This is a genomic window from Mesorhizobium sp. CAU 1741 (assembly GCF_039839275.1).
Classification (GTDB): domain Bacteria; phylum Pseudomonadota; class Alphaproteobacteria; order Rhizobiales; family Rhizobiaceae; genus Aerobium.
The window spans coordinates 222763-276865 of the sequence record NZ_JBDOQP010000007.1; the positions used below are offsets into that span (position 1 = coordinate 222763).

At 63.3% G+C, this 54103-nt stretch carries 57 protein-coding genes, 1 tRNA gene and 1 riboswitch (2 of these 59 running past the window's edge); of the genes, 26 read left to right on the plus strand and 32 right to left on the minus strand.

The features are described 5' to 3' along the window. On the plus strand, window positions 1-304 hold the 3' end of the coding sequence (locus AAFN84_RS23575; RefSeq protein WP_347517161.1) for a 1-acyl-sn-glycerol-3-phosphate acyltransferase. It extends 497 nt beyond the left edge of the window; 304 of the gene's 801 nt are visible here — the last part of the coding sequence; the start codon falls outside the window, past its left edge; it ends in the stop codon at window positions 302-304. Here AAFN84_RS23575 and AAFN84_RS23580 read toward each other — a convergent pair. Beyond that, the gene (locus AAFN84_RS23580) at window positions 288-812 is read right to left on the minus strand and encodes a gamma-glutamylcyclotransferase (RefSeq protein ID WP_347517162.1); all 525 of its coding nucleotides are present in this window, start codon (window positions 810-812) and stop codon (window positions 288-290) included. The genes AAFN84_RS23575 and AAFN84_RS23580 overlap by 17 nt on opposite strands. A gap of 101 nt (window positions 813-913) precedes the next feature. Here AAFN84_RS23580 and AAFN84_RS23585 point away from each other — a divergent pair, with 101 nt between their 5' ends. Next, window positions 914-1912 (plus strand): DUF2125 domain-containing protein, encoded by a 999-nt coding sequence (locus AAFN84_RS23585; protein WP_347517163.1) that lies wholly within the window; start codon window positions 914-916, stop codon window positions 1910-1912. Window position 1913: 1 nt separating this feature from the next. On the opposite strand, the gene AAFN84_RS23590 is transcribed toward AAFN84_RS23585, so the two are convergent. Together AAFN84_RS23590 and hisC are read right to left on the minus strand one after the other, a co-directional pair. After that, window positions 1914-2849: a prephenate/arogenate dehydrogenase family protein gene (locus tag AAFN84_RS23590; protein ID WP_347517164.1), complete on the minus strand. Its 936-nt coding sequence runs from the start codon at window positions 2847-2849 to the stop codon at window positions 1914-1916. Window positions 2850-2853: 4 nt separating this feature from the next. Next, window positions 2854-3957 carry a histidinol-phosphate transaminase gene (gene hisC, locus AAFN84_RS23595; protein WP_347517165.1) on the minus strand — a complete coding sequence of 368 codons (1104 nt, stop codon included), beginning with the start codon at window positions 3955-3957 and terminating at the stop codon, window positions 2854-2856. A gap of 80 nt (window positions 3958-4037) precedes the next feature. Further along, window positions 4038-4114, plus strand: a riboswitch (SAM riboswitch). Window positions 4115-4167: 53 nt separating this feature from the next. On the opposite strand from hisC, the gene metA reads away from it, so the two are divergent. Beyond that, a complete protein-coding gene (metA, locus tag AAFN84_RS23600) occupies window positions 4168-5097 on the plus strand; it encodes a homoserine O-succinyltransferase (RefSeq protein WP_347517166.1) in 930 nt (309 codons plus the stop codon). On the opposite strand, the gene AAFN84_RS23605 is transcribed toward metA, so the two are convergent. Further along, on the minus strand, window positions 5094-5591 hold the full coding sequence (locus tag AAFN84_RS23605; RefSeq protein ID WP_347517168.1) for a peptide deformylase: 498 nt from the start codon (window positions 5589-5591) through the stop codon (window positions 5094-5096). The genes metA and AAFN84_RS23605 overlap by 4 nt on opposite strands. Window positions 5592-5595: 4 nt before the next feature. Beyond that, a complete protein-coding gene (locus tag AAFN84_RS23610; RefSeq protein ID WP_347517243.1) occupies window positions 5596-6351 on the minus strand; it encodes a methyltransferase domain-containing protein in 756 nt (251 codons plus the stop codon). A 106-nt stretch (window positions 6352-6457) separates the two neighbouring features. Here AAFN84_RS23610 and gloB point away from each other — a divergent pair, with 106 nt between their 5' ends. Beyond that, complete coding sequence (gene gloB, locus AAFN84_RS23615) at window positions 6458-7225, plus strand: hydroxyacylglutathione hydrolase (protein ID WP_347517169.1); 768 nt, start codon at window positions 6458-6460, stop codon at window positions 7223-7225. A gap of 15 nt (window positions 7226-7240) precedes the next feature. Here the strand turns inward: gloB and AAFN84_RS23620 are convergent, their stop codons facing one another. Continuing rightward, window positions 7241-7906 carry a lysoplasmalogenase gene (locus tag AAFN84_RS23620; protein ID WP_347517170.1) on the minus strand — a complete coding sequence of 222 codons (666 nt, stop codon included), beginning with the start codon at window positions 7904-7906 and terminating at the stop codon, window positions 7241-7243. Between the two features lie 44 nt (window positions 7907-7950). Further along, window positions 7951-8721, minus strand: coding sequence for a DUF3108 domain-containing protein (locus AAFN84_RS23625; RefSeq protein ID WP_347517171.1), 771 nt, complete (start codon window positions 8719-8721; stop codon window positions 7951-7953). A gap of 250 nt (window positions 8722-8971) precedes the next feature. On the opposite strand from AAFN84_RS23625, the gene rpmB reads away from it, so the two are divergent. Both rpmB and AAFN84_RS23635 read left to right on the plus strand, forming a co-directional pair. Beyond that, window positions 8972-9268: a 50S ribosomal protein L28 gene (gene rpmB, locus AAFN84_RS23630; protein WP_347517172.1), complete on the plus strand. Its 297-nt coding sequence runs from the start codon at window positions 8972-8974 to the stop codon at window positions 9266-9268. A gap of 73 nt (window positions 9269-9341) precedes the next feature. Next, the gene (locus tag AAFN84_RS23635; RefSeq protein ID WP_347517173.1) at window positions 9342-9962 is read left to right on the plus strand and encodes a VUT family protein; all 621 of its coding nucleotides are present in this window, start codon (window positions 9342-9344) and stop codon (window positions 9960-9962) included. Window positions 9963-9973: 11 nt separating this feature from the next. Here AAFN84_RS23635 and AAFN84_RS23640 read toward each other — a convergent pair whose 3' ends face one another. The 4 genes from AAFN84_RS23640 to argH all read right to left on the minus strand — a co-directional run bounded on the left by AAFN84_RS23640 (window position 9974) and on the right by argH (window position 15580). Beyond that, the gene (locus AAFN84_RS23640; protein ID WP_347517174.1) at window positions 9974-12532 is read right to left on the minus strand and encodes a TIGR02302 family protein; all 2559 of its coding nucleotides are present in this window, start codon (window positions 12530-12532) and stop codon (window positions 9974-9976) included. 103 nt (window positions 12533-12635) lie between these two features. Then, a complete protein-coding gene (gene lysA / locus AAFN84_RS23645) occupies window positions 12636-13901 on the minus strand; it encodes a diaminopimelate decarboxylase (RefSeq protein ID WP_347517175.1) in 1266 nt (421 codons plus the stop codon). Between the two features lie 11 nt (window positions 13902-13912). Continuing rightward, the gene (locus tag AAFN84_RS23650) at window positions 13913-14125 is read right to left on the minus strand and encodes a hypothetical protein (protein WP_347517176.1); all 213 of its coding nucleotides are present in this window, start codon (window positions 14123-14125) and stop codon (window positions 13913-13915) included. 51 nt (window positions 14126-14176) lie between these two features. Beyond that, window positions 14177-15580 carry an argininosuccinate lyase gene (gene argH, locus AAFN84_RS23655; protein ID WP_347517177.1) on the minus strand — a complete coding sequence of 468 codons (1404 nt, stop codon included), beginning with the start codon at window positions 15578-15580 and terminating at the stop codon, window positions 14177-14179. A 38-nt stretch (window positions 15581-15618) separates the two neighbouring features. Here argH and AAFN84_RS23660 point away from each other — a divergent pair, with 38 nt between their 5' ends. Continuing rightward, window positions 15619-16287 (plus strand): TlpA disulfide reductase family protein, encoded by a 669-nt coding sequence (locus AAFN84_RS23660; RefSeq protein WP_347517178.1) that lies wholly within the window; start codon window positions 15619-15621, stop codon window positions 16285-16287. A 5-nt stretch (window positions 16288-16292) separates the two neighbouring features. Here AAFN84_RS23660 and AAFN84_RS23665 read toward each other — a convergent pair whose 3' ends face one another. The 5 genes from AAFN84_RS23665 to AAFN84_RS23685 all read right to left on the minus strand — a co-directional run bounded on the left by AAFN84_RS23665 (window position 16293) and on the right by AAFN84_RS23685 (window position 21637). Continuing rightward, on the minus strand, window positions 16293-17618 hold the full coding sequence (locus AAFN84_RS23665; RefSeq protein ID WP_347517179.1) for a branched-chain amino acid ABC transporter permease: 1326 nt from the start codon (window positions 17616-17618) through the stop codon (window positions 16293-16295). After that, window positions 17615-18619: a branched-chain amino acid ABC transporter permease gene (locus AAFN84_RS23670; RefSeq protein ID WP_347517181.1), complete on the minus strand. Its 1005-nt coding sequence runs from the start codon at window positions 18617-18619 to the stop codon at window positions 17615-17617. The genes AAFN84_RS23665 and AAFN84_RS23670 overlap by 4 nt, the downstream gene beginning before the upstream one ends. A 4-nt stretch (window positions 18620-18623) precedes the next feature. Beyond that, complete coding sequence (locus AAFN84_RS23675; RefSeq protein WP_347517182.1) at window positions 18624-19328, minus strand: ABC transporter ATP-binding protein; 705 nt, start codon at window positions 19326-19328, stop codon at window positions 18624-18626. Then, a complete protein-coding gene (locus AAFN84_RS23680) occupies window positions 19325-20122 on the minus strand; it encodes an ABC transporter ATP-binding protein (RefSeq protein ID WP_347517183.1) in 798 nt (265 codons plus the stop codon). Before AAFN84_RS23680 ends, AAFN84_RS23675 begins: the two co-directional genes overlap by 4 nt. Before the next feature lie 312 nt (window positions 20123-20434). Further along, window positions 20435-21637 carry an ABC transporter substrate-binding protein gene (locus tag AAFN84_RS23685; RefSeq protein WP_347517184.1) on the minus strand — a complete coding sequence of 401 codons (1203 nt, stop codon included), beginning with the start codon at window positions 21635-21637 and terminating at the stop codon, window positions 20435-20437. 289 nt (window positions 21638-21926) lie between these two features. Here AAFN84_RS23685 and AAFN84_RS23690 point away from each other — a divergent pair, with 289 nt between their 5' ends. Continuing rightward, a complete protein-coding gene (locus AAFN84_RS23690; protein ID WP_347517185.1) occupies window positions 21927-22703 on the plus strand; it encodes a GGDEF domain-containing protein in 777 nt (258 codons plus the stop codon). Between the two features lie 79 nt (window positions 22704-22782). Here the strand turns inward: AAFN84_RS23690 and AAFN84_RS23695 are convergent, their stop codons facing one another. From AAFN84_RS23695 to AAFN84_RS23725, 7 genes are all read right to left on the minus strand, one after another. Then, window positions 22783-23610 carry an outer membrane beta-barrel protein gene (locus AAFN84_RS23695; protein ID WP_347517186.1) on the minus strand — a complete coding sequence of 276 codons (828 nt, stop codon included), beginning with the start codon at window positions 23608-23610 and terminating at the stop codon, window positions 22783-22785. A gap of 144 nt (window positions 23611-23754) precedes the next feature. After that, window positions 23755-24636, minus strand: a complete 882-nt coding sequence (locus AAFN84_RS23700; protein WP_347517187.1) for a 3-hydroxybutyryl-CoA dehydrogenase — start codon at window positions 24634-24636, stop codon at window positions 23755-23757. A 132-nt stretch (window positions 24637-24768) separates the two neighbouring features. After that, window positions 24769-25698, minus strand: a complete 930-nt coding sequence (locus AAFN84_RS23705; protein WP_347517188.1) for an electron transfer flavoprotein subunit alpha/FixB family protein — start codon at window positions 25696-25698, stop codon at window positions 24769-24771. A 24-nt stretch (window positions 25699-25722) separates the two neighbouring features. After that, window positions 25723-26469 (minus strand): electron transfer flavoprotein subunit beta/FixA family protein, encoded by a 747-nt coding sequence (locus AAFN84_RS23710; RefSeq protein WP_347517189.1) that lies wholly within the window; start codon window positions 26467-26469, stop codon window positions 25723-25725. A 206-nt stretch (window positions 26470-26675) separates the two neighbouring features. Further along, window positions 26676-27443, minus strand: a complete 768-nt coding sequence (locus AAFN84_RS23715) for a rhomboid family intramembrane serine protease (protein ID WP_347517190.1) — start codon at window positions 27441-27443, stop codon at window positions 26676-26678. Between the two features lie 33 nt (window positions 27444-27476). Beyond that, on the minus strand, window positions 27477-28058 hold the full coding sequence (locus tag AAFN84_RS23720) for a cob(I)yrinic acid a,c-diamide adenosyltransferase (RefSeq protein WP_347517191.1): 582 nt from the start codon (window positions 28056-28058) through the stop codon (window positions 27477-27479). A gap of 18 nt (window positions 28059-28076) precedes the next feature. Beyond that, window positions 28077-28268 carry a twin transmembrane helix small protein gene (locus AAFN84_RS23725; protein ID WP_347517192.1) on the minus strand — a complete coding sequence of 64 codons (192 nt, stop codon included), beginning with the start codon at window positions 28266-28268 and terminating at the stop codon, window positions 28077-28079. 131 nt (window positions 28269-28399) lie between these two features. On the opposite strand from AAFN84_RS23725, the gene AAFN84_RS23730 reads away from it, so the two are divergent. Both AAFN84_RS23730 and AAFN84_RS23735 read left to right on the plus strand, forming a co-directional pair. Beyond that, the gene (locus tag AAFN84_RS23730) at window positions 28400-29254 is read left to right on the plus strand and encodes a YihY/virulence factor BrkB family protein (RefSeq protein WP_347517193.1); all 855 of its coding nucleotides are present in this window, start codon (window positions 28400-28402) and stop codon (window positions 29252-29254) included. A 195-nt stretch (window positions 29255-29449) separates the two neighbouring features. Further along, complete coding sequence (locus AAFN84_RS23735; RefSeq protein ID WP_347517194.1) at window positions 29450-31237, plus strand: PAS domain-containing methyl-accepting chemotaxis protein; 1788 nt, start codon at window positions 29450-29452, stop codon at window positions 31235-31237. A 12-nt stretch (window positions 31238-31249) separates the two neighbouring features. On the opposite strand, the gene AAFN84_RS23740 is transcribed toward AAFN84_RS23735, so the two are convergent. After that, a complete protein-coding gene (locus AAFN84_RS23740) occupies window positions 31250-32116 on the minus strand; it encodes a DMT family transporter (RefSeq protein ID WP_347517244.1) in 867 nt (288 codons plus the stop codon). A gap of 139 nt (window positions 32117-32255) precedes the next feature. Between AAFN84_RS23740 and AAFN84_RS23745 the strand changes: the two genes are divergently transcribed. Continuing rightward, on the plus strand, window positions 32256-32543 hold the full coding sequence (locus tag AAFN84_RS23745) for a hypothetical protein (protein ID WP_347517196.1): 288 nt from the start codon (window positions 32256-32258) through the stop codon (window positions 32541-32543). Here AAFN84_RS23745 and gluQRS read toward each other — a convergent pair. Continuing rightward, window positions 32538-33413 carry a tRNA glutamyl-Q(34) synthetase GluQRS gene (gene gluQRS, locus AAFN84_RS23750; protein WP_347517197.1) on the minus strand — a complete coding sequence of 292 codons (876 nt, stop codon included), beginning with the start codon at window positions 33411-33413 and terminating at the stop codon, window positions 32538-32540. The genes AAFN84_RS23745 and gluQRS overlap by 6 nt on opposite strands. A gap of 73 nt (window positions 33414-33486) precedes the next feature. On the opposite strand from gluQRS, the gene AAFN84_RS23755 reads away from it, so the two are divergent. Together AAFN84_RS23755 and AAFN84_RS23760 are read left to right on the plus strand one after the other, a co-directional pair. Next, entirely contained in the window at window positions 33487-34161 is a 675-nt protein-coding gene (locus AAFN84_RS23755) for a DNA-3-methyladenine glycosylase (protein ID WP_347517199.1), read from the plus strand. 99 nt (window positions 34162-34260) lie between these two features. Continuing rightward, window positions 34261-34818: an HNH endonuclease gene (locus AAFN84_RS23760; RefSeq protein ID WP_347517200.1), complete on the plus strand. Its 558-nt coding sequence runs from the start codon at window positions 34261-34263 to the stop codon at window positions 34816-34818. 9 nt (window positions 34819-34827) lie between these two features. Here the strand turns inward: AAFN84_RS23760 and AAFN84_RS23765 are convergent, their stop codons facing one another. Next, complete coding sequence (locus AAFN84_RS23765; protein WP_347517201.1) at window positions 34828-35334, minus strand: disulfide bond formation protein B; 507 nt, start codon at window positions 35332-35334, stop codon at window positions 34828-34830. A 7-nt stretch (window positions 35335-35341) separates the two neighbouring features. Further along, complete coding sequence (locus AAFN84_RS23770) at window positions 35342-35923, minus strand: YqaA family protein (RefSeq protein WP_347517202.1); 582 nt, start codon at window positions 35921-35923, stop codon at window positions 35342-35344. A 138-nt stretch (window positions 35924-36061) separates the two neighbouring features. Here AAFN84_RS23770 and AAFN84_RS23775 point away from each other — a divergent pair. Then, window positions 36062-36146, plus strand: a tRNA-Leu gene (locus AAFN84_RS23775). A gap of 146 nt (window positions 36147-36292) precedes the next feature. After that, window positions 36293-38194 carry an FG-GAP-like repeat-containing protein gene (locus AAFN84_RS23780; protein ID WP_347517203.1) on the plus strand — a complete coding sequence of 634 codons (1902 nt, stop codon included), beginning with the start codon at window positions 36293-36295 and terminating at the stop codon, window positions 38192-38194. A gap of 11 nt (window positions 38195-38205) precedes the next feature. On the opposite strand, the gene AAFN84_RS23785 is transcribed toward AAFN84_RS23780, so the two are convergent. Next, entirely contained in the window at window positions 38206-39084 is an 879-nt protein-coding gene (locus AAFN84_RS23785; protein WP_347517204.1) for a CPBP family intramembrane glutamic endopeptidase, read from the minus strand. Between the two features lie 191 nt (window positions 39085-39275). Between AAFN84_RS23785 and AAFN84_RS23790 the strand changes: the two genes are divergently transcribed. Continuing rightward, complete coding sequence (locus AAFN84_RS23790; RefSeq protein ID WP_347517206.1) at window positions 39276-40907, plus strand: AMP-binding protein; 1632 nt, start codon at window positions 39276-39278, stop codon at window positions 40905-40907. A gap of 3 nt (window positions 40908-40910) precedes the next feature. Here the strand turns inward: AAFN84_RS23790 and AAFN84_RS23795 are convergent, their stop codons facing one another. The 3 genes from AAFN84_RS23795 to secA all read right to left on the minus strand — a co-directional run bounded on the left by AAFN84_RS23795 (window position 40911) and on the right by secA (window position 46426). Further along, window positions 40911-42191: a GNAT family N-acetyltransferase gene (locus tag AAFN84_RS23795; RefSeq protein WP_347517208.1), complete on the minus strand. Its 1281-nt coding sequence runs from the start codon at window positions 42189-42191 to the stop codon at window positions 40911-40913. Next, on the minus strand, window positions 42191-43603 hold the full coding sequence (locus AAFN84_RS23800) for a lipopolysaccharide biosynthesis protein (protein WP_347517209.1): 1413 nt from the start codon (window positions 43601-43603) through the stop codon (window positions 42191-42193). The genes AAFN84_RS23795 and AAFN84_RS23800 overlap by 1 nt, the downstream gene beginning before the upstream one ends. 93 nt (window positions 43604-43696) lie before the next feature. Beyond that, entirely contained in the window at window positions 43697-46426 is a 2730-nt protein-coding gene (secA, locus tag AAFN84_RS23805) for a preprotein translocase subunit SecA (RefSeq protein WP_347517210.1), read from the minus strand. 255 nt (window positions 46427-46681) lie between these two features. Here secA and AAFN84_RS23810 point away from each other — a divergent pair, with 255 nt between their 5' ends. From AAFN84_RS23810 to AAFN84_RS23835, 6 genes are all read left to right on the plus strand, one after another. Further along, window positions 46682-47599 carry a peptidylprolyl isomerase gene (locus tag AAFN84_RS23810; protein ID WP_347517211.1) on the plus strand — a complete coding sequence of 306 codons (918 nt, stop codon included), beginning with the start codon at window positions 46682-46684 and terminating at the stop codon, window positions 47597-47599. 23 nt (window positions 47600-47622) lie between these two features. Continuing rightward, window positions 47623-48864: a bifunctional glutamate N-acetyltransferase/amino-acid acetyltransferase ArgJ gene (gene argJ / locus AAFN84_RS23815; RefSeq protein WP_347517212.1), complete on the plus strand. Its 1242-nt coding sequence runs from the start codon at window positions 47623-47625 to the stop codon at window positions 48862-48864. A gap of 16 nt (window positions 48865-48880) precedes the next feature. Beyond that, a complete protein-coding gene (locus AAFN84_RS23820; protein ID WP_347517213.1) occupies window positions 48881-49678 on the plus strand; it encodes a GNAT family N-acetyltransferase in 798 nt (265 codons plus the stop codon). Then, window positions 49675-50091 (plus strand): 8-oxo-dGTP diphosphatase MutT, encoded by a 417-nt coding sequence (gene mutT, locus AAFN84_RS23825; RefSeq protein ID WP_347517214.1) that lies wholly within the window; start codon window positions 49675-49677, stop codon window positions 50089-50091. The genes AAFN84_RS23820 and mutT overlap by 4 nt, the downstream gene beginning before the upstream one ends. Window positions 50092-50179: 88 nt before the next feature. Next, a complete protein-coding gene (locus tag AAFN84_RS23830; RefSeq protein ID WP_347517215.1) occupies window positions 50180-50515 on the plus strand; it encodes a hypothetical protein in 336 nt (111 codons plus the stop codon). A 95-nt stretch (window positions 50516-50610) separates the two neighbouring features. After that, window positions 50611-50778 (plus strand): Flp family type IVb pilin, encoded by a 168-nt coding sequence (locus tag AAFN84_RS23835; protein ID WP_347517216.1) that lies wholly within the window; start codon window positions 50611-50613, stop codon window positions 50776-50778. Window positions 50779-50789: 11 nt separating this feature from the next. Here AAFN84_RS23835 and AAFN84_RS23840 read toward each other — a convergent pair whose 3' ends face one another. Beyond that, complete coding sequence (locus AAFN84_RS23840) at window positions 50790-51662, minus strand: methyltransferase domain-containing protein (RefSeq protein ID WP_347517217.1); 873 nt, start codon at window positions 51660-51662, stop codon at window positions 50790-50792. Between the two features lie 108 nt (window positions 51663-51770). Between AAFN84_RS23840 and AAFN84_RS23845 the strand changes: the two genes are divergently transcribed. The 4 genes in view from AAFN84_RS23845 to AAFN84_RS23860 are tightly spaced (at most 25 nt apart) and all read left to right on the plus strand, a layout consistent with a single transcriptional unit that may run on beyond the window. Then, window positions 51771-52523, plus strand: coding sequence for a ComF family protein (locus AAFN84_RS23845; protein WP_347517245.1), 753 nt, complete (start codon window positions 51771-51773; stop codon window positions 52521-52523). A 25-nt stretch (window positions 52524-52548) separates the two neighbouring features. Next, window positions 52549-52818: a glutaredoxin 3 gene (gene grxC / locus AAFN84_RS23850; protein ID WP_347517218.1), complete on the plus strand. Its 270-nt coding sequence runs from the start codon at window positions 52549-52551 to the stop codon at window positions 52816-52818. A 16-nt stretch (window positions 52819-52834) separates the two neighbouring features. Continuing rightward, entirely contained in the window at window positions 52835-53692 is an 858-nt protein-coding gene (locus tag AAFN84_RS23855) for a carbon-nitrogen hydrolase family protein (RefSeq protein ID WP_347517219.1), read from the plus strand. Next, window positions 53689-54103 carry the 5' portion of a DUF1178 family protein gene (locus tag AAFN84_RS23860; protein ID WP_347517220.1) on the plus strand. Its footprint extends 11 nt past the window's final position, so 415 of the gene's 426 nt are visible here — the first part of the coding sequence; the start codon lies at window positions 53689-53691; its stop codon lies off the right edge, out of view. The genes AAFN84_RS23855 and AAFN84_RS23860 overlap by 4 nt, the downstream gene beginning before the upstream one ends.

Here is a 54103-nt window from a genome sequence, read left to right on the forward strand (position 1 = left end):
CATCGTCGAGATATACGCATCGCTGGGCGTGCCGGTGGTGCCTGTTGCCCACGTCGCCGGGCTCTATTGGCCGCGTCGCAAGTTTCTGCGTCATCCCGGCGTGATCCACGCCCGTTTCCTGCCGCCGATCGAGCCGGGTCTGGGCAAGGAGGAATTCATGGAGCGGCTGATTTCGGAAACCGAGGCGGCCACCGACGCGCTGCTGATCGAGGCCGCGCGTTCCGACAATTCACCGCCAATGCCGCCGACGGCCGCTACGAGACTCAGGGCGCTCGGCGTGGAGCCGACTAAACTGGAGGTGTAATCCTTGCGGCGACGCCTTCGAGCCAGTGGTCGCGGATGCCGAGCGCGTGCAGATGGTCGATCGTGTTGAGGACGTATTCCTCGTTCGGCCCCGACTGGCCGACCGCACCTGACACCGCCCGTGCCGCGTCGTCCACCTGGAGGCTTCCCGCATACTGGGCATGGCGTCTGTCGACCACGTAACTAACGGCCTCCACCACCGCGCCGGAATCCAGCCGCACAGGCAACCGCTTCTCGAGATAGACGTTGGTGACAAGTTCGCGCTCACGCAGATAGGCAAGCACTTCCCCGGAAAGATCGCCTGGAACGCGGAATGCCATGCCAAGGCACGAGCCTCCGCGGTCGAGCCCTAAAACGAGCCCCGGCCGGTCTGGCGTGCCTCGGTGCACGTGCGAACGAACACACAGCGCGCGACGGTATCCCATCAGTCGCGCGCGATGAGTCTCGGTATGGGCAAATCCCGGACGCCACATCAGCGAGCCGTAGCCAAACACCCAAAAATCGCCCATATCGGCTAACCAGATTTCACACGGCCGGACACGCCGGCAAGGCCCCAAGGAACACGGACCGGAACGAGCCGGCAGGCGAGAGGGGTAACGAAAGCAAGGGCATGACGTCAAGCCAACCGACCCGGACGAACTACAGCAGGCGCTTCTTCTGGTTCGCGGTTGCGATCGTGCTTGCAATCGGCGCCTACACTGCAGGCTGGTACTATGCCGCGGGGGAACTCACGCAACGGGTGAACGCCGGCGTCGCTGCGCTCAATGGCGATGGTCGGCGCGCAAGCTGCGAGAATGCGGAGGCGCGTGGCTATCCGTTCCGGATTGGCGTCTTCTGTCGATCGGTGATGTTTGAGGAATCGGGCCGGGGCATCGGTTTTCGTGCGCGTGAGTTTCGCTCTGCAGCACAGGTCTATGCGCCGCGCCACGCGCTCGCGGAACTGGAAGGGCCGGCGACGCTGCAGTTTCCGGGCCTGATGGCGATGGACCTCGAATGGTCGAGCCTGCGCGCCAGCTCGCGTCTCGCATCACCGGTGCCGGACCTGATCTCGCTTGAGGCACGTGATCTCGCGGTTGGGCCCGACGAGCCCGGTGCGTTGAGAACCGTGTTGTGGCGGGCCGACCAGATGGAAGTTCATATGCGGCCGGCGGGCGAAGACCTCGACCTTGCGATCCGGTTTTCCGGCCTGAGCCTCGACGGAGCAATTGCCGATGCCGTCACGCTGCCGGCTTTCGAGGGGTTGGTCGATCTCCAGCTCGCGCGCGCCGTGACTATCATCGATCCGCTAGCTGCAAGCCTGCGTGGCCGCTCAGGCATCCTGCGTGACGCCACGATAACCGTTGCCGGGAGCGAGGCTGGTGTAACCATTCGCGGTCCGGTTTCGGTTGACGATCAGGGGCTCGTCGATGCCGAACTCGACGTGACCCTTCGCGAAGCGCGCGCCATCGCCGAGATTCTGGTCTCGCTGCTGCCGGACGCGCGACAGGAGATCGAGCTGAGCCTGTCGGCGATCGAGGCGATGGGCGAAACACCGACCCTGCCGCTGCGCATCGTCAATGGCGACGTGAGCGTCGGCTTTATTTCACTCGGTGCCATCCCGCCTTTGTAAGCTAGCGCCTGTCTGCGGGTTTGGCGGCAGAGCGCCCGAAATCCGGCGTATCGATTTCCTGGCCGGCCTCGATGATCGAGCGGCGGACGTCTCGCGTGCGGGTAAACAGGTCGAACAGCTTGTCGCCGTCGCCCCAGCGGATTGCGCGTTGAAGCGATGCCAGGTCTTCCGAGAAGCGCGAGAGCATTTCCAGTATCGCGTCCTTGTTGTGCAGGCACACGTCGCGCCACATCGTCGGATCGGACGCGGCAAGACGGGTGAAGTCGCGGAAGCCCGACGCCGAATATTTGATGACTTCCGACTTGGTCACCGTCTGCAGGTCGTCCGCCGTGCCGACGATGTTGTAGGCGATGATGTGCGGAAGATGCGAGACCATGGCGAGCACCATGTCATGGTGCAGCGGATCCATGGTGTCGATGTTGGAGCCACATGCGCGCCAGAACGCGCCGAGACGCTCGATCGCCTGCGCGTCCGTGCCCTCAGGGGGCGTGAGGATGCACCAGCGGTTCTGGAACAGGTCGGCAAAGCCGGCATCCGGGCCGGACTTTTCGGTGCCGGCGAGCGGGTGGCCCGGGATGAAGTGGACCGTTGCGGGCATGTGCGGCTGCATCTGGGCCAGGACGGACGCCTTGGTTGAGCCGACATCGGTGACGATCGCGCCCGGCTTGAGTGTTCCGGCAATGCGCTCGGCGACGGACCCCGAGGAGCCCACGGGCACCGAGATGATGACGAGGTCGGCATCCTTGACGGCTTCCGCCGCGTCGGCCACGTAGCGGTCGCCCAGATCGAGTTCTTCCGCGCGCGTCAACGTCTCCTGCCTGCGCGTCGAGATCACCAGTTCTCCCGCCAGGCTTTCCCGGCGGATAATGCGGGCGAGCGACGAGCCGATCAGGCCGATGCCTATGAGGGTAATCCTGTCGAACATCATTTCGGACATTGGGTCAGGCTTTCAAAAATTCGGAGAGGGCGGCCACCACACCGCGATTGGCGTCTTCGGTGCCGATCGTCATGCGCAGGGCATTGGGGAAGCCATAGGCAGCGACGCGGCGCAGCAGATAGCCGCGCGCGGAAAGATATTCGTCCGCCGCCACGGCCGAGTGCCGGGCCTCGCCCGGGAAATGCACAAGGATGAAATTGCCGACGCTCGGCGTGACGCGAAGCCCCAGCTTCTCAAGTTCCTCGGTGGTCCAGCGGAGCCATTTCTCGTTATGGCTGACCGAGCGCTCCACATGGTCGCGATCGAGCATCGCGGCAATGCCGGCCTCGATGGCGACGGCATTGACGTTGAACGGGTCACGCACGCGTTCCAGCGCATCGACGATATGCGATGGGGCATAGATCCAGCCGATCCGCGCGCCACCAAGGCCGTGCACCTTGGAAAAGGTTCGCGTCATCACGACGTTGTGGCTCGCCGCGACGAGTTCGACGCCGGCCTCGTAATCGTTGCGGCGAACGAACTCCGCATAGGCTGCGTCGAGAATCAGCAGCACATTTCCGGGGAGGCCGCGATGCAGCCGACGGACTTCCTCAAACGGCAGGTAGGTGCCGGTCGGATTGTTGGGGTTGGCCAGGAAGACGATGCGGGTCTTCGGCGTGACCGCGGCGAGGATTGCGTCGACGTCGGTACGCTCGCCGGTTTCGCTCGCCACCACCGGCGTGGCGCCTGCGGCGCGCAGGTAGATCGGATAGGCGAGAAAACCGTACTCGCTGTAGATGCCCTCGTCGCCGCGTCCGACATAGGTGCGGGTAAGCAGCGCGATGGCTTCGTCCGACCCGTTGAAGACCATGATGTTGGAGTGGTTGAGGCCGTGCGTTGCGCCGATCGTTTCGCGCAGGCGGGTTGCCGCACCATCGGGATAGAGCGCCAGCTTCGCCGCCACCGCCTGCGCAGCCTCGATGGCGCGTGGCGAGGGGCCGAGCGGGTTCTCGTTGGCTGACAGCTTGTAGACCTTCTCGACGCCTGCCGGTGCATGGCCCTTGCCAGGCACGTAGGCATCGATGTTCATCACGCCGGGAAGAGGCTGCGGGCGAAGCTCGGTGGTCATGGGCTGCGTTCCTGCTTGAGAGGCCGCCTGCCTCTAGCAAGCTTTGCCGTTGACGCAAAGACCGCCGCGGCCTAAAAGCTGCCAATACTCGTGGTGATTTGCCGGTCGGCTTGCAGCCACGTTAAACAACTTGCTAAAGGGCCGTTTGCAACAAGTCCGTTGGGACCGGCCGCGATTTCGCCGCCGGTTTTTTGTTTTGGAGGGTTTGCAATGCCGATCAAGATTCCCGACCAGCTTCCCGCGCGTGACGTTCTCGTGCGCGAGGGCGTGCCCGTGATGGACGAGCAGACGGCGCTGCGGCAGGACATCCGGCCGTTGCAGATCGGGCTCCTGAACCTGATGCCCAACAAGATCCGTACCGAGGCCCAGATCGCCCGCCTGATCGGGTCCTCGCCGCTGCAGGTGGAACTGACACTGGTGCGCATCGGCAACCACAAGGCCAAGAACACGCCCGAGGAGCATCTGATAACCTTCTACCAGACGTGGGAGGAAGTCCGGTCGCGCAAGTTCGACGGCTTCATCATCACCGGCGCGCCGATCGAGCTGCTGCCGTTCGAGACGGTCGGCTATTGGGACGAGCTGACGCAGATTCTCGACTGGACCAGAACCAACGTGCACTCGTCCTTCTTCATCTGCTGGGGTGCAATGGCTGCCGCCTGGCACTTCCACCAGATCCCGAAATATACGCTGGAGAAGAAGGCCTTCGGTGTCTACCGGCATCGCAACAATGCACCGACCTCCCCCTTCCTGACCGGCTTCTCGGACGATTTCGCCATTCCGGTATCGCGCTGGACCGAGGTTCGGGCGGCCGACATTTCGGCCGACAGCGGGCTCGAATTGCTGATGGATTCGAGCGTCACCGGACCGTGCATGATGTCGGAGAAGACCGGCAACCGGCTCTACATGTTCAACCACATCGAATATGATTCTACCTCGCTGAAGGAAGAATACGATCGCGACGTGGCCGCCGGTACGCCGATCGAGATCCCGCACGAGTATTACCCGAATGACGATCCAAGTCGTCCGCCGCTCAATCGCTGGCGCTCGCATGCACATCTGTTGTTCGGCAACTGGCTGAACCAAGTCTACCAGACGACCGTCTATGACCTCGACCAGATCGGCGGGACCAACGCCGACTAGGCGCGCTGCATCTTCTCCCAGCGCCTGATCGCGCGCTCGCGTTTGAGCCGCGACAGGCGCTGGAGCCAGAAGATGCCATCGAGCTGGTCGACCTCGTGCTGGATGCATGTTGCGAGAAAGCCGGTGGCGTCGTCCTCCCGCATTTCGCCTTCCAGCGTCTGGTACCGAAACCGGATCCGGGCAGGGCGTTCTATGTCCTCGGTCACTCCTGGCATCGATACGCTGCCTTCGGTGTATCGATGCATGTCGGCGGAAGCGCTCAGAATGACGGGGTTGACGTAGATCCTTGCGCCATCATCGCGCGAAAGTTCGATGACGGTGACGCGCTGCAGGATGCCGATATGGGGTCCGGTGATGCCGACGCCGGGTGCGGCACGCATCGTGTCGAGCAAGTCGTCGGCAAGGCTGCGGAGTGACGCGTCAAACGCCGCTACCGGTTCGCATGGCGTGCGTAGCGCGGGATCGGGAAAGCGAACGATCGCGCGGACTGTCATGCCGTCAGGCATCTTTCGCTGGGCGGCGCATCGCGCGGGTTGCACCCTGCGGCGCGAGCACCGGCACGAAGACGCGTCGCGATGAACGCGCGGCAACGGGCAGGCCCTGGTAGACGCGCTTTTGCGCCTCGACGATGATCACGCCCGCAAAGATCGGCCACAGCCGTCTGCCGGCGCGCTCCAGAAGCGTGTGGAGCCGCATCATCCATCGCCGTTTCGATGGCGGGAAATGCAGGGCGTCCGACCATGCGCCGGGCGTGAAATTGGTATCGCGAAGCAGGTTGTTGAGCTGCGTGCGCGAGAATGGTCGCCCGGTACCGAAGGGCGTGTGTTCAAAGCGGGCCCAGACACCCCTGCGGTTCGGCACGACGATGACGAGACGTCCCCCCGGCGCCAGCACGCGCCAGATTTCCATCAGCGTCTCGCGCGGGTTCTCGGCATGCTCGAGCGCGTGGACGAGCAGCATGCGGTCTATCGCCGAATCGAAGAGCGGCAATTCCTCCTCGAACACGAGCGCGGTTGTTGAGGGCCTGCCGGCGGGCCAACTCACCGCGCCCTGCGTCGCGGGCATGAAGGCGAAGACACGATCTGCATCGATGCCGAATCGCTCGAGCCAGGGTAGCGTATAACCCAGCCCGACCAGCCGCTCGTTGGGCAATTTTGCCCAGATCGACGAGATCGCCATCGTGATCGAGCGCTCGGCCAATCGGCCAAGCGTCGAGGAATAGAATGCGCGAAGGTCGACGATGTCCGAAAGCATGGTCACACCGTAGCGATCCATCCCTGCCACATCAAGAAAGTGTCCTGGATGGTTTCCTCCGGTGACAGGCATGCACTATCCTGTGCAGCAACCAAGGAGGTACGTCATGGCGGTCGAGATCGAGCAATTCATGTGCCGGAGCGACAATTTCGGGATTCTGATGCGCGATTCGCAGAGCGGTGAAACGGCGCTGATCGATGCGCCGGAGGAGCGAGCCATTCTCGACGCCGTGGAACGCACCGGTTGGACACCGACCGTGCTCTATGTCACGCATCATCATCCGGATCATGTCGAGGCAAACCTAGCCCTGAAGCAGCGTTTCGGGCTGAAGATCGTCGGACCCAAGGCGGAGGCCGCCAAGATTCCTGGCATAGACGAGACGGTGGCTGGAGGCGACGTCTTGCGTTTCGGTGGCGAGGAGATCGGGGTGATCGAAACGCCGGGGCATACTGCGGGCCATGTCTCCTACTACATGCCGAAGTCGGGCGTGGCCTTCACTGCCGATACCCTGTTTGCGCTCGGATGCGGCCGGCTCTTCGAAGGCACGCCCGCCACGATGTTCGCTTCGCTGAAGAAACTCGCGGCGCTGCCGGCCGAGACGATCGTCTATTGCGGACACGAATATACGCTGACCAATGCGCGGTTCGCGCTGACGGTCGACCCGACCAACTCGGCCCTCAAGTCGCGTGTCCGCGAGATCGAGGCTTTGCGCGCAGACGACAAGCCGACATTGCCGACCACGATCGCGCAGGAACTGGCGACGAACCCGTTCATGCGCGCACACGACCCGGCGATCCGCAGGAACCTCGGCATGGAAACAGCCTCTGACGAGGCGGTATTCGCCGAAATCCGCAAGCGCAAGGATGTCGCCTGAGCCAGTCGCTGCTGGTCACAGAATGAAGCCGAGCGCGATCGATAGCTGAGCCAGATAATAGATCACCCATACCGCCGGTCCCGTCCAGGCGCGATGCGTCGAATCTGGCAGGACGAGAAATCGTTCCGCCGCCAGAATGGCATCGGACGCCAGGAAGAGCGCGGCGCCGACCATCACAAGCGGTGCGGAAACCGTCGCAGCCGCCAGCATCATGGCCAGAATAGCCGTAACGTAGGCCGTGACGGGCAGCCGCAGGGACGAGCCGACGGCAGGAAGAAGGCGCACTGTCAGCGGGATCGCGGCTGCGACGGCAATCAGCGGCAGGCCGACCCGCCAGGGTTGGGCCATCAGGATTTCGACGCCGCCGCCGGCGAGCAAGAACAACGTTACATAGACAATGTGGGCGGCAAGGAAACTCGCGAGACCGGCAAGAAACGCACGGTCGTCTTCCTGTGCGAGGAATGCGTCGCCTATTGCACTGAGAACCAGTGCTGCGACGAGAAGGAATGGGCCGCCCTCGATGGCCACCAGAAGGGCAAGCAGGCCAATGGAGCCGGCCTTCATTGCGGTGCGCCGCCACGAAGGTGCGCGGGCCTGCATCAGTAGGTAGAAGAATGCGGCAACCGCAGAGAAGAGCAGCGTGCCGTTGGAAAGCGATTCGATCCCGCCGGGAAAAGGCATCAATGGCCCTCCAATGGAGGCCGAGGGTTACCGCGAGGCTGCGATCAGCGCAAGGCGATGCGGCTCGCGGTGACGCGGACGGTGCCGACCTGCGTTCCTATGGAGGCGTCGACCGGCGTGTAGAAGCCGGTTTCGCCGAGCTTGGCGAAGGAAATCGTGATGCGGCTGCGATTCCTGAGGAACTCGATCTGGCGGCGGCCCTGCCGGTAACCCGCCACGGGCACGAAGCGCGCCTGGCACGTTACGCCTTCCCCGTCGAAGCCGGGCAGTGCGCCGATCGACATGTGGGTGAGTTCAAGGTCGGCGCGCAACTCGCCATCGAAGAAGCGTATGGTGCGGTTGCAGACTTCGTTTGCGTCCGATGTGCGGATGAGGGTCGAGGTTATCGGATCGAGGGTCGCGTGCAGCGCATCGGCGGTCAGCGGCACCCACGGCGAACGGCGCTTCGGCTCCGGCCTGTTGACCACGCTTTCGACGCCGGCGCCGCCGAAGCGGATCGTCGTGTGACCCTGCTTGCCGTCGGAAACGTAGTCGAGCACGTAGGAGCTTGGTTGCGCGCCATCCTTGCCGATCGCGCCTTCCACCTGCGTGGTTCCCTTGGTGTCGTCGAATATGCGGCCCACTCCGGTGCTCGCCACGGTTCCGGCGATGGTGAAGCGGTCCTCAAGGAACGTGCTGTCGAAACTCGCCCGCGCGATCGGAAGACCGAGCAAGGTGACCGAATATTCCGCCCGGAAGGATTGTTCGCTGGCGTGAAGGGGCGCGGCCGACGAAAGCGCGGCGAGAGCAACGAGGAAAGCAGTCGGGCCTTGCATGCTTGACTCCACTTGCAGAGCGTCCCTCGCACCGCTTTGGCAGCAAGGACGGCTTGCCAGAGGATTTCGGCGATTGTAAGGGTGACGCCTCGGACGTGCCGGTCATCGCCAAGCTTGCGCTTGACCGGCACGCCAAATGCCACTATGGAACGGCAACTTTTTCCAAGAGGCCGCCTGACACTGCCCGCGCGCCGTTTATTCATGGTGCGGCAGTCCTGTTTGGCCTGGTAACGAAACGAAGGTGCAAGACATGTCCCGTGCGTGTGAACTGACCGGCAAGGCCGTGATGACCGGCAACAATGTGAGCCACGCCAACAACAAGACCCGTCGGCGCTTCCTGCCGAACCTCTGCGACGTGACGTTGCAGTCGGAAGCGCTGGGGCAGAATGTGCGTCTGCGCATTTCCGCCAACGCGTTGCGTTCGGTCGAGCACCGTGGTGGCTTGGACGCCTTCCTGATCAAGGCTGGCGTCTCCGATCTGTCGCAGCGCGCGCGCCTGCTCAAGAAGCAGATCGCCAAGAAGCTCGCCGAGCAGACTGCGGCCTGATCCGCAAGCATTCGCTTTCCGATAGCGGCGGGCGTTTCGTCCGCCGACTGGTTCCATTACCCAGGTTAAAAAAATGTCCCGTACCATTTCGATCTGGCCATTCGTGGCCGCAATGGCGGCTGTCGTTGTCGCCTCCAATTTCCTCGTCCAGTTTCCGTTCGGATATCTCGGCCTCCAGGATCTTCTGACCTGGGGCGCGTTCACCTATCCGCTCGCCTTCCTGGTCAACGATCTCACCAATCGCCGCTACGGCCCCGCCGCCGCCCGCAAGGTCGTGTATGTCGGCTTCGCCATCGCCGTGGTGCTGTCGATCTGGCTTGCCACGCCGCGCATCGCGATCGCCTCAGGCTCCGCCTTCCTCGTCGCGCAGCTTCTCGATGTTTCGATCTTCGACCGGATGCGTGAGCGGGCATGGTGGCAGGCACCACTGATATCGTCCGTCATCGGCGCCATCGTCGACACCGTAATCTTCTTTTCGCTGGCTTTCGCCGCCCGCTTTTCGGCGCTCGACACGGCGTTCGGCCTCGAGGACGGATCGCTCGGTTTTGCAGTGCCGTTCGTTTTCGGCGGTGAGGTGCCGCTCTGGCTGTCGCTCGCGCTCGGCGACTTCGCCGTGAAGATGTTGATATCGGTGGCGATGCTGGCGCCCTACGGCGTGCTTCTGAACATCGTGCGGCCGGTGCGCACCGCGTAAGGCAAGCGCGCTCAGCGCATTTCCAGAAGCCGCTCGAGATAATTTCGCTCGATCTCCGGGCTGAGCGCGTTGCCAAGACGGCGGCGGATTTCCTCAAGGATTTCGCGCGCCCGCTGGACATCGATCTCGTCGGGTACTTCAACCGAATTGCCGAAATCGGGTCCGGTCGTCGCGCGCGGGCGGCCGAGAGGGTCGCGGTCGGAGCTCTGTTGGCGGCCCCCTTCCTGTCCCTGGCCGTCTTCGCCCTGCATCGCCTGCATCATCTGCTGCATCATGTCCTGCGCGCCGCGGCGCAGTGCCTCCAGCGCCTGGCCCTGCTCGCCGACCGCCTGCTCGCCCTGGCCCTCTCCAAGAGCGCCTTCTGCGCGGCCCATGGCTTCGCCTGCATCGCCGAACCCTTCGCCCGGCTCCATCCCCAAGCCCTCCAGCGCCCGGCTCAAGGCTTCGAGGTCCTGCTGGAGCTGGCCCTGGCCCTCCTGCAACTGGCGCAGCGCCTCGGCAAACTCCTCGGGGGTCATCGGTTGGCCCTGGCCCTGCTGGCCCTGACCCGGCTGCTGCTGCCCCTGCTGTTGCTGGCCTTGCTCCATTTGGTCCATGCGGAAAGTTTCGTTCATCAGCTCCTGCTGGCGACGCATCAGTTCGCCGAGCTGGTCCATCTGCTGCCGCATCTCGCTCTGCTGTCCCTGGCCGGGGTTCATCTGCTGCGGATTACCGGCCTGGAGATTGTTCATCATCTCCTGGAGTTGCTGCAGCATTTCCATGGCCTGGTCGCGCTGGCCCGAGCGCGCGAGGTTCTCCAACTGGTCGAGCATGCGGTCCAGGTCGCTTTGGCTGAGTTCCTGCGCGTCCTGCGGCATCTGCATGCTCATATTGGGGTTCTGCTGAGCGCGTTCGGCGAACTCGCGCAGGAAATCGTTCATCGCCTCGCGCAACTCGGCCATCAACTGCTCGAGTTCCTCGTCGCTGGCGCCATTCTCCAGCGCTTGGCGCAAGGCTTCCTGTGCCTGCCGCAGCCGCCGTTCGGCGTCCGTGAGCGCGCCATCCTCGATCGCCAGCGCCATCTCCCAGAGGTAGTCGGCGACTCCGCGCAATTCGTCGTCGTTCTCCGCCATGCGAAGCTTGGTGCGCGCCGTCATGATGCCGAGATAGTGGGACAGCGTGTCGAACGTGTCCTCGGGCCTCATCGTGATCGCATCGATCAGCGCTAGCACATAGGGCTTATCGTTGGCGTCCAGGGCGAGGATGCGCCGCTGTTCCACCAGAGCCCGCGCCAAGGGGTTGGCGAATGGCCTTTCCGGCAGAATGATCGTCTTCGTCTCGCTCGTGGCCGTCTGCTCGGCCGCATCCAGCGCCTCAAGCGTGAGCTCGACGGGCGAGCCGGCCCACGGATGCTCCGTCAGGTCCCGCGAAGTGCGCGCGGCGTTGTCTGGCCCACCGCGGCGCGGCAGAGACAGAGGCATTTCCGGCGCCTCATAGAGCGGGCGGGCATCGGCGTCGACATCGTCCGCCGCTTCAATCACCGCCAGTGCCGAGGATGCGCCATAGTCATCCTCGATCTCGTATGCCAGTTCCAAGGCACCATTGACCGCGCGCTGCGGCTCGCCGCTGAAGCGAATGACCGGCGGATTGTCCGGGATCACGTCGAAGGCCCAACGACGCAGCTCCGTCTCGCCCGAATGCAACATCAGCATGCCATCGCTGGACAGCGTGTCGGCGAACTGGCGCGACTGGCCGCTCTCCGGCGTCGACGACGCTTCCGTGCTTCCGTCCTCAGGCATCCCCACAGGCGACTGCTCGCCGGACCCCGCATCCAGGAACGACAGTGTTTCGGCACCGGTACCGCCGGCAACGCGGACGGCGATCGAGCTGCCCGCGGGCACGCTGAACACCGGAGCCTCATCGGCCTCCCCGGTCTGGGCGGTGAGAAAGAGAGGAGCTCGGCCGGTATAGGCCGGGGGCGTCACCCAGGCATCGATACGGGCGGGAATCGTGTCGGCGCCGGCATGGCTGCGGAAGGCATCAAGTGGCCGGCCGCCGAGCGGCCCGAACGAAAAGGCAAAGGCGACGACGAGCAGAAGCGCGGCAACGGCGCGAAGCCCCCAAGGGTCGCGCTCGGGGACGCGCGCGCGCGGCATGTCGCCGGAAAGCCGGTCGAGCCGTGCGGCCATGCGCTTCTGGTGTTCGCTCCACAATGCCCGCGCAAACGGATCCTGCGATGTCGAGGAAAGCGTGTCGGCCTGAGTACGTACCGGCGCATGTTCGAGGCGGTTTGCGCGTTCTATGCGCCGGTCGATCTCCGATGCCGTTGGCGAGCGAAAGCGCAGCAACGGGTAGAGGCTTGCGAGGAAGCCGATAACCAGAAAGGCGAGAAGCGCCATCCGGGCCCAGTCGGGCAGCACGCGGAAGACACCGAGCCAGGACAGGCTGAAATACAGACTGACGACAATGACGATAGGAAGGACTAGGGGCCACAGCCGCTCCGTGACAATCGCGGCGCGGACCGTCGAACGGGTCCGTCCGAGCCGTGCCAGGAATCCGGGCTGGAACTGGTTGCTGCCGTTCTCCGCCATAACGTCCTTTCGCGGAATCGCGCCAAGTCACCAGCTGAAGGATAGCATCAATCGCGGCGAAGGCGAGGCGGGCAACAAATCGTGATGGAAGGCAACGCTGCCTTCAAAGCCAGTCGGGGACCGAGTCCATTCCGATAAGGTCGTCATAGGTGGGGCGGGGGCGGACCACGTGGAACCGATCACCGCTCACCATGACCTCCGGCACGAGGAGGCGGGTGTTGTAGGTGCCGGCCTGAACCGCGCCATAGGCGCCGGCTGTGCCGACATAGATCATGTCGCCCGATGCAAGCACCGGCAGGTCGCGGTCATGGCCGAGGAAGTCGCCGCTTTCGCAGACCGGTCCGACCACGTCCACAATCATGCGCGGCGCGTCCGGAGACGGCTCCCGGACAGGGCGGATTTCATGGAAGGCATCGTACAGGGTCGGCCGCACGAGGTCGTTCATCGCGGCGTCGACGATGAGGAAGTTCTTGGCATCGCCCTGCTTCACGAAGATGACGCTGGAGACGAGGATGCCAGCATTTCCCGCAATCAGCCGGCCCGGCTCGAAGACGACCTTGAGCCCGAGCGGCTTCAGATGGCGGTTGACGACGCGCGCATAGGCATCGGGCAGCGGCGGTGGCGTGTTGTCCGTGCGATAGGGAATACCAAGCCCACCACCGACGTCGATATGGGATATCGCGTGGCCGTCCGCCTTAAGGGTCGACGTCAGTTCGACCAAGAGCGCGAGGGCGTCGTCGAAAGGCTGCAGCTCGGTGATCTGGCTGCCGATATGCATGTCGATGCCGGTGACCTTCAGACCCGGCAGCGATGCTGCCTTGGCGTAGGCGGTTCGCGCATCTTTCCAGGCGATGCCGAACTTGTCGGCGGCCTTGCCGGTCGAAATCTTCCTGTGCGTCTTTGCATCGACGTCGGGGTTGATGCGGAGCGAAACCGGCGCTGTGTGCCCCCCCGCGACGGCCCGCGCCGACAAAGCTTCGAGTTCTGGCAGCGATTCGACATTGAAGCAGTGAATGCCGGCGGACAGCGCGAAATCCATTTCGCCCATGGTCTTGCCGACGCCTGAGAACAGGATCTTCCCAGGTGCGATGCCGGCGGCAAGGGCGCGGCGGAGTTCGCCTTCCGAGACGACATCTGCGCCGGCGCCGAGATTGCCCAGTGTCCTGATCACAGCCTGGTTGGAATTTGCCTTCATTGCATAGCAGACGAGCGCGTCGAGTTCGCTGAACGCGTCGGCGAAGACGGTGTAGTGGCGCGTGAGCGTCGCCGTCGAATAGCAGTAGAAAGGTGTACCCACGGCATCGGCAATCGCCGGCAGCGGTACGTCCTCGGCGTGAAGCACGCCGTCTCTATACTCGAAATGGTTCAAGGTCGTCGTTCCTAGATCAGGCCGTCGAGGATGAACGGCTTGTCCTCGACCGGAGGCAGTGGCTCGGGCGGGAGAGCCTCGCCATTGTCCTCTGCGTCGTCCCGCGCCTCCAGCGCGGCTTCATAGGGCGTCGACAACGTTCCAGGGCGGCGTCCGCAGGCGGTCATCGCAGTCGCGACCGCGAGAAGCAGCAGGATGGTTCTGATGAGATGTGCCGCGCGCATGGGCCTGTCCGTCACTGTGAGGGTGTGGGTGTCATAGCGAAGTTTTGCCGATCACGCATCCCGTTTGAGACGCTTTCGCCAGTAGCGGATCTGGCGGCGCACTTCCTGTGGCGCCGTCCCACCGTACGAGGCGCGGCTCTTCACCGAGGCGTTGACCGACAGGACATCGAAGATGCTGGCGTCGATGCGCGTGTCGATCGACTGGAGTTCTTCAAGCGACAGCCTTTCGAGCGCCACCTTGCGGCTTTCGGCAAGCGCCACGGCGCGTCCGGTCACGTGGTGTGCCTCGCGGAAAGGGAGCCCCGCTTCGCGCACCAGCCAGTCGGCGAGGTCGGTTGCGGTCGAATAGCCGGAGCCGGCCGCCTTCTTCATGGCGGCCGCGTTGATCTCCATGTCGCTGACCATGCCGGTCATGGCGGCGATCATCAGGTCCAGCGTCTCGGCTGCGTCGAAGACGGCCTCCTTGTCTTCCTGCATGTCCTTGGAATAGGCCAGCGGCAGGCCTTTCATCACGGTCAGCAGCGCGATCAGGTGGCCGTTGACGCGGCCGGTCTTGGCGCGCACCAGTTCGGCGGCGTCGGGGTTCTTCTTCTGCGGCATGATCGACGAGCCGGTAGAGAACTGGTCGGACAGGCGCACGAAGCCGAACTGCGGCGTCGACCAGATGACGATCTCCTCGGCCAGCCGCGACAGGTGCGTGGCGCAGATCGCGGCGGTGGAGAGAAAATCCAGCGCGAAGTCGCGGTCCGAGACGCTGTCGATCGAGTTGCGCGTCGGCTCGCGGAAGCCGAGCGCCTTGGCGGTCATGTGGCGGTCGATCGGAAAGCCGGTGCCGGCCAGCGCGGCGGCGCCCAGCGGAGACTCGTCCAGTCGCTCGATGGCGTCACGCACGCGCGACAGGTCGCGCGCGAACATCTCGACATAGGCCATGCAGTGGTGCCCGAACGTGACCGGCTGTGCGGTCTGCAGGTGCGTGAACCCCGGCATGACGGTTGCGGCGTGCTCCTGCGCCTTGTCGAGGAACGCTTCGATCAGAGCGGCAAGTCCTTGCGCCGATCGCTGCAATTCCTCCTTGACCCACAGGCGGAAGTCGACCGCAACCTGGTCGTTGCGCGAGCGGGCGGTGTGCAAGCGTCCGGCGGTCGGCCCGATGAGGTCGGCCAGCCGTGCCTCGACATTCATGTGAATGTCCTCCAGCTTGGCGGAGAACTCGAACGAGCCGGCTTCGATCTCTGACAGGATCGTGTTCAGCCCGTGAGCGATCTTCTTTTGATCATCGGCCGAAATTATGCCGGTCTCGGCTAGCATCTGCGAATGGGCGATGGAACCACGGATGTCCTGCGCGTAAAGCGCCTTGTCGAAGCCGATCGAGGCGTTGATTGCCTCCATGATCGCGGAGGGACCCGAGGCAAATCGTCCGCCCCACATCTGGTTGCTGGCCTTGGTCTCGCTCATCGTGGTAACGGCCCCCGGAAGACTGACTGGACTGATCGATGGCAAACGGAAAGTTCCACCTGCCCACTGGACGGCTGATCGCGCTGGCGATCGTGGCCGGCATGAGTGCCGGCGCGTTGGGCGTATACGTGATGGGTGCCCCATCTGGCAACAATTTGCAGGTCGCCTCGGTGGCCGAGCCTGCCGGCAACACGTGTCCCGCGCGCGACGAGAAGACCGCCTCGGTGGATGCCGCCGCGCGCGGCGAGGTGGCGGCGATGCTTGCCGCCAAGCCGCCGCTGTCGATGAAGGAGCTTGCCTTCAACGCCCCGGACGGCACGCCGATGACTGTGGCGGACCTGTCGGGCAAGACTTTGCTGATCAATTTATGGGCGACCTGGTGCGCCCCGTGCCGCCACGAAATGCCGGCGCTCGACCAGCTTCAGCAGGACATGGGTAGCGAGGACTTCGAGGTCGTGGCCGTCAATGTCGATACGGGCGACGACGAGAAGCCCAAGGCATTCCTCGACGAGATCGAGGTCGACGCGCTGGGCTATTATCGAGATTCCACGCTTGGCCTGTTCAACGACCTCAAGCGGCGCGGGCTTGCCTTCGGCCTGCCGGTCACGCTGCTGGTCGACGACGAAGGCTGCCTGCTCGCCCACATGAACGGTCCGGCCGAATGGGCAAGCGACGATGCCAAAAGGCTGATCGAAGCGGCGATGTAGCTTGCCTACCCCTTCCTTCGTTGCGTCGCGGTTTGTTCGGGGATCAATCCGCGCGGGGCGAAACGCATTACGAGGAGGAGAATCAGGCCCATCATGAGCGGCCGCATGTAAGGGGCCGCGTCGGTCAGGTGCATGCGTACCGGGTGGCTGGGCGCCATGCCGGAGGTGAGCACGGACATGACCCAGCCGCCGACGGGCTCAGCCTCGACCCAGAGGAACCAGATCAGGAAACCGCCGAGAACCGCGCCCCAGTTGTTGCCTGAGCCACCGACGATCACCATCACCCAGATAAGGAACGTGAAGCGCAGCGGGTTGTACTGGCCGGGCGTGAATTGTCCGTCCAGCGTGGTCAGCATCGCCCCGGCAATGCCGACCACCGCCGAGCCGAGTATGAATATCTGCAGGTGCCGGCCGGTGACGTCCTTGCCCATGGCTTCGGCGGCATCGCGATTGTCGCGGATTGCCCGCATCATGCGGCCCCAGGGCGAATTCAACGCCCGTTCGGCCAGCCACATCAGGATGACCAGCACGATGGCGAACAGGACGGCGTATGAGAAGCGGACATAGATCGACGAGAAGACCACGGGCGACATGCCGAGCCTCGTCGACAGGTCGATGAACCACTCCGCCTGCTGCAGGTTGACCTCGTAGGGTACGGGGCGTGGCAGGCCCGAGACGTTCTTGACGCCGCGCGCCAGCCAGTCCTCGTTGCGCAGGACGGCGATGATGATCTCCGAAATGCCGAGCGTGGCGATGGCGAGGTAGTCGGCGCGCAGTCCGAGCGCGATCTTGCCGACCAGCCATGCCGCGCCCGCGGCGAAGATGCCGCCGACAAGCCAGGACAGGATGACCGGGAGACCCAGGCCGCCGAGATAGCCGGTGCGCGCCGCGTCATAGCCTTCGATCGCGGCAACGGCGGGATCGTAGAAGCGGCGGATCACGAAATAGCCGATCACCGCCACGACGATGGTGGCCACGAGGCGCCATCTGCCGCTGGTCCTGGAGCGCACGAAAATTGCGGCGGCGACCGTGACGACCAGCGCCAGCAGCGACAGCGCCATGCCGACCCCGCCGGCTTCCCAGGCTCCCGCGACTGGCGGCATGGAGACGAGCACGCCCGCAAGGCCGCCAAGTGCGGCGAAGCCCATGATGCCGACGTTGAAGAGGCCGGCATAGCCCCACTGCATGTTTACCCCGAGCGCCATGATCGCCGAGATCAGGCACAGGTTCAGGATGGTGAGGCTCAGCGCCCAGCTCTGGTAGACGCCGACGATGACCAGCAGGATCGCCATGGCGGAATACAGCAGGATGATGCGTTGGGTGTTGCTCACAGCACACGCCCCCTGAAGATACCTGTCGGCCTAACCAGAAGCACCAGGACGAGAATGACGAACGAAATGGCGAATTTGTATTCGGTCGACAGCAGTTGCACGAGGCTGTCGGGCGCAAAGCCGAGATATTCGAGCACGCGCTTGTAGGCGTAGGTCAAGGTCACCTCGGAGAAAGCGATCACGAAGCCGCCGGCAATCGCGCCAAGCGGTTGGCCGATGCCGCCGACGATCGCAGCGGCAAAGATCGGCAGCAGCAACTGGAAATAGGTGAACGGCCGAAAGCTCTTGTCGAGGCCATACAGAACGCCGGCGATGGTCGCGAGCGCGGCAGCGATGATCCATGTCACCCGCACCACCCGTTCCGGGTTGATGCCGGACAGCAGCGCCAGATCCTCGTTGTCGGAATAGGCGCGCATCGCCTTGCCGGTGCGTGAATACTGCAGGAACCAGAACAGCGCTGCCACCACGATGACGGCGACGACGACGGTTATGGCCACGGGCAGGCGGATCACCAGGCCCTCGGCAAGGCCGGTATATTCGCGAAAGCCGCGCACGGTGACGAGGAAGCGTTCGCCGTCGGCGAAGCGCTGTTCGTCGGGGCCGATGATCAGGCGGACGACGCCGTTCAAAACGAACATCACGCCCACCGACGCCATGACGAAGACGATGCCGGGCGATCGCTGCTTTCGGTAGAAGCGGTAGACGAGGCGGTCGATCAAGAGCGACATGCCAATCGCGCCCAGAATGCCAATTGGCAATGCCAGAAGCGCCGTCGGCAGGGGGCCGAAACTGACGCCGACGCTCATCAGCCACCAGGTGACGAGAATGGTCAGCATCGTTCCGAAGGCCATCAGGTCGCCATGGGCGAAGTTGGAGAACCGCAGGATACCGAAGACAAGTGTGACACCAAGCGCACCCAGCGCGAGCTGCGCGCCATAGGCGAGCCCCGGCACGAAGACGAAATTGGCAAAGACGACGATTGCGTTGAGGAAATCTGTCATCGTTTCATCCTCCCAGGAAGGAGGCGCGGACTTCCGGATTGGCGAGCAACGCCTCTCCGGTGTCGGTGAACGCGTTGCGACCCTGGACCAGCACATAGCCGCGATCGGCTATCGCCAGCGCCTGGCGCGCATTCTGCTCGACCATCAGGATCGCGATGCCGGTGGAAGCCACCTCGAGAATGCGGTCGAACAGTTCGTCCATCACGATAGGCGAGACGCCGGCCGTGGGCTCGTCGAGCATCAGCACCGACGGCCTGGTCATCAGCGCCCTGCCGACGGCCACCTGCTGGCGCTGCCCGCCCGAGAGTTCGCCGGCCGCCTGGCGGCGCTTTTCCTTGAGGATGGGGAACAGGTCGAACACCTGCGCCATCGTGTCAGAGAAGTCGTCGTCGCGGATATAGGCGCCCATCTCCAGGTTCTCCTGGACGCTCATCGTGACGAAGACGTTCGATGACTGCGGAACGAAGCCCATGCCAGCCCTGACCCGGTCCTGCGGGGATAGGGCAGTGATGTCGCGTTCACCGAGCATGATCTGCCCCTCGCGCAGGGCAAGCATGCCGAAGATGGCCTTCATCGCCGTCGACTTGCCGGCGCCATTGGGCCCGACGATGACCGCGATCTCGCCCTTCTCGACGGCTATCGTGCAGTCGTGAAGAATATCGGCGCCACCATAGCCGCCGGTCATCGACTGGCCGGTCAGGAAGCTCATGCGTCGGCTCCCTTTCTGGCGCGCGCAGGGCGGTTCTTCAGCCCGCGGCCGAGATAAGCCTCGATGACGTGTTCGTTGGCCTTGACTTGGTCGGCGGTGCCCTTGGTCAGCACCTTGCCTTCGGCCATGACGATGACCGGGTCGCACAGGCGGCCGATGAAATCCATGTCGTGCTCGATCATGCAGAACGTATAGCCGCGCTCGCGGTTGAGGCGCAGGATGGCGTCACCCAGCGTGTTGAGCAGCGTGCGGTTGACGCCAGCACCGACCTCGTCGAGGAAGACGATCCTGGCGTCGACCATCATGGTGCGGCCAAGCTCGAGAAGCTTCTTCTGCCCGCCGGAAAGATTGCCCGCGAGTTCGTCAGCCACATGAGAAATCTCAAGGAATTCGATCACTTCGTCGGCCTTGGCGCGCACCTCTTCCTCGCGTTCGCGCACTTTCGTGGGGCGAATCCAGACGTCGACCAGGCTTTCGCCCGGTTGGCTGTCGGGAACCATCATCAGGTTTTCCCTGACTGTCAGCGTCGAGAATTCATGCGCGATCTGGAAGGTTCGCAGCAGGCCCTTGTGAAACAGCTCGTGCGGCGAAAGGCCGGTGATGTCCTCGTCGCCAAGCCACACCTCGCCCGAAGTCGGCTTGTAGTGGCCTGCCACCACGTTGAACAAGGTGGTCTTTCCCGCGCCGTTCGGACCGATCAAGCCGGTGATCGACCCCTTGGCGATCTCAATGCTCGCGCCATCAACCGCCTTGAGGCCGCCGAAATGCATATGCAGATCGTCTACCCGGATCATTCGGTTCCCCTTGAGCCGTTTTCAGCCCGTTGTTGTCGTTCGTCGTGAAGCGCCGGCGTTCTGCCCCTGAATGCAATGAAATTGCAAGGAAACAGAGGGAGTTTCTGCGTCTTTTGCGCATTATTTCCGCGGCAATGCGCCGTATTCCGCAAGGGAAATGACCATTTGTGCGCTCACTGCATCGCGTGGCGTGACCTCGTGCCGGATCCTTCACCCGCTTCCGGCGGCGTCTCCCACAACGTCGCGCCGGTCGCCTTAAATGTCCTGACGGCCCGCCGCATCAGCGCCGGACCGTCCGATTTGCGGCCGTTCCTAGCGGAACTGCACCGTCTTGTATTCGCCGTTCTCGACGATGTACTCGCGATAGGTGCCGGCTGCTTCACCGGGGCCGATCAGCTCGACATTGGTCGCGCCGACATAGTCGACATCGCCGCCGTCCTTGAGGATCTGAAGGCCCTTGGCCAGTTCGCCCGGAAGAATCTTTTCTCCCGGAGCGTTGGCGACGTCGAGCATCGCGTCGCGAATGCCGGTGCGGTCGGTGGAACCGGACTTCTGCATCGCAAGCGCTATGAGCGCTGCCGCGTCATAGCTCTCACGGCGGAAGGAACCATCGGGATCGACGCCAGCAGCTTCAGCCGCCGCAACGAACGCATCGGCGCCTTCGCCTTCGGACCACGGCACTGAGCCGATCGTGCCTTCGAGGCCATCGCCGATCGCTTCGATCAGGCTCTGGGCGAACATGCCGTCGCCGAGGGCGAAACGATCGAACGCTCCGGTGTCGACCGCGCCGCGGATGATGCCCACGCCGCCCTGATCAGCGTAGCCGAGAACAACGAGCAAGTCGCCGCCGGCCGATGCCAGTGCGCCGACTTCCGCCGAATAGTCGCCCTTGCCGTCGTCATGCGGAGAACTGATCGTGACAGTGCCGCCCTGTTCCTCGAACGCCGCGATGAAGGCGTCGGAGAGGCCCTTGCCATAGTCGTTGTTGGTGTAGGTGACCGCGACGTTGGAGATGTCGTTCGATTCGAGGATGGCGGCAAGCACTTCGCCCTGGCGCGCGTCTGACGGCGCGGTGCGGAAGAAGTAGTCGTTGTCCTCGATGTCGGTCAGCGCCGGGGTGGTGGCGGATGGCGAAACCATCACGACACCGTTGGGAACGGCCACCGAGTTGGCGATCGAGATCGTCACGCCGGAACAGTCCGCGCCCATGATGGCGACGATGTTCTCGGATGTGACCAAACGTTCGGCGGCGGCATTGGCGGCCGCTGAATCGATGCAGGTGGAGTCTGCGCGCACGCCAGCCAGCGTCTCCCCGTCGAGGAAGAGCCCGCTTTCATTGACTTCCGTCAGCGCGAGTTCAGCGCTGTCGGCCATGCCGGGTGTCAGCGATTCGATCGGGCCGGTATAGCCCAGGATGATGCCGATCTTGACTTCCTGCGCGCTGGCGGCCGACGCCGCCATGAACGCTGCGCCCGCGACGGACGCGGCGAGAATCTTACCGAGTGTTGACGACATAAGAGAAACCTCCTCTTTGACACTGTCCCTGAGATTGTCTTTTTCCGCCCGTGACCTCTCTGGCCCCGGATTGGCAGCGATACTGTTGAACCGCCGTCGCTTTGTAAAGCCAGCGGAGCCCAAACGCCCATAACAAAAGAGATTTTTGACTAACGCGTGAAGTAAAGCCACGCTGTCGCAACGCTATCGAGCCGGCTAACCCGATGTTCATGACTTGAGTACAAGATGGTCGATGGAAATTGCGAGCGGATGGGGAGATCGCCCGCGCATGCCGGATCATCGTCGTCCCATGTCAAAGCGCGGTCGCCTCAAGATGGCGGCCTGGACGCTGTTCGGGACCTTGGGATGCCTTTGCGTCTCCCTGACCTACAACTGGATCGCGTTCCGGGACATGGCGCCAGAGGCCATGCGACAAGGATTGATCAGCGCCACGGTGCTGCCGATCCTCCTGGCCACGCCGTTGTTTTTCTACCTGACGCTCAAGCTGCGTGAGCTGGCGATCGTCAACCATCGACTCAACGATCTCGCATCGCATGACAGCCTGACCGGCTGCCTCAACCGTCGCGCGTTCACGACACTGGTCGAGCGCCGTCTCGCCGAAGACATGCTCGGCAAGGGCTCCAAGGGTGGAGCATTGCTGGTTGCGGATGCGGATCATTTCAAATCCATCAACGATCGGTTCGGCCATCACCAGGGCGACCAGGCACTGAAGGCCATCGGCGACGCAATTCGGTCCGTATTGAGAAGCAGCGACGTTGTGGGGCGCCTGGGAGGCGAAGAATTCGGCATTCACCTACCCGGCGCGGATTGGGCGACAGCACGGATGGTCGGCGAACGCGTGCGGGTGGCGGTGTCGCGGGCAGGGCTTCCGGTTGGGGACCTGGAGCATCGGCTGTCCGTCAGCGTCGGGTGCGTCGTCTACAGCGGACAAACGTCGTTCCGCGAACTCTTCTGCGCCGCCGACCAACGTCTCTACGCAGCCAAGCATCATGGCCGCGACCGTGTCGAAATTGCTGCCGCGCCCAGCCTGGCGCCCGAACTCGGCGATCTGATCGACGCCAACTGAACAACCAACGAACCCAATTCGACCCAAAGAAAAAGGCCGGGGCGAGCCCGGCCTTGATGTCGCTTCAGGTCTGCAACCGTCAGAAACGGTAAGAGATCTTTGCCGAGATCGTGTGGAAATCGAAGTCATCGTCGGAGCCGCGCGAATCGGTCGAGTTCGCGCCGCCGGTGCCGAACGCGTTGCCCGCACCGGTACCCGCGGCACCGCTCAGATTGACGTTGAAATCGTTGCCGCCGAGGTTGGTGTAGAGGTATTCGAGGCCGAAGGAGATGTTCGAGGTCACCTTGGTCTCAAGACCGGCACCCACGGTATAACCCCAGTCGCTGTCCTGGCCGCCCGAAACGACGAAGGCTGCAGGCGTATTCGTCAGGAAACGTGTCTCGACGTCGCCATAGGCGAGGCCGCCGGTTGCGTAGGCAAGCATGGTATCGCTGAATGCATAGCCGATACGACCGCGCAACGTTGCGAGGTAGTCCAGCTCGCGCTCGACCGTGTAGAAGGCCGGCGTGGCGGAGAAGCCCGTCTGCTGGTCGGTCAGATCGGCGAAGTTCAGGTCTGCGAGGACACCGTAGACGAGATTGCCTGCCTGCCAGTCATAGCCGATATGGACGCCGCCGATGAAGCCATCCTCGAAGTCGCCCGTGAAGCCGCCTGCCGCCGGGTTGACCGCCGGATCGAAGGCCGGGAGATAGTCGCCGAATTCGCCGTCGCGATTGCGATCGAGCACGTACAGGCCGGTGGAGCCGAAGCCGTAGCCGATCTGGCCGCCGAGATACAAACCGGCCCAACCATCAGCAGGCATCGCCTGCATGGGGGCAGCCGGCGTAGGCTCCATATAGGTAACGTCGGCAGCCATCGCGGTGCCGGCGGTCAGTGTTGCCGCAAGGGCGACGAGAATGCGTTTCATGAAATTCCCTCCAATTGGAACGGTGCAGGAACGGGGAGTGTGGAGGAAAGTTTCGCAACCGGAGATAAACTTTGACGTGATAAACACACTTTGGGCGAGACATTGGCAGAAATGTCACAGCACCAAGGCGCACCGTCCTGGTAATTATCGCGTCGGAACGGGGTGCTCGCCACGATAGTCGTAGAAACCGCGGCCGGTCTTGCGGCCCAGCCAGCCGGCTTCGACATATTTTACCAGAAGCGGGCAGGGGCGATATTTGGTGTCCGACAGTCCGTCATGCAGCACCTGCATGATCGACAGACAGGTATCGAGGCCGATGAAGTCCGCCAGTTGCAGCGGGCCCATTGGATGGTTTGCGCCCAGCTTCATCGCGGTGTCGATCGCTTCGACCGATCCGACACCCTCATACAGCGTGTAGATCGCCTCGTTGATCATCGGCAGCAGGATGCGGTTGACGATGAATGCCGGGAAATCCTCCGCCACGGTGATCGTCTTGTCGAGGCTTTCGACAAAGCTCCGCGCGGTCTCGAAGGTCGTGTCCTCCGTGGCGATGCCGCGCACGAGCTCGACCAGCTTCATCACCGGAACCGGATTCATGAAATGGATGCCGATGAAGCGCTCGGGGCGGTCGGTCTGGGCAGCCAGTCTTGTGATCGAGATCGAGGAGGTGTTGGTGGCGAGCAACGCCTCGGGATTGAGGACGGGGCAAAGCTGGGCGAAGATCTTGCGCTTGACGGTTTCGTCTTCGGTCGCAGCTTCGATGACCAGGTCGGCGCCGGCGAGATCTTGGATCGATGGCGCAGCGGATATCGCCGCGATCGCCTTCTTCCGGGTGTCCTCTTCCATCTTGCCGGAAGAGACCTGCCTGGCCATGTTGCCGTTGATGGTGGCGAGACCCGCCTCGATGCGGTCGGATGAGATATCGTAGAGCTTGACCTTATAGCCCGCCAGCGCTGTCACATGCGCGATGCCGCCGCCCATTTGGCCGGCACCGACAATGCCTACGGTTCCGATCTTGCGAGTCATGACGTTCATCCCGTCGCCGGGGCCGTGCGCGGCCCGTTCTTGTTGCAGCGCAAACTAGAAGGGCGGGATAGCCAATGTCTACCCCACCCCACAAATTACGGCATCACGCCTCAAACACCAACAGGGCCTGTCTTAAAGCGCTTTTTCGAGTTCCGGCAGGATCGTGAACAGGTCACCCACGAGGCCGTAGTCGGCAACCTGGAAGATCGGCGCCTCTTCGTCCTTGTTGATGGCGACGATGACCTTGGAGTCCTTCATGCCGGCCAGATGCTGGATGGCGCCTGAAATGCCCACCGCGATGTAGAGTTCGGGCGCGACCACCTTGCCGGTCTGGCCGACCTGCCAGTCGTTCGGCGCGTAGCCGGCATCCACCGCGGCGCGGGACGCGCCCACGGCAGCACCCAGCTTGTCGGCGACAGGCAGGATGACTTCCTCGAACTTCTCGGCCGACCCGAGCGCGCGACCGCCCGAAATGATGATCTTGGCGGAGGTCAGCTCGGGACGGTCGCTTTCCGAAAGGCGGTTCTCGACGAAGGTCGAAAGGCCCGGATTGGCGGCGGCAGATGCCGGCTCGACCGAAGCCGATCCGCCTTCGCCCGCTGCCTGGAAGGATGCGGTGCGAACCGTGATCACCTTCTTCGCATCGCTCGACTGAACGGTCTGGATGGCGTTGCCGGCGTAGATCGGGCGCTTGAAGGTGTCGGCCGAAACGACCTCGACGATCTCCGAGATCTGCATCACGTCAAGAAGGGCGGCGACGCGCGGCAGCACGTTCTTGCCCATCGTGGTGGCCGGCGCGACGATCGCGTCGTATTTGTCGGCAAGCGACACGACGAGCGCGGCGGTCGGCTCGGCGAGGCGCTGTTCCAGTTCATCGGCCTCGGCCAGCAGCACCTTGCGCGCGCCCTTGAGCTTGGCCGCGGCGTCAGCCGCCGCCTTCGCGCCCTTGCCCGCGACGAGGATGTCGACGTCGGAGCCGATCTGGAGAGCCGCGCTCAGAGCCTTGGCGGTCTGGTCGGAAACGGTAGCGTTGTCGTGTTCGGCAACGAGAAGAATGGCCATTGTGTTAAATCTCCCTTTTCCGACCTAAATCACGCCAGCGGATTTGAGGCTGGAAACCAGCTCGGCGACGTCCTTGACCTTGACGCCGGCCTTGCGGCCGCCAGGCTCCTCGGTCTTGAGGACCTTGAGGCGTGCGGCGACATCGACGCCGTAATCCGCCGGCGACTTCTCGTCGAGCGGCTTCTTCTTGGCTTTCATGATGTTGGGCAGCGACGCATAGCGCGGCTGGTTGAGGCGAAGGTCCGTGGTGATGATCGCCGGCATCGACAGTTCGACCGTCTGCAGGCCGCCATCGACTTCGCGCGTCACCTTTGCCTTGCCGCCGTCGATCTCGAGCTTTGACGCGAACGTGCCCTGGGCCCAGCCGAGCAGGGCAGCCAGCATCTGGCCGGTCTGGTTCGCATCGTCGTCGATCGCCTGCTTGCCGAGGATGACGAGCTCGGGCTTCTCTTCGTCGACGATGCCCTTCAGCAGCTTGGCGACGGTCAGCGGCTCGACGGCTTCGTCGACCTTGACGAGGATGCCGCGGTCAGCGCCCATGGCGAGCGCGGTGCGGATCGTTTCCTGCGCCTGCGCCGGCCCGATGGAAACGGCGATGATCTCTTCGACCTTGCCGGCTTCCTTCAAGCGGATCGCCTCTTCGACGGCGATCTCGTCGAACGGGTTCATCGACATCTTCACGTTGGCCAGTTCGACGCCGGATCCGTCGGATTTGACCCGGATCTTAACGTTGTAGTCGACCACCCGCTTGACCGGAACAAGTACTTTCATGCGCTTGAGACCTTTCTGACGAAGTTTCGGGCTGGCTAGCAGCGCGTCAGGCCGTTCACTTGTCGGAATCCGACATTTCCTGAACCAAACCCAGTGAAAACCGGCGAGCCAGGTAGCGGCGCGCGCCGCGGCTGCATGTGGCTGTAGTCATCCGCCAAGCCAGCGTCAATATCCGGAACCGCCTCAAACCGTTTGAAATTGAACAGTCACCGACGTCCCCACGGCGAGGGCTGCTCCGCCGGAGCCGGCTGTTGTGTGGCCGTAGGCACCTCGGCGGCCTTCGGCGTGACGACTTCGCGATCGAACAACGGCACGCCGCGCCGGCGCAGCAGCAGCACGAGGATGGCGCCGGCGATGATGCCGCCGACATGGGCCGCCCACGACACCTCGTCTTCGCCCATCGCGGCCAGCATGACAAATTGAAACAGCACCCAAAGCGCCAGCAGAATCCACGCGGGCAGGCGGACGGGAACGCGGCCGAGCGCCAGAACCCATATCTTCACGCGCGGATGCAGTATCAGATAGGCTGCAACGATGCCCGCCACCGCCCCCGATGCACCGATGAGAGGCGCCTGTGATGCGGGATCGATGATGCCGTGCAGCCAGGCGCCTGCCGCCGCGCAAGCCAGGTAGAAAAGCAGAAATTTCACATGGCCGAGAGCGTCCTCGACATTGTCCCCGAAGACCCACAGGAACAGCATGTTGCCGCCCAGGTGCCAGAGGTCGCCGTGGAGGAACGCGTAGGTAATGTAGGTGGCGTGGTCCGGCACGAACAGGATTTCGGGCGGGCGCACGATGCCTTCAAACAGTGTGGCGGGGATATAGCCGAGGCCCCACACGGCGGCCTCGGAAAACTGCTCCGTCCCCATCGACGTCAGCGCGAAGACGATGACATTGGCAGCGATCAGGCCGAGCGTGACATATTGCAGGCGTATGTGCCGGAGGCTGTTGGCGTCGTGAAGCGGTATGAACATCTTTTCCCCCGACGCCCGGCAACGGTCGCTGCCCTACCTGTTCTGCCCCGGAACCCATAGCACGTCGCGCTCGCCGTTGTCATTGACGGCGCGTGATGCGACGAACAGGAAGTCGGAGACGCGGTTCATGAACTTGATCGCCTCGGCGCTGACGATTTCGCCGTCCTTCAACGAAAGCTCGACCATCAACCGCTCCGCGCGGCGGGCCACCGTGCGGGCAAGATGAAGCGCCGCGGCAGCGGGCGAGCCGCCGGGCAATACGAAGGACCGCAGGGGCTTGATGTTCTTGTTGACGGCATCGATGTCGGCTTCCAGCCGCTCGACCTGCGCGGCGACGATGCGCAACGGCTCATATCCGAGGTCGGCGCCGGTCTCCGGCGTCGCCAGATCGGCACCAAGGTCGAAAAGATCGTTCTGGATTCGCCCGAGCATGGCGTCGAGTTCGGGATGGCTCTGCGCGGTGTGCAGGCGTGCCATGCCAATGCAGGCATTGGCTTCGTCCACCGTTCCGTAGGAAGATATTCGCAGGTCGAACTTGACCCGCCGCTCGCCCGAGCCCAGCGCCGTCGTGCCATCGTCACCGGTGCGGGTGTAAATCTTGTTGAGAACGACCATGCTTCTCCTCCTTCGATGTCAGCCTCGCGAGACATAGAGCGCGAGCATGATGAACACCAGCGCGATGAACTGAAGAAGGACGCGTGCTTGCATCAGCTTGTTGGATGCATTGCCGGAGCCGCCGCGCAGCATGTTCATCAGGCCGCGCACGAGCACGATCACGACCGCGACCATGAAGAGGATTGCTATGATGTTGAAGACGGTGGACATGTGTGATCTTTCTGAAACGCGGCGATGGCCGCTTGCAACTTACAGGCGGGGCAGAGCGTATCTTCCCTTGAGCATGCCATCGGGAAGACCCACTTCCCATACTCGCGTTCGGGACACAATCGACCGGTAAGATGCTGCGCACAATTGCCATCACGAAGCGTGTCCTGGGAGATGCCCTAGGACACTTTAACTATGACGATGGCTGGGCGCTTGCCAGCCATCTGGCGTTGTCGGCGCTACTGGCGCTGTTCCCTTTCCTCATTTTCGCCACCTCGCTGGCCAGTTTTCTCGGAGCGCAGGCGTTCTCGGACACGGCCGTGCATCTCATCTTCGACACCTGGCCGGACGATATCGCGGCGCCGATTGCGCGTGAAGTATCGAACGTGCTCACGATCCAGCGCGGCGATTTCCTGACCATCGGCATCCTCGCCGCCGCCTTCTTTGCCTCGAATGGTATCGAGGCGCTTCGGGTGGGGCTGAATCGCGCCTATCGTGTGGTCGATCGGCGCTCGATCTTCTTTCTGCGGGCGCAGAGCCTTGCATTCGTCATCCTGGCGACCATCGGCTTTCTCATCGTCTCAACGCTGCTGGTGGTTGCGCCGATCGCCGCCAGCATTGCCGAGCGCCACCTGCCGTGGATCGAACCCTATATCGGCACCACGTCGCTCTGGCGGATCGTGATTGCCGGACTGGTGATTGTCGTCGCACTGATCGCCGTGCATCTGTGGCTGCCCGCCGGCAAGCGAACGTTCTGGGAAATCGTGCCCGGCCTGCTCTTCACCCTCATTTTCTGGGTCCTGGGAACATCCGTGTTTGCAGCCTATCTCAGCCGCTTCTCTTCCTACGCATCTACATATGCAGGACTTGCATCGATCATGATCGCGCTGGTGTTCCTCTATATCGTTTCGGTGATCTTTATACTCGGTGGCGAGCTTAATGCTTCTATAAAGCGGTATCTCGATGCTCGTTCGAAGGTAGCAAACTGACGTGGCGTAATCGGATACAACCAATTTCAATCATCGATATGCATTCGATTAAAGGTATCTTTATCGTTATTGGGCTCTATTGGATGATGGGAGAGCAAATAACGGTGTGGTCTATTCGCTGATTCGGTGGTTTCCGTCACTGGCGTACAGCAGTGCAGTTACATTGACTGCCTCTAACGCCGGGAAGGCCCGAGAATGTCGAAACTCCTTTCAATGCTATCTACCGACGGCATGGCCATACTTGCCGCGATGGACAGATCCCAGGCGATCATCCATTTCGATCTTTCGGGCAAGATACTCTTTGCGAACGACAATTTCTGCAAGACGGTTGGGTACCAGTCGTCGGAGATCGTCGGCCAGCATCACCGCATGTTCGTCGACCCTGCGGAACGGGACAGTGCGGCCTACCGGGATTTCTGGGCGCGCCTGGCGCGCGGTGAATTCGACCGCCGCCAGTACAAGCGCTACGGCAAGGGCGGGAAGGAAATCTGGATCGAGGCTTCCTACAACCCGGTCTTCCGCGGTTCGAAGCCCTACAAGGTAGTGAAATTCGCCACCGACATCACGGCCGTGAAGCAAAGGGCGGCCGAAGATGCGGGAAAGCTTGCCGCGATCTCCAAATCGCAGGCGGTGATCGAGTTCACGCCGACGGGGGAAATCCTGTCTGCCAACGAAAATTTCTGCAAGACGCTGGGCTACGACTTCGCCGAGATCGAAGGCAAGCATCACCGCATGTTCTGCGAGCCGGCCTATGCCGCTTCGGAGGAGTACCGGCAGTTCTGGCAGCGCCTCGCCAATGGCGAATTCATCGCCAACGAGTTCGTGCGCTACGGCAAGGGCGGCAAGGAAATCTGGATACAGGCCGCCTACAACCCGATCGTCGATCTCAGCGGCAAGGTATCCAAGGTGGTGAAGTTCGCGACCGACGTCAGCGAGCGGATGGGTGCGGTGGTTGCTCTGGGGCATGGATTGCGCGCTCTGGCAGATGGAAACCTCGACCAGCAGCTCGACACGACTTTCGTTCCATCGATGGAGCAGGTGCGCACCGACTACAACGATGCCGTCAAGAAGTTGCGCACGGCAATGCAGGCCGTCGGGCAGAATGCGCAGACGATCTCGGCAGGGGCGGAGGAAATCCGATCAGCCGCGGCCGACCTGTCGAAGCGAACGGAGCAGCAGGCAGCTTCGGTCGAGGAAACGGCGGCGGCGCTCGACGAGATCACCGCGACGGTATCGGATTCCAGCAAGCGCGCCGAGGAAGCGGGCGCTCTGGTCCGCCAGACCCGCGAGAACGCCGAACGGTCGAGCGCGGTGGTGCGCAACGCCGTGGGCGCCATGGGCCAGATTGAGGCGTCATCGCAGGAGATCTCGAACATTATCGGCATGATCGACGAGATCGCATTCCAGACAAACCTCCTCGCGCTCAACGCCGGAGTCGAGGCGGCCAGGGCCGGCGAGGCGGGTCGCGGCTTCGCCGTGGTCGCGCAGGAGGTTCGCGAATTGGCGCAGCGCTCGGCAAGTGCCGCCAAGAGCATCAAAGACCTGATCGTCAAGTCGGGCGAGCAGGTGCGCAGCGGCGTCGCGCTGGTCGGCGAGACGGGCACGGTGCTGGATCAGATCGTCCAGCAGGTTCAGGAGATCAACACCAACGTGACCGCAATCGTCGAGGGTGCGCGTGAGCAGGCGACGAGCCTCGCCGAGGTCAATCGCGCGGTCAATTCCATCGACCAGGGCACGCAGAAGAACGCGGCCATGGTCGAGGAATCGACGGCTGCCAGCCACAATCTCGCGCGTGACGCCGAGGCGCTGTTCACGCTGCTGGCCCAGTTCAGGACGGGTCAGGAGGCAGTCGCAAGGGTTCCTGCCGCCGCAAACAGCTCGCGCTCGCCGGTCGCTTCACCTGCGCGGCAACTCACGCGACAAGTCGCCAGGGCTTACTCGGGCAACGCCGCGGTGGCGCAGGACGATTGGGAGGAATTCTGAAACCGCAGGGCTTCAGCGCCGCGTGGCCATTCCCACCCCGACGGTGGTGACGACCATGCCGGCGATCTGGACCGGCGTGAGGGTTTCACCGAAAAGCACCCAGGCAATCACCGTGGTCACCGCCGGTACGAGGTAGAACAGCGAGGAGACCTTCGACATCTCGCCTTCGCGGATCAGGCGCATCAGAAGGAAGATGGCGCCGATCGACAGGACGAGCACCAGCCATGCCATGGCGAAGACGAGTTCGCCGGTTAGCGTGAAGGTGCGGGTCTCGAACAGCAGCGAGCCAAGCGCCATCAAAAGAGCTGCGCCGACATACTGCCATAGCGTCACCGTCACGAGATCGGCGGTGGCCACGAATTTCTTCTGCCACACCGTACCGATACTGATGGCGAGTGCCGCGAGTACGCAGGTTGCGAAGGTCGCGGGCGTGACACCCCCGATGGCATCTCCGATCTTCGGTGCGAGCACGATGAGGATGCCTACGAAACCGACCGCGAGCCCCAGCCAGTGCCGGGGCAGCACCTTTTCGCCAAGCATCCAGCCAGCGATGACCGCGGTGATGAGCGGCTGCAGGCCGATGATGAGCGCTGCCAGTCCCGCGGGCATGCCGTTCTTGATCGCCCAGAACACGCCGCTGAGATAGACGCCATGTATCAGGGCGCCGGCAAAGGCCGCGTGCGCCGCCTGACTGCGCGGCAGCCGCCTGGCGTGGAACACCAGCCCCAGCAACAGAAGCACCAGCAAAGTGAGCACGCAGCGCACAGCGAGGAAACTGAACGGCTCTGCCGATGGCATGGCATAGCGGGCGCCAATGAAGCCCGTCGCCCATAGAAGGACGAAAAGCGGCGGGATGAAACGTACGGCCAAGAGGTGCAATCCTGTGAAGCGATCGGTGTTCGCTCTAATGCCGAACGCTTCGGCAAGCAAAACGAAAGGATTGGTCCATAGGCTCGATGGACGTGATGCGGGTGTCTTGCGGGGACGCATCCTTCTCCGAAATCGGAAAGGACCCGTCATGCTTTGGAACCTCGGACCCGGCTGGCTGCTGATGGCGGTCGCGGTCGTCGCCATCCTGTCCTTCATCGTCGCGCTGGGGCTCAACGCGACGATGGGCGAGGACGGGTTCGGCGCCACGGGCAACGCCGTGATCATCACCGCCGGCTTTTTTCTCGCGATCATCGCCGCCAACATGCTGGGCTATCGGCTCTCCGACATGAGGTTCGCTACCGTCACCGGTATGTGCGGCGGTTTCGCCTGTCTCGCGGCACTGACCTTCGGCAAGGCGCTGGCGAGCCGGCTATAGCCCGACCATGCGCGCAATGTCGCGTGGTGTCAGGCCGGCGGCGCGAAGCGAAACCAGTGCGGTGTCGCCCCGGCTCTTGGAAAGCTTTCTGCCATCATCGCCGAGCACCAGATCGTGGTGCAGATAGATGGGGGCGGGCAGGCCCAGAAGTTCCTGCAGCAGGCGCTGCAGTGCCGTCGCGAAAAAGAGATCGCGCCCACGCACGACATGGGTGACGCCCTGCAGCGCGTCGTCCACGACAACCGACAGGTGATAGCTCGTCGGCATCTCCTTGCGGGCAATCACCACGTCGCCCCAAAGTTCGGGCCGCGCCGGCACAACACCGGTCTCGCCGTCCGGACCCGCACCGTCCTCGCGCCATCCGAGGGGCGAAGAGATGCGCGCCAGGGCGGCCTGCGTATCGAGCCGCCATGCAAACGGCTCTCCCGCATCGATGCGCTCGCGGCGCTCGCTGGCCGAGAGGTGACGCTCGACATTGGGGAAAACCGGCGTGCCGTCAGGGTCGCGGGGCCATTCCTGGCCCGTGGCTTCGGCTTCCGCTATGATGGCACGCGCCTCGCCGCGCGACAGAAACGATGGATAGGCCAGATCCTCGTCGACCAGCCGTTCCAGGACCTCCGCATAGTCGTCGAAATGGTCCGACTGCCGGCGTACAGGCCGTTCCCATTCGAGTCCGAGCCAGTCGAGGTCGCGATAGATGCCTTGCTCGAACTCAGGCGTACAGCGCGTGGTGTCGATATCCTCGATCCGCAGCAGGAGCCGTCCGTCCGTTTCGCCTGCGAGACGGGCGTTGAGAAGCGCCGAATAGGCGTGTCCCAGATGCAGCTCGCCGTTGGGGCTTGGCGCGAACCGGAAGACGGGTCCTGTCATGAGGGAAATCGGATTGTGGAGCTCATCGACAGATTGCTACGGTGCGCGACAGCGATGGACAAGGGGGACCGACGTGCGGCGGATCAATGCGCTGGAGGATATCCGCGAAGGCCTCGAAGCACTGGCACGCCTCGATCCGAGGCTCGCGCCGGTGATTGCAGCGGCGGGCGAGGTGCCGCTGCGCCTGTCCCAGCCGGGCTTTGGCAGCCTCGTGTCGATCGTCGTCTCGCAGCAGGTGTCGCGTGCCAGCGCCGATGCGATCCTGGGCAGGCTCATCGGCCTTGTCGATCCGCTCGACGCTTCAACGATGCTTGCTTCGGATGCCGACATCTTCCGGCAGGCGGGGCTCTCCAGACCAAAGCAGCGCACCGTCCTGGCGATCGCCCGGGCGGTCGCGCAGGACGGGCTCGACCTCGAAGGGCTTGTTGCCCTCGACGCGTCGGCGGCAATGGCGCTGCTGACGGCAATTCACGGCGTCGGGCCGTGGACCGCTGAGGTGTACCTGCTGTTTTGCGCCGGTCACCCCGACATCTTTCCCGCCCACGACGTCGCGCTGCAGAGCGCCGTCGGCCATGCACTGGGAATGACACCCCGCCCGCAGCCAAAGGCGCTCTACGCGCTGGCCGAATCATGGAGCCCGTGGCGCGGCGTCGCCGCACGGCTTTTCTGGGCCTACTATCGTGAAATGCGGGGCCGCGACGCCGTGCCAGCGGCCGTTGCCGCAAAAAAAGCCCAAAAAACAGTGTGACTGGGACCGTTGCAGCGCAAGATAGCAGCTTCACATTCCTGCAATCTCGGGATTACAGTATCCGCGCCGGTCGAAGCATGAGCCCAAGGAGGTCCGTCAGTGACGATCGCAGTGTCGCCGGATGCGCTGCCCGCACTGGTGTTGAATGCGGACTACCGTCCGTTGAGTTATTACCCCTTGTCGCTCTGGTCCTGGCAGGACGCGATCAAGGCCGTCTTCCTTGACCGTGTGAACATCGTTGCCGAGTACGAGCACGCCGTCTCCTCGCCTTCGTTCTCGATGAAGGTGCCGAGCGTGGTGTGCCTGAAGAGCTATGTGAAGCCGTCGCGCTATCCCGCGTTTACCCGCTTCAACGTGTTCCTGCGCGATCGCTTCCAGTGCCAGTATTGCGGTACGCATGAAGACCTGACCTTCGACCACGTGGTCCCGCGCCGCTGCGGCGGTGCGACGACCTGGGAGAATGTCGTGGCAGCCTGCTCGCCCTGCAATCTCCGGAAGGGCGGGCTGATGCCCGACCATGCAAAGATGTGGCCCCGCCAGAAGCCGTTTCCGCCCACGGTGCAGGATCTGCACAACAACGGCCGGCTGTTCCCGCCGAACTATCTGCACGAAAGCTGGATGGATTTCCTCTACTGGGATGTCGAGCTGGAGCCTTGACCGGCGCCGTCAGCGCTTCCTGAATGCGCTGAAATAGGCGATGGCGGCGAGCGCCACGCTTGCGACGACGTTCCAGCCCGCAAACGACAGGCCCAGGAAGCGGCCCGCCGCCTCGTCGCAGGATGGCGGGATCACGAGATCGAGCTGCTCGAGCAGGCTTCCGCTGCCGGAAGGCGCCGCGACCACGCCGCAATCCGTCGGGCCGGGCCACCAGCCCCATTCGACGCCCGAATGGAAGCCGCCGAGATAGACACTCCAGGTCATCAGCAAGGCGCAGACCAGCAGCAGCCCGCGCGTGACGATCGGCGGCAGTTTAAGCATGGAGGAAACCAGCGCCAGAACCGCGACCGGTACGCCAACATAAAACGGCAGGCGCTGTTCGAGGCAGAGCTTGCAGGGGATGTAGCCGCCGATGTGCTGAAAGGCGAGCGCGGTGCCGACGGTGACCGCCATGCCAAGCGCGAGCAGCCCGGCTCCGAGGGTCTGCAATTTTCCGGTTTCGGCGGCAAGGGACATCGGAACCTCAGAAGACATATGCGACGGCGACGAATCCGCCGATCAGCAGCACCATGAACAGCGTGAAGAGAAGGCCGAGATGCTTCTCGATGAACATGCGGATCGGCTCGCCGAACCAGTAGAGCAGCCCGGAAACGAGGAAGAACCGGAAGCCACGTCCGATGATGGACACCACGATGAGGGTGACGATGTTGAACTCTGCGAAACCGGAAAAAATCGTGAGGATCTTGTAGGGAAACGGCGTTACCGCGCCGAAGAGAATGCCCCATGCGCCCCAGGTGTCGTACCAGTTCTGAATCTGGTCGAACGCGCCTTGCGCATTGTACAGGGCGATGATGTGCTGGCCGATGCCTTCGAAGAGCACCGCGCCGATCAGGTAACCCAGCATCGCGCCGAGCACGGAGGTGACAGTGCAGATCAGCGCGTAGCGGAACCATTTCGAGCGGTCGGACAACACCATCGGGATGAGCAGGACATCCGGCGGAATGGGAAAGAACGAGCTTTCGACGAAGGAGACTGCGGCGAGGGAGCGTTCGGCATGGCGCGTACGGGCGAGCGACATGGTCCAGTCATAGAGGCGGCGAAGCATGGAAACCCTCGATTCAGGCAGGCCTTGGTAGAGACAAACGCCTTCCCGCGCAATGGTGCCGCCAAAAGCGGCTTTCAACACTATGCGATCGCTTGACGGGAGCGGCCCGGCCCGTGTACTTCGCTCGTGTCGTGAATTGCCCCTGTGGCGGAATTGGTAGACGCGCTCGACTCAAAATCGAGTTCCGCAAGGAGTGCTGGTTCGATCCCGGCCAGGGGCACCATAATCCGGAAATTCGTTGCAGACGTTTCCTTGTCACTGCGGTTTTGCCGCGGATGGCTGCGCTGAATCCATTCACGACGAGTATTTCCGCTTGACCCTGCGGCTTCCTGGATTCAACTAGAACTTGGGGTTAGAGGGGAAAGCTGCATGATCAAATTCGACCAGACCATCAATCAGCAGGAATTCGTCGTTTCGACGCCGACGTCATATTTCCAGCAATCGATCGATCTGAACGGCGATGGGTATGACGATCTCGTCATTGCCGGGGCTCTTTATCCGGGAGGCGGATTCGAGACAGGGCCGCAGCCAGGCTATTTCCTGATCAACGACAAGGAGGGCGGGTTTGTCATTGCCGGTGGCGACGCACCCTATTCCTACCACCCGAGATCGACGGTGGTGGCTGACTTCAACGGAGACGGGCTGAACGACATCTTCATCGCCGACCACGGATATGACGTCGACCCGTTCCCCGGATATACCAATCATTTGCTGCTCAATACCGGCAACAACAGCTATGTCGACGCTTCGGACAGACTGCCGCAGTTCTGGGATTTCACGCATTCGGCGGCGGCGGGCGACATCGACGGCAACGGGTCGATGGACCTCTATATCGGCAACGTCTATGGCGGCGAGGAAATCAACCCGTATTTCCTCATCAATGACGGTAGCGCGCATTTCACCGTCGATGTGGCGCGCGTGCCGGACTCGCTCGAGACCGGTGTGAGCCAGCACGCCAAGCAGGCATTGAGCGCGACGTTTCTCGATGTGAACCACGACGGGCATCTCGACCTGATCCTGGGTTCGAACGGCGGCGACGGTGTCTCGAGCGTCTTCTACAATGACGGCGCGGGCAACTTCTCCGACGACCGGAAGATGGATCTGCCGAAGAACAACCAGGGTGGCGGCGCGTTCACCCTCGTCCACGACATCAAGGCGGCCGACCTGAACGGCGACGGGCTGGCGGACCTCGTGGTGCTGTCTGCGACGCAAGCGTTCTACGGCTGGAGCATCCAGATCCTCATGGGTCAGGCAGATGGCAGCTTCGCCGATGAGTCCGCGGCACGCATGGGCAGCTATCCGACGTACAATGTCAGCGACAGCGTGTCCGGCTTTCTCACGCTTCGCGATGTTTCCGACGACGGCACGATCGACGTAATCGTCAATGGTGGAGGCGATATCGACAGCGCACCGGCGGTCATGTTCAACGATGACAGCGGATTCTTCAGTGTCCTGAGCGAGCAACAGCTTGCAGCCGAAACGCCCTATTTCGAAGGCTGGGCTCAAGAGATGCTGACAACGCCGGACGGGCTACAGGTCGTCAATGTCTTCGGCAATGAAGGCACGATCTATGTCGAAAGCGTCGCCGAGCTTCTGGGCGGCGGCAATTGGACGGAGATCGGTACCTCCGCAAAAGACACGTTCTCGGGTACGAGCGACGACGACCGCATCCTGGGCCGCAGCGGGGACGACCTATTTCGTGCCTCCGACGGCAGCGATGTGTTCGATGGAGGCGGTGGCTTCGACATCGTGCGCTATTCCGGTTCTCGCGATGACTTCGAGGTGCGGCTCTCCTCGAACGGCACCATCACCGTTGTCAAACCCTCCGGCTCGGATACGTTGACGGGGATCGAACGCGTCGCGTTCTCGGACGGGGCACTGGTCTACGATCTCGACGGCGCCAATGGCCCGGCCGCCTATCGTCTCTATGGCGGTGCGTTCGACAGGACGCCTGACGATGGCGGCCTGATGTTCTGGGCCGACTACCTCGGCAATGGCGGCACGTTGCTGCAGGCTGCAACCGGGTTCATTGCGAGCGCCGAGTTCACGGCTCTCTACGGCTCCAACCTGTCGGATGCCGACTTTGTCGACCAACTCTACCTCAACGTCCTGGGACGGCCCGGCGAAGATGCCGGCGTCCAGTTCTGGAGCGGCTATCTTGCCGATGGCGGGGATCGGGCGGCGGCACTGGTCGATTTCACCCAGCTTCCCGAATATGTCGGGCTCAGCCACGCGGACATCAACAACGGTTACTGGGTAGTGCCGTCCTGATGTCGCGCGTCTCAGCGCGGGGCGGGAAACCGCGCCGTGCTGACCACCGGTCTCTCGATGGCAAAGCGCGCATGCAGCTTGCGGCGCAGCAGATAGATCAGCAGCGCCATGCCCGCGAAGACGAGCCAGGTCAGGGGCGTCGTCCTGAGATCGGCGCTGTCCAGCCACCAAGATCCGGTCGACACTTCCAGCAATTCGGTGCGTCGCAGGAACACCTTGGAGCCGAGCAGCCCGGCATGGACGGCCACGGCGCACCAGAATGAGCCGGTGACCAGATAGGTCGTGCATAACAAAACCGCCAGCAGGAACAGGCCGATGAACAGCCGTATCCCCTCCGGGGTGAGCCAGGAAAGCGGGTCTGTGAGATTGTGCAGCACGGCAAAGACGAGCGAGGAAAACACGACCGCGCCGATGGTCACTGCCGGTGTTGTGTTCCAGCGCAGATAGCGCATCAGGAAGACGCGGAACATCAGCTCCTCGGTGGTCGCCAGAATCAGCACCACGAAAAGCGCCACCACGGTACGCCTGACCGTGCGCACGGTCATGTCGTCCCACGCGGTCGCCGACCATCCGACCTGGCCGAACAGGCCGACGATGACATAGGCGGCGATGACGATTGTCCAGGCAATGGCGAACATGACCAGGAACCCATGCAGCGCCTTGCGCCAATGGCGCAGATACAGGGAAAAGAACGCAAGCGTGTTGTCGCGCGCGACCAACTGGACATAGGCCAGGACAGTCAGCAGCACGGTGGCGAGCATGAGGACCTGGCCGGCGCCGCGCGTATCGTAGATGGACAGGCCGCTTCCGGTGCTCCGGAAGATAAGCTCGAGGATCGCAAGCGGAATCGGAATGAATGCCAGGAACAGGCAGATGTAGAGATAGCGCATTTGGTCCCCAGAGGTGAGACGCGATGTCGGCTGCGGCCGCTTCGAGGCGTGGGCTTATCGGTTGAAGGCCGATTTCGCAAGCAGGCGGAGCCCACTGCAACGGCACTCTGGCGCAGGCCGGGCTTCATCTGCTAGGTCGAGGACTTGGCGTTTTCGGCTGGTTGAGCCGGGGTACAGGGAGAAGCACACTCATGCTCCAGCGGTCGAACAGCTACCAGGCTCTTTACCGGGAATTCCGCTGGGACCTGCCGACACGGTTCAACATCGGCTGGGCGGTGAGCGATCGATGGGCCGCCAACGAACCGGAGCGCACCGCGCTCTTGCACTATGCAGCCGACGGCAAGCACCAGACGCTGAACTATCGCGAGCTCTCCCAGCGTTCGAACGCTCTTGCCAACGCTTTTGCCGCCATAGGTATCGGGCGTGGCGATCGCGTGGCGCTCCTGTTGCCGCAGTGCTTTGAGACCGCGATCGCGCATGTCGCGATCTACAAGCTGGGCGCTATCGCGGTCCCGCTGGCACTGCTGTTCGGCGTCGAGGCTCTCGAATACCGTCTCCAGACGGCCGGGGTGAAGGCCGTGGTGACGACCGAGGCCGGCAATGCAAAGCTCGCGCCGATCCGCGCGCGCCTGCCGATGCTGGAGACGATCGTCTCCATCGACGGCGACGGCGGCGGGGCGATCGGCTTCGATAGGCTGGTTGCCGACCATCCAAACCATTTCGAGGTGGCGGATACCGCCCTGGATGATCCGGCGATGATGATCTTCACTTCGGGAACCACAGGACCGCCCAAGGGCGCTCTTCATGGCCACAGAGTGCTTCTCGGCCATCTGCCCGGCGTGGAGATGCCGCACGAGTTCCTGCCGCAGCCGGGGGACCGGCTTTGGACGCCGGCCGATTGGGCATGGGCAGGAGGCCTGCTGAACATTCTCCTGCCTGGGCTCTATCTCGGCGCTCCTGTGGTCTCGGGGCGCTTCGAGCGGTTTGATCCGGACGCGGCGCTCGTTCTCATGGACAAGATGGCGGTACGCAACGCCTTCATTCCGCCCACGGCGCTGCGGATGCTGAAATCTGCGACCGGGATTAGCAAAAGACACGACCTGAAGCTCCGGACGATCGCATCAGGCGGGGAGTCGCTGGGTCGCGAGACCTATGAGTGGGCGCAGGCCGAGTTCGGACTGACGATCAACGAGTTCTACGGTCAGACCGAATGCAATCTCGTCTTGTCGTCCTGTGCGGCGATCGGGGTCTCGCGCGGCGGCGCGATCGGCAAGCCGGTGCCGGGCCACACCGTGGCGGTGATCGACGGCGAGGGCAGGCGCGTGGCGGCGGGCGAGCCCGGGCAGATCGCGGTGCTGCGGCCTGATCCGGTGATGTTCCTCGAATATTGGCAGAACCCGCAGGCCACGGCGAAGAAATTCGTCGGTGACTGGATGGTGACGGGAGACCAGGGCATCGAGGACGAGGACGGCTATATCCACTTCTTCGGTCGCGACGATGACGTCATCACCTCGGCGGGCTACCGCATCGGCCCGAGCGAGATCGAGGATTGCCTGACCGGCCATCCGGCCGTCGAGCTGGCGGCGGTCGTGGGGAAACCGGACCCGTTGCGAACCGAGATCGTCAAGGCCTATGTGGTGCTGAAACCGGGGGTCGAGCGCGACGAGGAGCTTGCAGGCGAGATCAGCCTGTGGGTGCGCGAGCGCCTGTCTGCGCACGAATATCCGCGCGAGGTCGAGTTCGTCGATTCCATGCCGCTGACGACGACCGGCAAGGTCATTCGCCGCATCTTCAGGGATCGCGCGCGGTCCGAGGTGACCTGAGGGTCAATCCCGCTTGAAGGCGCGCTTGACCCTGTTACGCAGGATGCGGGCCATGTTCCGCGTCTGCTTGTCACGGTGGAGCTGGGTGGCGGCACGGCGCGTGGCGCGCTCGGAATCACGTGTCAGCCCGATGGCGATCGTGCCAAGCGGGCGTCGTTCGCTCCACAGCCGGCTGAGCACCGGATGGTCGGGGACGGCGCAGGAATCGGTCACGTCGATGTTCGGGTCCTCGAGATGGGTGCGTGTCACCTCCGCCATGAGCAGTGTGCCGGGCGAGAATTTGGCGAACGCCTCGTCATAGGCCGTCTTCCAGGTGTATGCGACGCCGGATTCGACGAACACGACGAGGCTGGCGATCGGCTGGCCGTCGAGATGCAGCGCATGGACGCGGCAGAGATCGTCCTGCGCGAGCCGGTCGGCCGCCTCGCGCGCAAAGGCGGCACGGTAGCGATCGATGGCCATGGCCGTTTGCTGGCGTCCCTTCCAGCCGGAGGCTTCCAGTGCCAGGAATGCCTCGACGGCAATACGCACCTCTTCGGGCTGCCGCGCCACCCGATATTCGAGCTGCCCCTGTTCAGCCAGGCGGCGTCCGAGACGGCGAATTTCGCCGAAATGGTGCCGGTTCAGGGCGGCCTTGAGGTACGCGTCTCCGTCAAGTTCGCTGCGCAGGTGCGGGCGTTCGATCCGGTTGGTGATTTCGAGCGGCAGGCCACGGCTTTCCGCCAGCGCGTTCATCATCGCGGCAAAGGGGCCGTCGAGCCGCACTTCAGGCATGACGAAGACCTTGGGCAGGTTGAGGTGCGGCCGCGCCAGCATCCCGAAGAAGTCGTCGATGACGCCTGCCGGATCGTCGCAATCGACGAGTGGTGTCCCGAGCGGGCCGAACGGGCTGGACCACGTGCGAAGGATCGGCACGCCGAACGGCGTCGACGGCTTCTCCACCGTAAACGGGACCAGCAGGCGCAAACGGTTCCTGTATTCGTCACCGTCGCGAATGACCGCCAGACGCACGTCGCGGTCTTCCAGCCGTGGCATGGCGGGCGCGAGGAAGCGCGGATTGAAGAAGATGTTCGGTTCGATGGAGCGCGCGCACAGATAGTTGAGTTCGTCGACCAGTTCGAACCCGGCGGATGCGGGATAGATCGCCAGCTTGCGCGGCGGGCGGTTCTCGAGCTGCTCGACAAGCGACGGCGGTATCTCGGCCGACGCATAGTTGGCGAATTCGCCGATCATCCTGCTGGACGCGCTGCCGCTCTGCTCTTCGAGTATCGGGGTCGCGGCCATCAGTTAATCTCCACGGCGGGTTTGCGGCCAAGCGGCACGACCATCACGAAGCCGAGCTGCCGCCAGACGGTGAAAGCAAGAAGAGCCGCCTCGCATGCCAGTGCCGCCGCCATGGCGATGGCAGCACCCCACAGGCCGTAGGCGGGAATGAGGAGGACGTTGAGCACGATGTTGAAGCCAAGCGTCAGCCCGTAGACCACGGCGCAGGCATTCTGGTTGCCGCTCATCGTGAGAAGGCTCTCGGCCGGGCCCACGCAGGCGCGGGCGACGACGCCGAGGACCAGGACGAACAGAAGCGGGTAGCCGGCGGCGAATTCGGGACCAAAGAGCATCAGCATCGGCTTGCCGATGAGGAGCACGGCGAGGCCCATGGCGACCGATGGCCAGAAGGTCCACAGCACCGTCTCGCGCGCGAAGGCGGCGAGTTCGTGCCGGTTGTCTCCATGGGCGTATTGGGCGTAGCGCTGGGCGACGCCTGCCTTGACGGCAAAATAGACGAAATGCACGAGGGCGAGAATCTTGACCGTCGCGAAGTAGACGCCGACCTCGTTCGGTTCGAGATACCAGCCGACGATGAGAACGTCGGCATTGGTGAGCATGAAGGCAAAGCCTTCGATGAGGAAGATCGGAAGCGATACGACCAGCCATTCGCGCAGGCGGAAGACCGGACGAATCTTCCGAACCTCACGTCCGGTGGCGGGAAGGACTGCGAAGAGCTGAAACAGTGTTGTCAGGAAGGTCGCGAGAATGGCGGCGCCCAGCGCGGTCTGGGCGTCCGGCTCGTAGCCCGACGCGAGCGCTATCCCCATCAACAGCAATATCAGGATCGGGCGCAGCAGGTAGATCGGCCCCAGCGCCAGCATGGCCCAGGAATTCGCCCGTGCCGTGCCCTCCAGCGTATCCGACAGCGCGATCATCGGCAGGCAGACGATGCCGAGATAGAACGGCACGATGTAGTAGTTTTCGAACGCGGCGGAGAAGTACCACACGCCGCAAAGCCCGAGGCCGGTGATGAGGCTGGAAGTCGCCAGGACGAAGAGCCTGCTGGTGGCCATCACGCCGCGAAGGTCGGCGAGTCGCCCCAGTGCCCGATATTCGGGAATGTAGCGGATGATCGAGGTGTTGAAGCCGAAGCAGGACAGGTTGCCGACGATGATCATCGTCGTCCACACCAGCACGAAGAGGCCGTATTCGAAGCTCCCCATCCAGCGCGCCATCAGCACCTGGCTGGCCAGTGCGATGACGGCGCTGACGATGCGGATGGCGAATGCGACAAGCGAGGTGCGCCCCGCCTGACCGCGTTCGTCGCCCGTGAAGATCACCGCATCGACGCGATCGAGGATCGGGCGCGCACGCGCTGCAATCCCCTCCGGCAAAAGCCGGTCGGCCGTCGATACAGCGGAAAAGCGCACTCACAACACTCCGTCTTTCCAGATGGACAAGAAAGACGCTTAGCGCGGTTTGTTTAAGAAACGATGAGACGCATCATCCGCGTGTGGCCGCTGTCAGGCGAACGTGCCGTGGCAGTGCTTGTATTTCTTGCCGGAGCCGCACGGGCAGGCCTCATTGCGGCCGACCTTACCCCATGTCGAGGGATCGGCAGGGTCGCGGTCCTCGGCGGGAACGATGCGTGCGTCGGCGGGCGCGACCGCCAGTTCGCCGTCGCCAAAATCGTCTTCGCCAGTCGTCGCGTCAATGTGCTCGCCGCGCAGTTGCTGAGGTGCCTGGGGCGGCGGCGCGTCAGCCGCCTCGCGCACGAGTTCGACCCGCATGAGCTGTGCCGTGACGACCTGGCGAAGATTGCCCAGCATCGCCTGGAACAGCTCGAACGCCTCGGTCTTGTATTCCTGCAGCGGGTCGCGTTGCGCATAGCCGCGGAAGCCGACGATCGAACGCAGATGGTCGAGGTTGACCAGATGCTCGCGCCATAGATGGTCGAGCGTCTGCAGCACGATCGACTTCTCGACATAGGCCATGATGTCGGGGCCGAAGCGCTCGGCGCGCTGGGCCGCAGCGGTATTGGCGGCCTCCATGATGCGCTCGCGGATCTGCTCTTCGTCGATGCCTTCTTCCCGGGCCCAATCGTGGACCGGAAGATCGAGGTTGAGCGTGGTGCGCACGCCTTCCTGCAAGGCGTCCATGTCCCACTGCTCGGCATAGGCCGTCTCGGGAATGTGCTTGGCGACGAGGTCCTCGACGACGTCCTGGCGCATTTCCGCGATCGTATCGCCGAGGTTGCCGCCGTCCATAAGCTCAATACGCTGCTCGAACACCACCTTGCGCTGGTCGTTCATGACGTCGTCGTATTTGAGGAGGTTCTTGCGGATGTCGAAGTTGCGCGCCTCGACCTTCTTCTGTGCCTTCTCGAGAGCCTTGTTGATCCAGGGGTGGATGATGGCTTCGTCTTCCTTGAGCCCCAGCTTCTGCAGCATGGTGTCCATGCGCTCGGAGCCGAAGATGCGCATCAGGTCGTCCTGAAGCGACAGGAAGAACTTGGAGCGACCGGGATCGCCCTGGCGGCCGGAGCGGCCGCGAAGCTGGTTGTCGATGCGCCGGCTTTCGTGGCGTTCGGTGGCGAGCACGTAAAGGCCGCCGGCGGCCAGGGCCTGTTCCTTCAGCTTCTGGACGTCCTCGCGGATCGCCTTTTCCTTCGCCTCGCGCTCCGCGCCCTCGGGCATGTCGCCGAGTTCCTGTGCGATGCGCATGTCGGCATTGCCGCCGAGCTGGATGTCGGTGCCGCGGCCGGCCATGTTGGTGGCGATGGTGATCGATCCCGGACGGCCCGCCTGCGCCACGATCCAGGCCTCCTGCTCATGGTGGCGGGCGTTCAATACCTGGAAGTCCTGGAAGCCTTCCTGGCGAAGACGTTCCGCCAGGTATTCCGATTTCTCGATCGATGTGGTGCCGACGAGAGTCGGCTGACCCTTTGAATGAGCGTCGCGGATCTCGCGCACGATCGCCTTGAACTTCTCCTCGACGGTTCGGTAGACCTCGTCGTCCTCGTCAAGGCGGGCGACGGGGACATTGGTCGGGATTTCAGACACGTCGAGCCCGTAGATGTTGCCGAACTCCTCGGCCTCGGTCTGCGCGGTGCCGGTCATGCCGGCAAGTTTGCCGTACATGCGGAAATAGTTCTGGAAGGTGATCGAGGCGAGCGTCTGGTTCTCGGGGTGGATCTTGACGTGTTCCTTGGCTTCCAGCGCCTGATGCAGGCCTTCCGAAAAGCGGCGTCCGGGCATCATGCGGCCGGTGAACTCGTCGATAATGACGACTTCGTCGTTGCGCACGATATAGTCCTTATCGCGCTGGAAGAGCCGATGCGCCTTGAGCGCATTGTTGACGTGGTGGACGATCGCGACGTTTTCGATGTCGTAGAGCGACTCGCCCTTCAGCATGCCGGCTTCGCGCAGCATGTTCTCGAGCTTTTCCGTACCCTCCTCGGTGAAGGTCGCCGTGCGCTGCTTCTCGTCAATCTCGTAGTCGGCCTCTTCGAGGCGGGGGATGTATGTGTCGATCGCGGTGTAGAGTTCGGAACGGTCTTCCAGCGGACCCGAAATGATGAGCGGCGTGCGGGCCTCATCAATGAGGATGGAGTCGACCTCGTCGACGATCGCGAAATTGTGTCCGCGCTGGACCATCTGGACCCGCTCGTACTTCATGTTGTCGCGCAGGTAGTCGAAGCCCAGCTCATTGTTGGTCGCGTAGGTGATGTCGCAGGCGTAGGCGGCCTTGCGTTCTTCGTCGGACAGGCCATGCACGATGATGCCGGTGCTCAGCCCGAGGAAACTGTAGACCTTGGCCATCCACTCGGCGTCGCGGCGGGCGAGATAGTCGTTCACGGTGACGACGTGCACGCCCTTGCCGGAAAGCGCGTTGAGATAGACGGGAAGGGTGGCGACCAGCGTCTTGCCTTCGCCTGTCCGCATCTCCGAGATCGAGCCACCATGAAGCACGATGCCGCCGATCAACTGGACGTCGAAAGGCCGCATGCCAAGAGCGCGCTTGGATGCCTCGCGCACGGTGGCGAATGCGGGGACGAGAAGATCGTCAAGCGACTTGCCGTCGGCGATCTCCTTTCGGAACTGATCAGTGCGGGCGCGCAGCGCTTCGTCCGACAGCGCCTCGAGGTCTTTCTCCAGCGCGTTGATGGCTTCGATCTGGGGCCGGAAACCCTTGATGCGGCGATCGTTGGAAGAGCCGAAAATCTTGCGTGCCAGAGCGCCAAAGCTGACCATAAAAGGTCCTTTCAGAGTGAAGCACCGGGCATCGCCGCGGCATTGCCCGCTTCAGATATGTCCTGCGGGCCGGAAAAACAGAAGAAAAGCGCCGCAAAATCGCTTCTGGACGCCAAGTCGAAGGACAGATAAGAGGGGGCACCGGCGATGTCAACGTTGCACGCCCGGCAGGAAGCGAGCGGAAAATCGCCACATTTTGGCTGGTTTGAGAAGCTGACAACCGCCGCTCGGCAATCCCATACTGGAGACAAATCTATGATGAATCCGTTCCGTCGCCTGTCGATCGTTCGCATTGGCGCGGCCGCGGCAATGACCGTTCTGGCCGGCACCGCATGGGCGCAGGACGACGCCGTCGTCGCCACGGTCAACGGACAGCCGGTGACCGAGGCAGACCTGGAGATCGCGATGGCCGACCTGGGCCAGCAGTTTGCCCAGCTTCCGGCAGAGCAGCGTCGCGCTGCGGCGCTTTCGGCCGTGATCGAGATCCGCCTTCTGGCCGCGCAGGCCGAGAGCGAAGGGCTCGGTGATACCGAGGAGTTCCAGCGCCGCATGGACATGCTGCGCCAGCGCGCACTCCACAGCACGTATATCGACGAGCAGATCGCCTCGAAGGTAACCGACGAGGCGGTGCGCGCCGCCTATGACGAGCAGGTTTCGGCGATGCCGGCCCGCGAGGAAGTGCGTGCGCGTCACATCCTGGTGCCGACCGAGGAAGAGGCTGTCGCGGTCATCGAGCAGCTCGATGAGGGGGGCGACTTCGAGGCGATCGCCAAGGAGAAGTCGCAGGACGGCGCGGCTGCGCAGGGTGGCGATCTCGGCTATTTCGGGCCCGGCCAGATGGTGCCGGAGTTCGAGCAGGCGGCCTTCGCGATGGAAGTCGGCGCGCATTCCGCCGAGCCGATCCAGACGCAGTTCGGCTGGCATGTCATCAAGGTCGAGGACAAGCGTGAGCAGCAGCCGCCGGCATTCGAAGAGGTGCAGGAGCAGTTCCGTTCCGTGCTGCTGCGCCAGACCTACATGGATACGCTCGAGGACCTGCGCCAAGGGGCGGAGATCGACATCTCGGACCCAGAACTCAAGGCTGCCATCGAGCCAGCCGCTGAACCGGCACCCGCGGGCGAGGCTCCGGCCGAAGCAGCGCCTGCCGAAGAAGCACCGGCTGCCGACGAGTGATCTAAAGAGCCGGGATTCCAGCCATGTCAGACGCCGTTTCGCCCCTTGCTCCCAAGAAACAACCGAAGATGCCGCCGATCGGCGGCGTCCGGATCGCCACCGCCCAGGCCGGCATAAAGTACAAGAACCGTACCGACCTGCTTGCCATGGTGTTCGACGAGGGCACGAGCGTCGCCGGCGTCTTCACGCGCTCGCTGTGTCCGTCTGCCCCGGTCGAGATGTGCCGCCAGAACCTTGGCGGCGGCAGTGCTCGGATCCTGGTGGTCAATTCCGGCAATGCCAACGCCTTCACCGGCAAGAAGGGCCGTGAGACGACGTCGCTGACGGCCTCGGCCGCCAGCAAGGCGGCCGGATGCACCGACGGCGAGGTGTTTCTTGCTTCCACGGGGGTGATCGGCGAACCGCTCGATGCCGGGAAATTCTCGCATCTACTCGGTGACCTCGTCGCCAATGCCGAGCCGGGCCTCTGGACGGAGGCCGGCAAGGCGATCATGACCACCGACACCTACCCGAAATACGCGACGGCAACGGTGAAGCTGGGCGAGGCGGATGTCACGCTCAACGGCATCGCCAAGGGCGCCGGGATGATCGCACCGGACATGGCGACGATGCTGTCGTTCATCGCCACCGATGCGCCAATCGACGCTCCGGTTCTCCAGGACATGCTGTCCAAGGGGGTGGGCAAGACGTTCAACGCCGTCACGGTCGACAGCGATACGTCGACCAGCGACACGCTGATGCTGTTTGCCACCGGCGCGGCGGGGAAACTTGGTGCCCCGCGCATATCCGATCCGAAGGACGCGCGCCTGGCGCAGTTCCGCCGCGCGCTCAACAAGATGCTCAAGAACCTCGCGCTCCAGGTTGTGCGTGATGGAGAGGGTGCGCGCAAGCAGGTCGAAATCAGTGTGACGGGCGCGAAATCGGCCCGTTCGGCCAAGCGGATCGCGCTGTCGATCGCCAATTCCCCTCTGGTGAAGACGGCGGTCGCAGGCGAGGACGCAAATTGGGGCCGCGTCGTGATGGCTGTCGGCAAGGCCGGCGAACCAGCCGACCGCGACCTGCTTTCGATCTGGTTCGGCGATATTCGTGTCGCGCGCGAAGGCGAACGCGACCCCGACTATTCGGAAGCGGATACCTCCGCCTACATGAAGCGCGACGAGATCGTGATCACGGTGGATTTGGGGATCGGGCGCGGCAAGGCGACAGTGTGGACCTGCGACCTCACGAAGGAATACGTCGCCATCAACGGCGATTATCGAAGCTGACGCGTCGGGCAGGCAGATGACCGAGCGAAGCAGGCAGGCTCCCAACCTCTCCGTGGTGCGTCGTTTCGAGGCCGCAGGCGCCAGGGCATGGCCCGCGACCTCGGTGCACTATGACGGTGCATGGGCAGTGCGCCTGACGGCCGGCCATCCGGCAAAACGGCTGAACTCGATCAACCCGCTCGACCCGGGCGATGATGGTAACCTCACCGAACGCATTGCCCGGCTCGGCCGGCGCTTCGATGCTTACGGGCGACCGCTGACATTTCGCATGTCGCCACTTTCAGGCCATGGCATCCGGAGCCATCTCGACGAAGCGGGATGGCAAAGCTTTTCGGAATCGCTGGTCATGCGGGTTCCATTGAACGACGCTCTGCTCGGCGAGGCTATGGACCAGATTCCGCTCAAGGACATCGGTCGCTTCATCAACGCCGCGATCGCCATTCGAAATCTGGATACCGGGCTGCGCGCAGGACTGTCGGAGGTGATCAACGGCATCCAGCCACAGAAGGGGCTTTTCGTGCACGAGCAGCGTGGCGTGCCTGTGTCGACGGCGATCTGCGTTCGCGATGGCGACCTGGCCGGGCTGTTCGAGGTTGCAACCGAAGCGAGCCAGCGCGGCAAGGGCCATGGCCGCAGGATGCTGCTGTCGGCCCTGAAGTGGGCCCACTCGCAGGGTGCGCGCCGGGCGTGGCTGCAGGTCGAGGCAGACAATGGAGCCGCGATCGGCCTCTACAGGTCGATGGGCTTCGAGGAGGTCTATCGCTACCATTACCGGCAGCCTCGCCAGCCGGCGAGCAGAGGACAATTGGCATGAGCGCGCCCGCACCGAAAAAGCTGCTGCTGGTGGCCGCCTGCGCGCTGATCGACGCGGACGGGCGCGTGCTCATCGCCCAGCGTCCCGAGGGCAAGCAACTGGCCGGTCTTTGGGAGTTTCCCGGCGGCAAGGTCGAGCCGGGCGAAACGCCCGAGGAGACGGTGGTGCGCGAACTTCAGGAAGAACTGGGCATCGAAACCAAGGTGGCCTGCCTCGCCCCGCTGACATTCGCGAGCCATGCCTACGACACGTTCAACCTGCTGATGCCGCTGTTCGTCTGCCGGCGGTTCTGGGGAGAACCGCAAGCGCGCGAGCACCAGGGTCTCAAGTGGGTCCGTCCCGCACGCTTGCGCGACTACGACATGCCGCCCGCGGACGCACCGTTGATCCCGTTCCTCATCGACCTTCTGTAGCGATCGGCGGGGTCATCATCGTTAAGCAATCCTTTAGCCAATGATGAAAGATTGAGCCATCGACGGGCAACAGGGATGCAACGCAACGATGGCGATCGATGATGACTGGGAAGCGCCGCGATCTAATCGCGGACGCGGCGTGGGCGAAGCGGGCATGGGAGCATTGCGTGTCACGTTGCTTTTTGGCTCGGCCGCCGTTGCACTGGCTCTCATCCTGACACCGATCGTCGAGCAGAAGGCCGACGACATGGCCTTTTCGCCCTATCCGCAAGGCGCATATCCGCCCGGCCTCGACATGATGGCAACCGGCACCGTCGGCCAGCGAAGCTCCGGCACCTATGTCGTGCGGCGTAGCGTGCTGCAGCCGACACCCAATTCGGTGTGCGTGATCCGTGAAAACGGCATGCGTACCGGCGATTGCTGAGTCCTGCCCGAGCACGTTAACTTTTTATAGTCACCGCTGTTGCTAGTGTCCGGGCACAGCGCGTGAAGGGCGCACTTTGCTTGGATATGCGACCAATGTTGAAGAAGTTCCATCAAGACAGGCGCGGTGCCACGGCTCTCGAATATGGCCTCATAGTCGCCGTTCTTTCGCTTGTCATTATCGGCGGCTTCAGCCAGGCCGTCGACATCATGCAGGGCAACTTCGAAACGAAGGCGGAGATCATCAAGAACGCCGGTCAGTGAACCGGGGATTTTCAGCGATCTTCAGTAGAGTCCCCAAGCACTTTCGCCAGTGACACCTTGCCGCTTCCGGGCTTGAGCGGCTGCTGTTGCGATGCGTGTGGCGCCCAGCCCGACAGCCAGATTGTCGCGAATGTCGCGCGAATCCGTCCGTCCGGATCCGAGAACCGCTCAGCGTAGATTTGCGCAGCCCGCATGAAGAGCGCGCGTGACGCGGGACGGCGGCTACGCGCTGCAAGTGTGTTCGTCGCACCCATCGCCCGCAGATCGCGCATCAGGTCGAACATGCTGTCGTAGCGGACGGTGACACTTTCATGATCGGCCACAGGGAGCGCAAATCCGGCGCGTTGGAGGAGGGCGCCGGCGTCGCGCACATCCGTGAACGGGAACACGCGAGGGCTGACGCCACCATGCAGTTCAGTCTCGGCCAGCAGCAGTGCCTCGCGCAACTCGGCCAGGGTGCCCGCACCCGCCAAGCAGGCGAGGAACAGCCCGTCCGGGCGCAACGAGCGCCGGATCTGGATCAGCATGCCGGGAAGGTCGTTCACCTCGTGCAGCGAATGCAGCGAGACGACGAGATCGAGGCTCTCCGGTTCGAAGGGCAGCAGTTCGTCGGTTGCCACGAGACCTTCGCCGCCTACGAGCGAAACGTCGGCTTCGACGCGGACCACGTTTTTCACCTTCGGCGATCTGGCCAGCACATTCGCGGCGGCCGGTGTCTGGCAATACAAGGCGGCGGCCTTGTCGAAGCGCCGTTCGACCGCGGCAAGCCTGTCGTCCAGGTCTTCCGCCGCCCGCTGCATCAAGAATCCGGCGCCCGCGTCGGCGATGCGTCGAGCCCTCGCCTTGCGCGCGCTGCCGCTTTCGAGATCGAAGATGGGTTCCATGGTTGCTCCCTGGCGCGATGGTACGTGCGGACGTGGCCACAAGTCTGATATGGTGTGGTTTGGGTGGGATTTCTCGTGACCGATCGCGCCGTCGAGTTCAAGAGATGGATTGCGGGCCTGAAGGCCCTGCCGGAGCGCGTGCTGTTTCCGCCGATCTGTGCCGGTTGCCGGCGCATGGTCTCCAGCCCCGGTACGCTGTGCGGTCATTGCTGGCCGAAGCTGCGGTTCATCGAACGACCATGGTGCGAGGTGCTCGGTACCCCGTTCACGCACGATATGGGCGAAGGCATCCTGTCAGCGGACGCGATTGCCAACCCGCCGCCGTTTGCCAGAGCACGCGCCGCGGTCGTCTATTCCGGGGTTGCAAGGCAGATGGTGCACAACCTCAAATTCGCCGACCGCACAGAGCTCGCACCGTGGATGGCGCGCTGGATGATGCGCGTCGGCGGCGCGCTCGTCGCCGATGCGGAGGTGATCGTGCCCGTGCCCCTGCATCGACAACGCTTCCTGTGGCGGCGGTTCAACCAGTCGGCGGAACTGGCGCGCGCGATCTCTTTTGCGGCCGGCAAGCCTTTCGCGCCCCAGGCGATCGTGCGTATCAAATCGACCCGAAGCCAGGTGGGCCTGGGCGCGCGCGAGCGCGAGGACAATGTGCGCGGCGCGTTCAAGGTGCCCGACGGGGAGGAGATTCGGGTTCGGGGAAGGCGTGTGCTGCTCGTCGACGATGTGTACACCACCGGGGTGACCGTATCGGCGGTAACGAAAGCGCTGAAACGGGGCGGTGCGAGCGCCGTCGACGTGCTCACATTCGCACGTGTTCTGCCGGGGGACTTCCTGCCGGACGATCCACCGACTATATGATGCGTATACACAAGCGAGTGGAAGCATGAGCGAAGTCACCATCTATACGCGCATGATGTGCGGATACTGCGCTGCGGCGAAACGGCTGCTCGAAGTCAAGGGCGTGGCCTACACGGAACACGACGCGAGTTTCTCGCCGGAGTTGCGTCAGGAAATGATCGGTCGTGCGAACGGCCGCAGCACATTCCCGCAGATATTCGTCGGCGACTACCATGTCGGCGGTTCAGACGAGCTGCACGCGCTCGAGCGCGAGGGTCGTCTCGACGCGCTTCTGGCAAGCCAGTCACAGACCTAGACAGGAAGACGACACGATGACCATGACAAGGGTGGCGGCGCTGCAGATGCGCTCGGGCATGGACCCACAGCGCAATGCGTCCGATTTCGAGGCCCTCGTGCGCGAAGCGGTCGAAAAAGGCGCGACCTACGTGCAATCCCCCGAAATGACCGGTGGATTGATGCGCGACCGTGCGATGCTCAAGGAGACCCTGAAGTCGGAGGAGGAAGACCCGATCGCATTGAAGGCGTCGGAACTTGCCAAGGCTCTTGGCATCCATCTTCACGTGGGCTCGACGGCGATCGCCCGGCCGGACGGCAAGGTGGCGAACCGTGGCTTCATCTTTGGTCCGGACGGCGGAAAGCTCGCCGTCTACGACAAGATCCACATGTTCGACGTCGATCTCGACAATGGCGAGAGCTGGCGCGAATCCTCGACCTATGAGCCGGGCCAGGCAAGCACTCTGGTCGATCTGCCGTTCGGGCGGCTCGGCATGGCCGTGTGCTACGACGTGCGCTTTCCGCAGCTTTTTCGGGCACAGGCGCTTGCCGGCGCGCAGGTGCTGACGATGCCCGCCGCCTTCACGCGCCAGACCGGCGAGGCACATTGGCACGTGCTGCAGCGGGCTCGCGCGATCGAGAACGGCGCTTACGTCATCTCGGCGGCCCAGGGTGGGCTGCATGAAGACGGCAGGGAAACCTATGGCCACTCGCTGATCGTCGATCCGTGGGGCCGCATCATTGCAGAGGCTGACCACGACGAACCGGCCGTCATCGTGGCCGATATCGATCCGGCGGCTTCGGCGCAAGCGCGAGGCAAGGTTCCGAACCTCAAGAACGCGCGCGATTTCGCGGTCGAGGTCGTTGGCGGCGAGCCGGAGCGCAAACAGGCATGATCCGCTACACACTCATCTGCGACGCCGAGCACGAGTTCGACGGCTGGTTCCGCAATGGCGACGACTTCGACCTCCAGAAGAAGCGCGGTTTCGTCTCGTGCCCCGTGTGCCATTCTGCCAAGGTGGACAAGGCGCTTATGGCGCCGGCGGTCTCGACGACCCGCAAGCAGGAAAAGGTTGCCTTCGCCATGGGCGAGCAGCAGCGCAAGGCGCTGGCGCAATTGAAGGCGCTGGCGGACGAGGCGCGCAGCAGCGCCGATTATGTCGGCGAGAAATTCGCCGAGGAAGCGCGCCGCATCCACTTCGGAGAGACCGAGGCGCGTGGCATCTATGGTGAAGCGACCCTCGAGGAAGCGCGGAGCCTGGTCGAGGATGGCGTCGAGTTCATGCCCTTGCCGGTATTCCCGGACG

What these genes read in the sequence shown, in the direction of transcription:
- AAFN84_RS23820 (WP_347517213.1), top strand. Translation starts at nt 48,881, where the DNA reads ATGACCGAGCGAAGCAGGCAGGCTCCCAACCTCTCCGTGGTGCGTCGT.
- AAFN84_RS23715 (WP_347517190.1), bottom strand. Translation starts at nt 27,443, where the DNA reads ATGTTCATACCGCTTCACGACGCCAACAGCCTCCGGCACATACGCCTG.
- AAFN84_RS23745 (WP_347517196.1), top strand. Translation starts at nt 32,256, where the DNA reads ATGCTTTGGAACCTCGGACCCGGCTGGCTGCTGATGGCGGTCGCGGTC.
- AAFN84_RS23640 (WP_347517174.1), bottom strand. Translation starts at nt 12,532, where the DNA reads ATGGCGGAGAACGGCAGCAACCAGTTCCAGCCCGGATTCCTGGCACGG.
- AAFN84_RS23635 (WP_347517173.1), top strand. Translation starts at nt 9,342, where the DNA reads ATGTCCCGTACCATTTCGATCTGGCCATTCGTGGCCGCAATGGCGGCT.
- AAFN84_RS23705 (WP_347517188.1), bottom strand. Translation starts at nt 25,698, where the DNA reads ATGGCCATTCTTCTCGTTGCCGAACACGACAACGCTACCGTTTCCGAC.
- AAFN84_RS23685 (WP_347517184.1), bottom strand. Translation starts at nt 21,637, where the DNA reads ATGTCGTCAACACTCGGTAAGATTCTCGCCGCGTCCGTCGCGGGCGCA.
- AAFN84_RS23585 (WP_347517163.1), top strand. Translation starts at nt 914, where the DNA reads ATGACGTCAAGCCAACCGACCCGGACGAACTACAGCAGGCGCTTCTTC.
- AAFN84_RS23770 (WP_347517202.1), bottom strand. Translation starts at nt 35,923, where the DNA reads ATGCTTCGCCGCCTCTATGACTGGACCATGTCGCTCGCCCGTACGCGC.
- AAFN84_RS23660 (WP_347517178.1), top strand. Translation starts at nt 15,619, where the DNA reads ATGGCAAACGGAAAGTTCCACCTGCCCACTGGACGGCTGATCGCGCTG.
- AAFN84_RS23730 (WP_347517193.1), top strand. Translation starts at nt 28,400, where the DNA reads ATGCTGCGCACAATTGCCATCACGAAGCGTGTCCTGGGAGATGCCCTA.
- AAFN84_RS23625 (WP_347517171.1), bottom strand. Translation starts at nt 8,721, where the DNA reads ATGCAAGGCCCGACTGCTTTCCTCGTTGCTCTCGCCGCGCTTTCGTCG.
- AAFN84_RS23735 (WP_347517194.1), top strand. Translation starts at nt 29,450, where the DNA reads ATGTCGAAACTCCTTTCAATGCTATCTACCGACGGCATGGCCATACTT.
- AAFN84_RS23680 (WP_347517183.1), bottom strand. Translation starts at nt 20,122, where the DNA reads ATGATCCGGGTAGACGATCTGCATATGCATTTCGGCGGCCTCAAGGCG.
- metA (WP_347517166.1), top strand. Translation starts at nt 4,168, where the DNA reads ATGCCGATCAAGATTCCCGACCAGCTTCCCGCGCGTGACGTTCTCGTG.
- gluQRS (WP_347517197.1), bottom strand. Translation starts at nt 33,413, where the DNA reads ATGACAGGACCCGTCTTCCGGTTCGCGCCAAGCCCCAACGGCGAGCTG.
- AAFN84_RS23710 (WP_347517189.1), bottom strand. Translation starts at nt 26,469, where the DNA reads ATGAAAGTACTTGTTCCGGTCAAGCGGGTGGTCGACTACAACGTTAAG.
- AAFN84_RS23700 (WP_347517187.1), bottom strand. Translation starts at nt 24,636, where the DNA reads ATGACTCGCAAGATCGGAACCGTAGGCATTGTCGGTGCCGGCCAAATG.
- gloB (WP_347517169.1), top strand. Translation starts at nt 6,458, where the DNA reads ATGGCGGTCGAGATCGAGCAATTCATGTGCCGGAGCGACAATTTCGGG.
- argH (WP_347517177.1), bottom strand. Translation starts at nt 15,580, where the DNA reads ATGAGCGAGACCAAGGCCAGCAACCAGATGTGGGGCGGACGATTTGCC.
- AAFN84_RS23810 (WP_347517211.1), top strand. Translation starts at nt 46,682, where the DNA reads ATGATGAATCCGTTCCGTCGCCTGTCGATCGTTCGCATTGGCGCGGCC.
- AAFN84_RS23670 (WP_347517181.1), bottom strand. Translation starts at nt 18,619, where the DNA reads ATGACAGATTTCCTCAACGCAATCGTCGTCTTTGCCAATTTCGTCTTC.
- AAFN84_RS23765 (WP_347517201.1), bottom strand. Translation starts at nt 35,334, where the DNA reads ATGTCCCTTGCCGCCGAAACCGGAAAATTGCAGACCCTCGGAGCCGGG.
- rpmB (WP_347517172.1), top strand. Translation starts at nt 8,972, where the DNA reads ATGTCCCGTGCGTGTGAACTGACCGGCAAGGCCGTGATGACCGGCAAC.
- AAFN84_RS23835 (WP_347517216.1), top strand. Translation starts at nt 50,611, where the DNA reads ATGTTGAAGAAGTTCCATCAAGACAGGCGCGGTGCCACGGCTCTCGAA.
- AAFN84_RS23725 (WP_347517192.1), bottom strand. Translation starts at nt 28,268, where the DNA reads ATGTCCACCGTCTTCAACATCATAGCAATCCTCTTCATGGTCGCGGTC.
- hisC (WP_347517165.1), bottom strand. Translation starts at nt 3,957, where the DNA reads ATGACCACCGAGCTTCGCCCGCAGCCTCTTCCCGGCGTGATGAACATC.
- AAFN84_RS23855 (WP_347517219.1), top strand. Translation starts at nt 52,835, where the DNA reads ATGACCATGACAAGGGTGGCGGCGCTGCAGATGCGCTCGGGCATGGAC.
- AAFN84_RS23830 (WP_347517215.1), top strand. Translation starts at nt 50,180, where the DNA reads ATGGCGATCGATGATGACTGGGAAGCGCCGCGATCTAATCGCGGACGC.
- secA (WP_347517210.1), bottom strand. Translation starts at nt 46,426, where the DNA reads ATGGTCAGCTTTGGCGCTCTGGCACGCAAGATTTTCGGCTCTTCCAAC.
- AAFN84_RS23840 (WP_347517217.1), bottom strand. Translation starts at nt 51,662, where the DNA reads ATGGAACCCATCTTCGATCTCGAAAGCGGCAGCGCGCGCAAGGCGAGG.
- AAFN84_RS23780 (WP_347517203.1), top strand. Translation starts at nt 36,293, where the DNA reads ATGATCAAATTCGACCAGACCATCAATCAGCAGGAATTCGTCGTTTCG.
- AAFN84_RS23605 (WP_347517168.1), bottom strand. Translation starts at nt 5,591, where the DNA reads ATGACAGTCCGCGCGATCGTTCGCTTTCCCGATCCCGCGCTACGCACG.
- AAFN84_RS23650 (WP_347517176.1), bottom strand. Translation starts at nt 14,125, where the DNA reads ATGCGCGCGGCACATCTCATCAGAACCATCCTGCTGCTTCTCGCGGTC.
- AAFN84_RS23675 (WP_347517182.1), bottom strand. Translation starts at nt 19,328, where the DNA reads ATGAGCTTCCTGACCGGCCAGTCGATGACCGGCGGCTATGGTGGCGCC.
- AAFN84_RS23690 (WP_347517185.1), top strand. Translation starts at nt 21,927, where the DNA reads ATGTCAAAGCGCGGTCGCCTCAAGATGGCGGCCTGGACGCTGTTCGGG.
- mutT (WP_347517214.1), top strand. Translation starts at nt 49,675, where the DNA reads ATGAGCGCGCCCGCACCGAAAAAGCTGCTGCTGGTGGCCGCCTGCGCG.
- AAFN84_RS23695 (WP_347517186.1), bottom strand. Translation starts at nt 23,610, where the DNA reads ATGAAACGCATTCTCGTCGCCCTTGCGGCAACACTGACCGCCGGCACC.
- AAFN84_RS23580 (WP_347517162.1), bottom strand. Translation starts at nt 812, where the DNA reads ATGGGCGATTTTTGGGTGTTTGGCTACGGCTCGCTGATGTGGCGTCCG.
- AAFN84_RS23620 (WP_347517170.1), bottom strand. Translation starts at nt 7,906, where the DNA reads ATGCCTTTTCCCGGCGGGATCGAATCGCTTTCCAACGGCACGCTGCTC.
- argJ (WP_347517212.1), top strand. Translation starts at nt 47,623, where the DNA reads ATGTCAGACGCCGTTTCGCCCCTTGCTCCCAAGAAACAACCGAAGATG.
- AAFN84_RS23790 (WP_347517206.1), top strand. Translation starts at nt 39,276, where the DNA reads ATGCTCCAGCGGTCGAACAGCTACCAGGCTCTTTACCGGGAATTCCGC.
- AAFN84_RS23610 (WP_347517243.1), bottom strand. Translation starts at nt 6,351, where the DNA reads ATGCTTTCGGACATCGTCGACCTTCGCGCATTCTATTCCTCGACGCTT.
- AAFN84_RS23795 (WP_347517208.1), bottom strand. Translation starts at nt 42,191, where the DNA reads ATGGCCGCGACCCCGATACTCGAAGAGCAGAGCGGCAGCGCGTCCAGC.
- AAFN84_RS23590 (WP_347517164.1), bottom strand. Translation starts at nt 2,849, where the DNA reads ATGTCCGAAATGATGTTCGACAGGATTACCCTCATAGGCATCGGCCTG.
- grxC (WP_347517218.1), top strand. Translation starts at nt 52,549, where the DNA reads ATGAGCGAAGTCACCATCTATACGCGCATGATGTGCGGATACTGCGCT.
- AAFN84_RS23720 (WP_347517191.1), bottom strand. Translation starts at nt 28,058, where the DNA reads ATGGTCGTTCTCAACAAGATTTACACCCGCACCGGTGACGATGGCACG.
- AAFN84_RS23785 (WP_347517204.1), bottom strand. Translation starts at nt 39,084, where the DNA reads ATGCGCTATCTCTACATCTGCCTGTTCCTGGCATTCATTCCGATTCCG.